This window comes from Pseudomonas sp. B26(2017) (genome assembly GCF_002113045.1).
Taxonomy (GTDB): Bacteria; Pseudomonadota; Gammaproteobacteria; order Pseudomonadales; family Pseudomonadaceae; genus Aquipseudomonas.
Map to the genome: position 1 here is coordinate 110,404 of NZ_NEJJ01000016.1, position 57,671 is coordinate 168,074.

Below are 57,671 nucleotides of genomic sequence, written 5' to 3' on the forward strand. Positions count from 1 at the left end.
GCCAGAAAAAACCTAAGCCTCGCCCGCCGAAGCCACTGCCCTCACCTGCCCATGCTGGCGCGTGGTCACCAGCCCGATAAAGGAAATCGCCAGCGCCAGGCCAATGGTCGACGTCACTTCCAGACGATGCTCGGGGGTCTCCATCATCACCGCGAGCGCGGCGCAGATGAACGCGATCACCAGCCGCTGCCGCAGTTGCTGGCCTGGGCGTCGCCTACCTGCCTGACTGCCTCACCCATGAGCACCTGGCAACGGGAGCACTGTTGCAGATCATGACAAACCATCCCCCACCGCCAGCAGGTGCCTACCTCCTCCGCCCGCCGGGGCCGCATCCCGCCCGGAAAATACGCGTGCTCACCGAGCTGTTGATCGAGTTCTTCGGCGAATCTCCGCACCTGGCGGTGCAGCCGCTGTCACATCTGGAGGATGCGCTGGCACCTACCTGAACCAGGACAGGAGATGTGATTTGCTTCAACGCCCGCAACAGTCAATGCGCCGTACTGCATTCATCGCAGACACAACGGCGCTGATCCTGTTTTTCACAACCACCGGCATCATCAATGAACGATTCATTGCCGGCATGACGTGGGATCAGGTTCTTCATGCGCGCCTTGTGGGCGCCGTATTGATGGTGCCCGTCGCAAGACCTTACGGTCTGTGGCGGGACTGGGTCATGAAGCGAGCCAGCCCGCGTCGAGTTTCCAGACTGCTGTGGGACAGCTTCGCCCTCGTCAGTTTCCAGGTCCCCCTCTATGCAGCGATCATTGCCTCCAGTGGTGCATCGGGCGGTGAGCTGGTGCGCGGCACGCTCGGTGCGGCCTTGATGATGCTGGCGCTGGGGCGACCCTACGGGGCATTTCTCAACAGGATACGCAAGGTGTTCGGCTTGCCTCCGGGTGGCGACAAGCCGATGTCGCTGAACAGTTGAACGACCGCCGGCTTCACCCCTTGCTCAGATCCACCAACGGTGCCTGCCGCACCTCAGTCTCCCGCCCGCCCTGAATCTCGCTCACCTGCTTCAAGGCCTTATCCACCGCCGCCTTATCCGCCAACAAGCTGTAGCTGATGCGGAACTCTTTGTGTTCCTTCGGCCCGATTGTGGGCACCAGGTTCAGTGGCCGCTGATAACGACGGTTGTAGGAAAAACTCGTCCCCGGCTCCAGACCGGTGACATAACCCTGACCTTGGGTATCGGTGTTCTTCCACAGGGAAAACACCGGCAATGTCTGCGTATTGAAGCCAACCGAAACGCCCAGACTGCCAGCCTTGTTATGCAACACGGTCAACGTATCGCCCTTGGCATCGGCATACGGCACCACGTTGTAAACCGTTTCGTCGTAGTCCTTGGTCGGTGCGCGGTAGGTTTGCCATTCAGCCAAATCGCCCTTGGCCTTGTCGTTGAACGGCGACACCTGTTTCACCGGCGCGGCGAAACGAGCGCCCTGCTCCAGGAACGGGGTGCTGAAGTTGCTGTGGTACAGCGCCTGGTACTCCTTCGGATAGTCGCCGTTGTTGGTCAGCGTGTCGTTGAGGGCGAACATTGCGCTGCCGGGTTCGGTGACCAGTTCGGTAGCGACGGAGAAGTCGACTTTCTTGAACGCCTGCTCTTTCAGTTCACCGCGCAGGGTGATGGCGTACGGTGGCGTTTCATCGATGTGCAGAGTGACTTTGTTCGCAGGAATGTTGGCGGCCCGGCCGTGCAGGGTCAGCAGTTCGCCGTTGTCGACGCCGGGGTGACCGACCCATTCGTACCCGCAGCGGGTCACCAACTCATTGAAACCCTCCAGCCAGCCCAGACCGCCGCGGCCATTGAGTTCGATGAAGGACGGATTGACCACTTCCTTGACCGGCGAATCCCAGCCCATGCGCACATTGCCGACCGAAGCCTGCAAGACGTTCATGCCCCGCGTCGGCACCACCGAGAGTTTCATCGTGCCGTTATCGATGTCGACAATGCTGACGCCCTCCTGCCGACCACCATGCAAGGTGCGCAGGCTGACGCTGAAAGGTTTGCCGGTTTTCACGCCGAGTTGCTGGCTGGTGATCTGCCAGTTCTGAGCGGCTTTGTCGGTGTCGAGCAGAACGTAATCCCAGGCCATGGCGTGGGAAGCAGCGGACAGTGCGCTGAGGGCAACAACGAGTTTGAGCGGGGTCATGGGAGCAGCCTTTCTTGGAGTTGTGCCGTTTTTATAAACCTGCTGAAACGTTTCATCAAGCTTAAAAAGTGACGCGCGTCGGTAGGTGCCAAGAACGAATGGTGCGGACAGGAAAATTGAAATCGATGTGATCGGATTATTCAGGAGCTGCATGGAGCGTCTGATTTCGACATGGCGAGGGCGGCGTGTTTAAGCGTTTTCCGAAGGGTGCTTAGAAACGCCCGGCATTACTTCCCCACGGCTACAGCGTCTTGCGTCATTGCCTACGACTACGCCAGAATCCGCCGGCTTGTGCGTCTGGGGTGCGGGTTTTATCGTTTCCGGGTCACTGAAAAACAGTGATCGGGTTTGGTAGCCCGGATTACCTGTCGCATCGCAACACCAGATTGCAGGGACTCTTTCGTCCTCTGTTTTATGGTGGCCATGCGTAGGGCGTCTTCGGACGCGCCGGGTATCCAGGTGACCGGTCTACCAACCTCCGTATGGCCACCACCCTCGTTTGGTAGCGAGGCTGATGGCTCCACTTTCTCACCCTGGAGCTTCATCTATGTTCAAACCCACACCGAACCCACCGGAAACCGATCCGGTATCGCCCTACAAATTTCCCGATTCCCGAACCCTCAACGAAGCGGCCGAACGCGCGCTCGACCATTACCTCACCCCACAACAACGCATCATGGGCAGCCACACCAGGCATGATCCCATGTACCTGGCCAACCCGGCCTACAACACTGAATCTCTCTTGGCCAACGCCAGTGAATCACTGGGCTCGGCCAGCGAAATGCTCAACAACTTCGCTGCCACACTGGAGCCAGCCCATCGCAAGACTGCGATCGGGATTGCGCAGTTGGTGATGTTGAGTGAATTGGCGGTGAATCAGGCGTTGGATCATGTTGAGGTGAAGACCTAAACGCTTGCCCTCTGCGCCCAGATAGCACGCGGCTAAAGAAGGCATGAGCGTTGGCCGTAGCTGCCACGATGAATGGCAGCTATTGGCCAAAAAGCAAATATTTGCGCAAAAAACAATCGCCCTTGGCTGCACCGATGATGTTAAAAAGACACTTTTTTCGGATAGGGCCAAATTATGGTGGGCGAGGTAGGGTTTTGTGATTGGCGTCCTTGGTCTGAACGGACAGAACTCGAAGGAAAGAATCTCCCGGGTGTGTACTTCATCGCACGCAGTAAAAAGAAACCTGACAACTACAGGGTAAACAACGATTTCATCATCTACATTGGCGAGACAACAGGCCAGACATTGGCAGACCGGTTGCGTCAATTCAACACGTCAGCATTCAGCGAACGCCCCGGACACTCTGGAGGTAATACTTTTAGGTTGACACTTCTGGAAACCACGCCACTTGAGCATCTTTGGGTCTCAGCCTGTCCTGTCGACATGGGACAGCCTTACACCACTGCCTACATCAAACACTTAGAGCGAAAGCTGCTCTGGGAGTACGTGTGCACGTGGGGAAAATATCCAGATTGCAATCGGTCCTGACTAAGGAGCTAGCAACACTCGTAAAAATCGAGGATTGATGGATTTGAAAAAATGGGGACGCATCTATTTTCGCCCAAGCTGCTATTGAACAAAACGCTCATTCCAGCGAGGTCACCAAGCGCCCCGATGGCGTCGTCGCGCACCTGGGCAAACTGCGGAAAGCGCTGGCGTATCTGGCCGGCGTCGAGGACTTCGTGTTCGATGCCGTAGGTCTGTGCCAGGGCGATGGTGCGCAGGGTGAAGTCGGTTTCGTCCGCGGGATCGAAGTCGGGGCTGGAGGTCAGCACCAGCAGGCCGGTCTGTTCGAACAGGGCCTCGCCCGACAGCGCTTCCAGTTCGCGCCAGATGCGGTGGGAGTTACGCACGATGGGCACGTGTTGCGCGCCCTCGCCCACGGACAGTCGGGTGATGCGGGTGTCGCCATGGCTGGAGCCGAATGTGTGCGGCGGATGGTGGCGGTCGATGCCGACCACGTTGACCCCGGCTTTCGCCAGTTGATACACCGTGGCCGCGCCCATGGCGCCGAGGCCGATGACCAGTGCTTCGCATCGTTCCATGATTGATTTCCGCTCAGGCAAAAGAGCCACAGTGAAGCGGATCAGACGATGGAAAACAATCCGCTGAAAGCCGCGCTCAGGCAAAAACGCGAAAAACCAAAAGCCGTGCGATCACCGGCCAGACTCGTTTGTCCCGCCTTGCATCGCGACATACCCTCTGACGCCAATAAAAACCATAAGAGAGAGTCCCGCCTTGATCCGTTTCTGCAAAACCTCGCTGTGCCTCGCCGTTCTGTCTTCGTTCGTTGCCACTGCCAGCCATGCCGCCGAGGCGCCCTGGGTCGATAGCGCCGTGAGCGCGGTCAATCAGGAAGTCGTCGATTTGCGCCAAACGATTCATCAGCATCCAGAGCTGGGCAATCTTGAGTTCAAGACTGCCGCGCTGGTGGCTGAGCGGCTGAAAGCGTCGAACATTGAAGTGCGCACCGGGGTCGGCAAGACGGGTGTTGTGGGTGTGCTGAAAGGCGGATTGCCGGGGCCGGTCGTGGCGTTGCGCGCCGACATGGACGCCTTGCCGGTCAAGGAGATGACGAACCTGCCGTTCGCCAGCCAGGCCACCAGCACGCGGCTGGGCAAGAGTGTGCCGGTGATGCACGCCTGCGGGCACGACACCCACACCGCCATGTTGCTGGGCGCCGCGAAAGTGCTGGCCGAGCATCGCGATCAGGTGCGCGGGACGGTGGTGTTTCTGTTTCAGCCGGCCGAGGAAGGCGCGGCCGATGTCGATGAGTTCCAGACCGACACTCTGATCGGTGCGCAAGCGATGATCCGCGATGGCGCGCTCGATTCGCCCAAGGTCGAAGCGGTGTTCGGGGTGCATGTGATGGCGGGTTATCCGACCGGGCATCTGTTCTACAAATCCGGGACCGTGCTCAACAGCAGTGACTCGTTCCGCATCACGGTCAAGGGCCAGCAGACTCACGGCTCGGCGCCCTGGAGCGGTGTCGATCCGATTGTCGCCAGTCAAGGCATCATCAGTGGATTGCAGACGGTCAGTCGGCGTGTCGATCTCACACAGGGCATGGGCGTGATCAGTGTCGGCACGATCAACGGCGGTTCGGCGGCCAACATCATTCCCGAGACCGTGGAAATGACCGAGACCATTCGCACCAACAACGCCGACATCCGCGACACAATCCTGAAAAAGATGCCGCCGCTGGTGAACAGCATCGCCAGCGCCTACGAAACCCAGGCCAATCTGCTGCTGGTGAACAATGCGCCCGTGACCACCAACGATCCGGCCCTGACCGAAGCCATGATCCCGGCCCTCGAACTGGCAGCACCGGGCAAGGTCGAGCGCCTGCCCGCCTCGCTGTCGCCGAGCGAGGACTTCTCCTACTACGCGCGCAAGGTGCCGGGGTTGTTCGTGTTCCTCGGCGCCACGCCGGAAGGCCAGGACATGAGCAAGGCGCCGAACAACCACAGCCCCTACTTCACCGCCGATGACGCAACACTGGCCACCGGGGTGAAGGCGCATGTGCAGTTTGTGCTGAATTATGCGGGGCGGGGTCAGCGGGGCTGATTGGCTTATGTGAAAAGGGGGGCGGATTTATTTTCGTAAATACATCCGCCCCCTTTGCTAGTGGTTGCTCACCACGTTGTTCTGTATCGAAAGGACACTTGGTAGTCGAATACCGCTGGTTCGATTTTGTGGGTAAACAATGGCTGTAATTTTGCTATCCAGTCATTCCGTACATCAAATCCGCCGTCATAAATCTCATTTTCCTCCAGCAGACCCAACGACTCGATGATTGAACCGTCATCACCGAGATCGACCGAGTACTCCTTTCCCTCAGCGAGCTCTGTTTTTTTGTCATACCAATTCAATCTGACTTTCAGTCCCATTCCAGCCTCATAGATACTTTTTAATGCTGCGGTTTTTCTTGGGAGGGGCAATCTGCTCACCTGTTAAATGATCAAAAGCCCCTAGATGGCTGCCATCACTTGCACGATAGGCTTCGAGTTCTCCGTGCTGTGAGTCCCATTCATAGATGTTTCTGCCTTTAGCATCCGTCCAGCGTTCTCGAAGACCGCCACCGCCCTGCTTTGGTGTTTTCTTCTTCGCTTCCTTCAAACCCGGGAATCCGACAATTTCTTCCGTTTCAGGTGCCGAATGGTAATCGTGGTCGGGGCTGGGAAGCTTCCTGCTGGAAACATTCAAGACAATGTACAGCGGCCGAACCCCGGAACTCGCCGGAAACACCAATATGAAATCCCGATACTCCGGCGGATAAACCGGATTCACCAGAATCCCCTCCGCCGCTTTCGTCGGCGGATACACCCAGATATGCGGCGCTTGCGGACCAGCCTCCAGTGCCGGAATACCAAGAATGTCGGAACCATTCACAGCCGGCGTCCAGATCAGCTCAACACCTTCGCCAAGGTCTGCAATAAACCGGTTACCGCGTGCAGCGAACCGCACGACATCAACCATCTCCCAATCGCGATTCTTGCCGGTATAGAAGCCGTAACCCTTGAGACTGCCATCGGCCTGCTGTTCAACGCGCAGGCGCACGCGGGTTCGGGCCTGTTTGAGGGCGAGCAACTGGTCTTCGGTATAGAGCGCGCTGTCGCCCAGGTTTGACGGCATGAACATCGCCACCAGACCGAGCAACGGGCTGATGGCAGCAGAGGCCATCGCGGGCAATGCCTTGAACGCCTCACCGGTAAGGGCAAAAGCGCCCAGCCCCGCTGAAATTGCCGTGCCGCTGATTTTCTTGAGTGCAACGCCACCGCTGTCATCGGCCTCACGCCCACCGAGCAAAATCAGCTCGCCGTAATCCTTCAGGCTGTCAGTCGGCACCATTCCCGAAGGATTCGAGTAATCGATAATCGCGTCCGGCAGCTTGCACGACTTGGCAAACACGCAGCCGGCGCGCGCTGGCTCTGGCTTGTTCGCCGCCATCTCACGGCTACGTTCGAAGGCGTCTTGCCGCGCCAGCATGGCGTCGTACTTGTTTTGTCGGTCGTTCTGATCAGCCAGTTTGGTGGCCGTCATGTAGCGGTAAGTGACGTGATGCCCGTCGCCCGCCGGTGGGTTGGGAACCCGGGGAATGTCCTTTTGACCAGCCACTGATTGTCCTTTCGTTCATGCATCGCCAGCCCCTCGCAAGGGGCTGCACGACGTTAACGAAGCAGGAAAATCGTGGCTGTAGGACGTATCTCTAAAGACGTGGGGATTGTTCGACGTGAACGGATTGCATCTCGGCAACGACCGCCTCGATCACACACAGCGCGGTCGGCGACAAGCTTCTGCCCTGCAAACTCACCACGCCGATTTCGGAGTGAAATCCCGGCCTGTCGACAACATGAAGCTCGATCAAACGCCCCACTCGAATGTCTTCGGCCACCGCGCCATGGATGACGCCGAGGATGGTGTCAGTCGAGCCGGCAACAGTCTTCAGCAACGCCACGTCATCACACTCCAGCACGATGGGCAGCGTCTGGCGGGTGGAGATGGCGAGGGTTCGGGCGGTCTCGAGTTTCACCACTTCCGGCAGGCGCGTCGTGGCGATGCCATAGCCTTCCAGGTCTCCCATCGCCACTTTACGCCCGGCCAGTGGGTGCTCCGGTCGTACGAAGAAACCTGCCGAGACCTGGCCCAGCGAACGGATCAGCAGGTCGGAGTCCGCCGTGAAGTTGCGAATGTCGGCAACGAAGAATTCGATCGCTTCAGCACGCAACCGCGCTTCGAGAATCTGCCAGTTGTTCACTTCCACCCGCAGCGTAACCGCCGGGTGATCCTGACGCAGTCGCGGCACCACTTGATGCATCAACATCGCAGCCGGGAACGGGCCGACGCCGAAGGCGAGGCTGCCCAGTTGGCGATCGCTGTAGAGCGCCATGTCCCGCTCCAGCGAGCGGGCATCGAACAGCAGCCGCCGCGCCCGCTCGATCAGAAACTCCCCTGCCGGCGTCGGGCGAACGTCGCCGCTATCGCGATCGAACAGCCGTTGCCCGGTTTCGCTCTCAAGCGCCTGAATGCTGCGGCTCAGGGCTGGCTGGCTGAGATGAACGCGTTCGGCCGCGCGGCCGAAATGGCGTTCATCGGCCAGTGCGAGAAGGTGTGAGAGTCGTTTGAGGTCCATTCGCGCGATGCTAGCGACGCATTATCCGGATGTAAACAATGCATTGGATACATCGCCGCCCTGCCCCTAGGCTGGAGCGCATTCGACCCTCGGAGAACAACAAGAATGAAACCGACCTTCTACACGATCATCGCCTTGGCGCTGCTGTCCCTCGCCGGCTGCGATAACAAACCCGGCGTCGCAGCCGGCGACGCCACGACCGCCACGGCAGCGGTGATCCAGGCGTCGATCAAGGGCCTGGACCTCAGCGACAACCGGGACATGGAAGATGCCCAGCGCGGCTTTATCGCCCGCCCGACCGGCAAGATCCTCGGCGCTGACGGCAATGCCCTGATCGATTTCGATGCGTACCGTTTCGTCGAAGGCCCGGCACCAGCTACCGTCAATCCGAGCCTGTGGCGGCACGCGATGCTCAATGCGCAGATCGGTCTGTTCAAGGTCCGCGATGGCATTTACCAGTTGCGCGGTTTCGACATCGCCAACATGACGCTGATCGACGGGCAAACCGGCTGGATCGTGGTCGACCCGCTTACCTCCCGGGAATCCGCCGCCGCAGCGCTGGCCTTCGCCCGCGAGCATCTGGGCAACAAGCCCGTCAGCGCGATCATTTTCACCCACGACCATGCCGACCATTTCGGCGGAGTGCTGGGCATTACCTCAAGCAGTGAAGTGGCCCAGCGCAACATTCCCATCGTCGCGCCCGCCGGGTTCATGGAGGAAGCCACCAGCGAAAACATCCTGGCGGGCCCGGCGATGGCGCGGCGTTCGATGTATCAGTTCGGCAAGAACCTGACCCCGGGCGTGACCGGCATCGTCGACACGGGGCTGGGCAAGAACGTCGCCTACGGCAGCATGGGCATCCTGCCGCCGACGCAGATCATCGACCAGCCGGTCCAGCCGCTGCTGCTCGACGGCGTCAGCTTCGTGTTCCACAACATGCCCGGCGCGGAAGCCCCGGCCGAGCTGACGTTTTCGATCCCCGCGCTCAAGGCGTATGGCGGTGCGGAGCTGCTGGCGCAGACCATGCACAACCTGCTGCCGATCCGTGGCGCCAAGGTGCGCGATGCGTTGCGCTGGTCCGAATACACGCAAATCGCCCTCGACGAACTGGGCGATACCGAGGTCTATTTCGGTCAGCACAACTGGCCGATCTGGGGCAACGAACGGATCCGCGAATTCATCACCAAGCACCGCGACGTCTACAAGTACCTGCACGACCAGACCGTGCGCCTGATGAACGCCGGCTACACGCCCAACGAGATCGCCGACAAGATCCAGCTGCCGGATTCGCTGGCCTCGTACTTCGGCACCCGTGGCTATTACGGCGACCTGCGCCACAACGTCAAGGCGATCTACCAGCTGTACCTGGGCGCCTACGATGGCAACCCCGCGCACTTGAATCCGCTGGTGCCCAAGGAATCGGCAAAGCGCTACGTCGAATTGATGGGAGGCAACGCCAAAGTGGTCGAAGCAGCACGCGTGGCCTATGACAAGGGCGAATACCGCTGGGTCGCCGAGCTGCTGGATCAGGCCGTGCTGGCCAAACCCGACGACACCGCCGCCAAGGAACTGCTGGCCCGCGCGTACGAACAGATGGGCTATCAGGCGGAATCGGCGACCTGGCGCAACAGCTACCTGACCGCTGCCATGGAGCTGCGCAACGGCCCGCCAGCCAAGGGCGTCAAACGCTCCGACCTGATCGAACTGATGAAACAGACGCCCACCGAACGCTTCCTCGAAGCCATGGCCGCGAGCCTCGACGGCCCGGCGGCAGATGGCAAGCACTGGACGTTCAATCTGGTGCTGACCGATACGAATGAATCGTTCGTGCTGTGGATCGAGAACGCCGTGCTGCACTACCGAAAAGGCCCGACCGCGGCGGACGCCAACGCAACGCTGACCGTCACCAAGGACCTGTTCGTCCAGTTGCTGGGCGGCACCGCCGGGCTAAAGGAAACGCTCACCTCCGATGATCTGAAGGTGGATGGCAGCAAGGTCGATCTCGTGAGATTTCTGGGGTTGCTGGAAAAGGCACCGGGGAATTTTGCGATTGTCGCCCGGACAGGAAACTGACCCATCAAGGCCATCGATAGAAGAAGTACCAGGTCGATGGCCTCTGGACGGTTAGCCAAGCAAAATCCAATGAAAACCGGAGGCGCGGGCAAAGCTTTCCATTGAGTTGTTCAGCATCCTGCGCAGCCCGATCGCCGCGAAGCCATCCCGCGTATGGACGTAGAACTTTCACCCGAGCGAAACCCTGAATCCATCGTTTTCATCATTGATGATGACGCCCCCCTGCGCGAGGCCCTTGGCAGCCTGTTGCGCTCCATCGGCCTGCAGGTCGAGTTGTTCGGATCGGTCGCCGACTTCATGAAATACGAGCGACCTGACCTGCCCAGTTGCCTGGTGCTCGATGTTCGATTGCAAGGCACCAGCGGGCTGGTCTTTCAGCAGGCGCTCGCCGACGCCAAAATCCACCTGCCGATCATATTCATGACCGGGTACGGCGACATCGCCATGACGGTGCGCGCCATGAAAGCCGGTGCCGTCGACTTCCTGGAAAAACCGTTTCGCGAGCAGGCAATGATCGATGCCGTGGTCGCCGCGCATACGCGGGACAGGTCACACCGCGAGTGCGAACGCCGCCATCATGAATTGCGCACACGCTATGGGGCACTAACGGTCAGAGAGCAGTCGGTAATGGGATTGGCCGTTTCGGGCTTGATGAACAAACAGATCGCCAGTGCCATCGGCTTGAGCGAGATCACCGTGAAAATTCACCGAAGCCAGGCCATGCGCAAGATGCGCGCGCAATCGTTCGCCGATCTGGTTCGAATGGCCGAAAGCCTGGGTATCAACCATTAGATGCAGCGCCCTTATTCAGCGCACATTGATAGTTGTTTATATACGTTGGTATGACTTCTACATACACGGGCAGGATAAAACCAAACTTATGCAACATGGTTGATCCCTACGCCCAACAGTAAAATCCCTCCATCAAATGCAACGGCCGGCAAAGTCATTGACTTCGCGGTTTCCGTGCGCGTCGACATTTACCCACTCATTCACGAACCCAGGGATGGCTGATCAACATGTATGACTTTTTTGAAGACTCGTACCGCGTGCTGAAGTTGTCCCACGTATTACTGATCGGGGGTCTGGGCATGTTGATGGCGGGAGTCTTCCTGGCGTATGTGTTTGACGCTCACCTGGCCTTGCCCACGCTGGTCGGTGCCCACGGGATGACGATCCTCGGGCCGACCGCGATCAAGTTGGGCTACGTCATGCGCCTGATTGCGCATAACCGAATTCGCCTGGCCGCGCAGGAACATGGAGTTCCTCATTAAGAGTATTCGATTGATTTAGAACCTGTCTGGTTGCAACCCGGAAGTTCAATAACGAAATCCCACTACGACTCAGGATGATCACGATGAAAACTATTGGATTGGTATTGCCCGTTGCCATTGTTTCAGCCACCTGGATAGTTGCCACTCATGCATTCGGCGCAAGTTGCCTGCCCGACATGCCGGTGGCCAACAGACAGGAAACCAGCACTCCGGATTCAGAGCCTTCATCGGTGCAACAGTACCGGGCCAGAAAGGCGCCGACCCAGATTGCCGAAGGGGGTTCGGATCGGCTGATGGAACGTCGAGTTGCCGAAGGCGGCTCCGACCGCCTGATCGAACGCCGTGTTGCCGAAGGCGGCTCCGATCGCCTGATCGAACGCCGCGTCGCCGAGGGCGGCTCCGATCGCCTGATCGAACGTCGTGTTGCCGAAGGCGGCTCCGACCGCCTGATCGAACGCCGTGTTGCCGAAGGCGGCTCCGACCGGCTGATCGAACGCCGTGTAGCCAGCAATCAGTACGATGCCGCGATGGACATGCGAATGCATTTTTCGATGGATTGATTGGCCGACTGCGTCGTCACTCCGGCAACCCCGCCAACCGCAAACCTTCGGCGAACCGGGCCACGTCTTCAGGCCGTTGAATGGGCAGCCACGCACTCAGGCTGGACACCCGCAAGGTCGGGTCCAGCTGGCGCACACGTTCCATGGTTTGCCCGGCCTTGTCGGTTCGCCCGTTGAGCGCGTGGCTTGCGGCGATCAAGGCCGCCGCTGCCAGCAGACTGGGCAGGTTTCCCTGCGCTTTCTCGGCCCAGGAAGCCGAGAGCTCGAAGCGACCGGCGAAGAAGTGCGCCAGTGCCATCCCGACCTGCATGCGGAACATCTCCGGATCCAGCGGGCTCAGGCGCACGGCGTGCTCGAGGTTGGCAATGGCGGCCTCGGTTTCGCCCCGCAAGGCACGCAGGATGCCACCCAGATACCAGGCCGGCGCCAGGTTGGGGTTGAGCAGTCGAGCCCGATCGAGCAAGGCGATGCCACAATCGACATCCCCGGTCAGATGGGCGAGAGCATGACCGCAACGGGTCAGCGCCACGGCGTCATCGCGCCCCAGCTCCACACCCATTCGCGCCAGCCGCGCACCTTCGGCGATTTCCCGAGACCGATCGGTCATCCAGCCGTTGAGCTTGCGCCAAAAGTGGCACCACGCGGCCATGCCGTAGGCCGAGGCAAATTCCGGATCCAGCTCAATCGCCCGGTAGAACAGCGCCAATGACTGCTCGATCGCCGCTCGGGTGCCGATGTGCAGCTTGGCAGTCCCTCGCAGGTAGTAATCGTAGGCATCGAGGCTGTCGGTGGGCTTGCGCTTGGCCCGCTCGATTTCCGCGCGTTCGAGCTGTGGCGCAATGGCGCCCACAACGCTTTCGGCCACTTGATCCTGGAGCTCGAAAATATCGTCGAGCAGACCTTCGAAGCGTTCGGCCCACAGGTGCGTTCCGCTGCAGGTGTCAATCAGCTGGCCGGTGATGCGGATCTTGTTGCCGCACTTGCGCACGCTGCCTTCCAGCACATAACGCACACCCAGTTCCTGACCGACGCCTCGTGCATCCACCGCCCTGCCCTTATAGGTGAAGCTGGAGTTGCGAGCGATGACGAACAACCAGCGCAGGCGTGACAAAGCGGTGATGATGTCTTCGACGATGCCGTCGGCGAAGTAGTCCTGTTCGGAATCGCCGCTGAGGTTCTGGAATGGAAGGACAGTGATCGAAGGTTTTTCCGGCAGGACAAGTGTCGCGGCCACCTCGGGTTTCGCAGGTGCTTCTGGTGCGTCGACAGGACTGTCGCACGGGATGATTTCACCGACAAAGCGATAGCCCTTGCGCGGCACCGTGCGCACCAGGCGCTGCTGTTCACCACTGTCGCCGATAGCCTTGCGCACGGCGTTGATGTGGCTGGTGATGGTCGATTCGGAAACGATCCGGCCACTCCACACGGCACTCAACAGTTCGTCCTTGCTCACCACCCGCTCGCGGTTGCCGACCAGTACCAGCAACAAGTCGAAGACCTGCGGCCCGACAGTCACTACCTCCCCGCGCCAGGTCAGTTCCCGGCGCTGCTGGTCGAGCACGTAGTCTTCAAACACGAATTGCACGGTGGCTGTTCTCTGGTCTGGGCCCCCGACTCCGTATCCGAGCGGGCGATTGTCGTGCGCTCAATGATACGGCAGACCTTGAACCGCCGCACCGGTGTGCACATTGGTCTACGCATCAGCCGACGGATTGGCCTGTCTGGACAAAAAACCAAGGCAAATCCAAGGTCACCACAAGGATTTGCCCGGGCGCCACAGGCATGCTCAACGCACATCGACAGCAATGGTTGCCGTCGGCAAGTGGAGAGTTGCCATGAAGATCGTCGTTATCGGAGGCACCGGCCTCATCGGATCGAAACTTGTGAACAATCTGCGCGAACGCGGCCACGATGCCCTCGCCGCCTCCCCCAACACCGGCATCAACAGCATCACCCGCGAAGGCCTGGCCGAAGCGATGGACGGTGCCCAGGTTGTGGTCGATGTGTCCAACGCGCCGTCGTGGGAAGACCAGGCCGTGCTCGATTTCTTCGAAACCTCCACCCGTAATCTGCTCGCTGCCGAAGACGCCGCCGGGGTTCGCCATCACGTGGCGCTGTCGATCGTCGGCAGTGAGCGCCTGCCCGCCAACGGTTACTTCCGCGCCAAGGTCGCGCAGGAGAATCTGATCAAGGCGTCCGGCATTCCGTACAGCCTGTTACGGGCCACGCAGTTCTTCGAATTTGTCGGCGGCATCGCTCAGGCCGCCACCGTCGGCGAGGAAGTGCGCCTGTCGCCAGCGTTGATCCAGCCCATGGCTTCTGACGATGTCGCGGCAGCGCTCACCGACGTGGCACTGGCCGCGCCGATCAACGGCACGCAGGAGATTGCCGGCCCCGAAGCCATGCCGCTCGACGAGTTGGTCCGGCGCTTTTTCCGCGCCACCCACGACACCCGCAAAGTGATCCCGGACGTTCACGCCCGCTACTTCGGCGATGTGCTCGACGACCAGTCGCTCACCCCCGGCAGCAGCAACCCGCGACTGGGCCCGACGCGCTTTGAGGACTGGCTGGCGAAATCGATCCAGCGCTGAAACACCCCACCCATTTGAAGGAGTATCGCCATGTTCAGCCGAATCCTGCTGGCCGCCACGTTTGCGGCCGTTTCGATTTCATCCGCCTCGGCCGCCGAGCCCCAGGCCGGCAAGGTCACCGTGGTGTTCGACCGCACCCTGCCCAACGTTCCGGGCAAATCCATGAGGGGCGTGCTGGTGGAATACGCGCCCGGTGGATCTTCGCCGGCGCACTTTCATCCCAAGTCCGCGTTCATTTACGCCACGGTGCTTGAGGGTGCGGTGCGCAGCAAGGTCGGCGACGGGCCGGAGAAGGTCTACAAGGCCGGGGAAAACTTCGTCGAACAACCGGGTGATTTCCACGCGGTGAGCGCCAATGCCAGCACCACCGAACCGTCCCGCCTGCTGGCGGTGTTCGTGCTCGACAGCAGCGAGACCGACCTGGTCAAACCGGTCAAGCCGTAGCCGATCCATTTGTCGATGCACCTCCGGCAGTCCGGCTGCCGGAGGTGTCGGCCTTGCGCAGGACCCCGATCATGAACGCGCCCCAGCCCACCACCGCCAGCATGGCGCAATCCGAATCGACGCCCGCGCCGCCGCACCAAGGCAAGCGCAAGGCGGCAGGACTGCTCATGTGCGCCGCCGCCCTGACGATTGTGGCGGGCGGTTATGTCGTGCTGTACGGCGGCAAAAGCATCTCGACCGACAACGCCTATGTGCGTGGCGATGTCACATCTTTGGCGGCCAAGGTTGCCGGTTACGTCACCAGCGTCGAGGTGCGGGACAACCAGTCGGTGCAGAGCGGCGACGTGCTGTTTCGCATCGACGATCAGGACTATCGCGCCCGCCTCGCCCAGGCCGAAGCCAACCTCAAATCGGCACAGGCACGCCTCCGCGATGTCGATGCCCAGACGCAACTGCAACATGCGCAGATTCGCCAGGCCGAGGCCGAGCGCCGCTCCGCTGCCGCGCAGATGAACCTCGCCGGCAAGACTCACGAACGCAACCGCAAACTCATCGCCAGCAACGCCGTAAGCATGGCGCTGGTCGATGAGACGGCGGCGGCCCAGACGCGCGCCTCTGCGGCAGTGGACGCTGCTTCGGCGTCGGTCGAGGCACAGCGCCAACGCCTCGCCGTGCTCCTGGCCCAGCGTAGCGCCGCCCTCGCGGCGATGGCTCAAGCCGACGCATCACGCGATCTGGCCCGGATCGACCTGGACAGCACCGTGGTGCGTGCACCCGTGACCGGGGTAATTGGCAACCGCCAAGTGCGGGTCGGCCGTTACGTCACGCCGGGGGTTGCGTTGCTCGACATCGTTCCGGTGCAGGACGTGTGGGTCGTGGCCAACTTCAAGGAAACTCAGCTGGAGCATATCCAGCCAGGTCAGCCGGTGCGGATCACCGTCGACGGCTACCCCGACGATGCACTGGAGGGCGTGGTCGACAGCTTTGCCCCCGGCAGTGGCTCGGCCTTCAGCCTGTTGCCGACCGACAACGCCACAGGCAATTTCGTCCGTGTGGTGCAGCGGGTGCCAGTGAAAATCCGCCTGGCCAGCAACCCCATGCCGGGGCGCATCGTGCCGGGGCTGTCGGCGCGGGTCGATGTGGAGCGTGGAGACGGATCATGAACCGGCCTGCCCGGCCCGGCGTGTTGCTGATGATCGGCATTTTGCTCGCCAGCCTCACCGAAGCGATTGCGGGCACCGCACTGGTGCTGGGCCGCAACGACATCATCGGTGACACCGCTGCCACCCCCGATGAGTTTGCCTGGCTGGACATCGGCTACACCGGGTTCAAATTGATCGGTTTCATTACGGCGTCGTGGCTGCTGGCACGCTTCGCCCCGCGCAACGTGATCGTCGCTGCAACCGTTGTCATGGGGCTGGCCTGCGCCATCGCTGCCTGCAGCACGCGGCTCGACCTGTTGACAGCACTGCGCATCCTTCAGGGTTTTGCCGGCGGCACGTTGCTGGTGGCGGGTCAGGTGCTGATCTTTCGCAGCTACCGGCGCCATCTGCAACCGGCACTGCAAGCGCTGTTCGCCATCGGCGCGGTCGTCGCTTCCGCCACGTTGACGCCCGCCCTGCAAGGTTGGCTGGTCGACAGTCAATCCTGGACCTGGATTTTTTTCAGCGTCGTGCCGCTGGCCTTGGTGTCCAGCGGACTGTTACTTATCACGGTCACCCCGACACCCGCGCGAGTCAGCCCGCGTGTCTTCGATGGCCTGGGGGTATTGCTGAGCACCACCGCCCTGCTCTGCTTTACCTACGTGCTCAGCCAGGGCGAGCGCTGGGACTGGTTCGAGGCGCCGCGCATCGTCTGGCTGACGCTGGTCGGCAGCGCGTCCCTGCTGGGGTTTCTGGGCCAGCAACTGTTAATGAACGGCAAAGGCGTACTCGACTTCAGCGTGTTCAGGTCGAGCGATTTCTCGTTCGCGTTCATCGTCAGCTTCGTCGCAGGTGCAGCACTGTTCGGCAGTGCCTACCTGATTCCGGCATTCGCCGTGTCGGTGCTCGGTTTCACCCTGACCGAGGCCGGCCTGCTGCTGTTGCCCAGCGGCGCATTGTTTGTCGGTGCGCTGCTGATCGCGGCGTGGCTGATGCAGGCGCGCGGGGTGGCGCCGTTTGCCACGGTGCCATTCGGCATTCTGATGATCATGATTGCGATGTGGCTGCTTTCAGGCTCGGCCCGCGACAGCGGCAGCGCCGACATGATGGGCGCCATCCTGTTGCGAGGGCTCGGGCTGGGCTTTCTGTTTCTGTCGATCACCCTGATCGCGTTTACTCACCTCAACAGCCGCAACCTGGCGGCCGGCATCGGTCTGTTCAATACCGGCCGGCAGTTGGGCGGCCTGATTGGCGTGGCCGGGCTGCAAACGTTGATCGAGCACGGGCATGCGGCCAACGCCGTGATATTGGGCAGCAGCGTCACGCCGGGCAGCCCGGCACTCATCGAACGGCTGACAAGCACTGGCGCCTGGCTGGCCGGGAAAGGCATGGAGCCTGCTGCGGCGGCCCGTGCGGCGACGAATCTGCTGGGACGGACAGTGTCGGAGCAGTCGCTGGTGATTGCCTTTGACAGTGCGTTCATGGCGGTGACGTTGCTGTTTGCGGTGGCGGCACCGCTATTGGTGGCAATAAAAATAGGCTTTGCGAAACACGCCGGATCAAAACATTGATCTTTCCCCCCACACCCAGTAAAAAACCGTCTTCCCTTTTCGCACTTGCAAGGAGCAGCGGATGCTTGAGCTCACCACGCAACGCCTGGACCTGCGCACGATGGTCGAAGCCGACTGGCCGCTGTTCCTCAGGCTGCATTCCGAGCCGCAAACCATGCAGTACGTGTTCGGTGAAATCGCCGAGGACCAGGTTCGCAAAGGCTTCGAGCATCGGCTTCCGGCCTGGGGGCCGCAGTCGGATCACTGGTTGTGTCTGGTGGTGACCGAGAGGGCCAGCGGGCAGGAACTGGGCGTGACCGGGTTTCGCATCCTGTCGCCGGGGCATGCCGAGGTGGGTTGTCTGCTGTTGCCCGAACATCAGGGCAAAGGCTTTGGCACCGAGTCGCGGAAGGCGATCATCGACTACGCCGCCGCCATCGGCCTGGACTCGCTGGAGTCGACCGTGACCGACGGTAATATCGCGTCCTGCAAGGTTTTGGAGAAATGCGGTTTTGTATTCGAGCGCCGCGTGCCGCAGGCCTATCAGATTGGCGATCGCTGGTTTGACGACCTGATCTACCGCTATCAAATCAGCTGACCCCGTTTTATCAGCGACCGCCAAGGAGGCCCTCGTCGTGAATCCTTATCAATGCCTGCCACCCCGCGCGTTCTGGCGCACCGCCGTGGCGGACAAGCCCGCGCTGAACATCGATCAACTGTGGACGCCGCAATTCGAGATCGGCAACAAGGACGCCATCGTCACCGCCGGCTCGTGTTTCGCTCAGCACATCGGCCGGGCGCTGGTGGAACGCGGCATGAACTGGCTGGATGCAGAGCCGGCCCCGGCCGGACTGGCCGAAACCGACTGGAAGGCCCACAACTACGGGGTTTTCTCGTTTCGCACCGGCAATCTGTACACCCCGGCGATGCTCTGCCAATGGCTCGAATGGGCGCTGGGCGTGAGCCTGCCGCCCGACGAAACCTGGGCCCATGACGGGCGTTTCTTCGACCCGTTCCGCCCTGCCGTGGAGCCCGACGGTTTTGCCAGCGAGGACGCGCTGTTCGCATCGCGCCAAGCCACCCTCGATGCGATCCGCACAGCCCTGCGCCGGGCCAAAGTGTTCGTGTTTACCCTCGGCCTGACCGAAGCCTGGCAAAACCGTCAGACCGGTCTGGTGTACCCCGTGTGCCCCGGCACCGTGCGGGGGACCTTCGATCCGCAGCTGCACCGCTTCTGCAATTTCGGCTTCATGGACACCTATGGCGAGATGGTCAGGGCACTGGAGTTGATGCGTTCGATCAACCCGCAACTGCGCGTGCTGCTCACCGTGTCACCGGTGCCCCTGACAGCGACCGCCACGGGTGAGCATGTGCTGAGCGCCACCACCTATTCCAAATCGGTCCTGCGCGCCGTCGCCGGGCAACTGTGTGAAGACCTGTGCGACGTCGACTATTTCCCCTCCTACGAAATCATCACCGGCACACCGTTCAAGGGCGCGTTCTACCAGCCCAACCAGCGTGAGGTCACACCCGAAGGCGTGGCATTCGTCATGCAGCAGTTTTTCGCCGGACTCGATGCCGTTCAACCGGTGCAGACGCCGGTTAACGTGCCCTCCACCTGCATGCCCAGCGAGGAGCTTGTCTGTGAAGACGCCGTGCTCGATTACTACGCCTAGGTTTCTGCTGCTGGGCGATTCCCATGCTGGGGTCATCGGCAAGGCGGCACAGGCCCGTGAGTTGCCTTTCAGCGGCGGCCCGCTGGGCACCGGCCGGGATTTCGCGGTGGACTTTTTCAGCTTGACCCGCCATGACGTGGTGTTTCGCGAGGCCGAGATGGAGCGCCTGTATCGCCAGGCCCTTGAACCGTTCGAAGTGCCGCAACTGGCGAAGGTCGGGGTGCCGCTGGTCAGCACCATCGGCCTGAGCCTGCACTACCTCGCCACCGCGCCGAACTGGACGTGCTACCAGGCCCCGGACGGCGAATTCGATGAAGGTTTTCTCGCCGGGCCGCTGTTCGAATCCATCGTCGACACCCTGTCCCGGCCTGCGCTGGCGTTCTATGAGCAGGCCCGGGCGATGAACCTCAAAGTGTTCGCCGTGCTGCCACCGCAGCGGGTGCCGGAGTTGTCCGACTCACGGGTGTTCATGGCCGCGCAGGCGCTACTGATCGAGCGCCTGCAAGGGCTCGGCATCGAGCTGATCGACGTGCGCGCCGCAGCGAATGATGAACAGGGTTTTCAGCTTCCGGCGTACTGCGAAGTGGATGACCCGCTGCACGGGAATCTGGCGTTTGGCGAGCTGATCGTCGAGCAACTGCTCAATCGAGGAATTTAGGCCCGGACCTGTGGGAGCGAGCTTGCTCGCTCCCACAGGGGGTCATCACGCCTTGGGCTGCGTCCCCAGAATCGTCACCCGCTCGCCATACCGCGAATGCGGGAAATAATCCCAGACCGCATGGTGCTGGGTGCAGCGGTTATCCCAGAACACCAGGCTGTTCGGCGTCCAACGCACACGACAACTCAAAACCGGCTCTCGGGCCACCAGATCGAAAAGCATGTTCAACAGCATCTGACTTTCGCCGCCGGATAACTGGACGATGTGCGACGTGAACCCGGAATTGACGAACAGCGTTTTGCGCCCGGTTTCCGGGTGGCGAACCACCACCGGGTGTTCGTTTTTCGGCAGGTTGGCCGGCGCTTCATAACCCTTCCACGGAATTGCGCCGTCGTGGATCGCGGTCAATTCGCCGAGAAACTGCTGCATCGTCGGCGACAGCATTTCCAGCACCAGGTGCATGTTGGCGAACAGCGTATCGCCGCCCGTGCCGATGGCCGGGGTTTCCTTGACGTACAGCATCGAGCCCATGGACGGCGCCAGGTCGGCGGTGCCGTCGGTGTGCCAGGTTTCACCGGCCACGTAGCGCGATTGCGCATTGGCGCGGATCACCACCAGCTCCGGGTCATCGCCGTCGATGTCTTCCACCGGCAGCGCCCGCAGCTCACCGAACAGCCGACCAAACGCCTTGTGCTCGTCCACCGTCAGATGCTGGTCGCGGAACACCACCACGTGGTTCTCCAGAAAGGCCCGGCGGATTTCCGCGAGCTGCTCGTCGCTCAGCGGTTGCGAAAGATCGACGCCGCCAATCTCGGCGCCGATGATCGGCGTGATCCGCTCGACCGTGATGTGCCGATAAGGCGCACGCTGTTCTGCGGCGATGCGCTCGATTGCCTTGAGTGCCAACTGATCCATGTTCCCTCACCTTTTTTATTGGAACGACAGCGATGACTGCTCGCGCAGCGAACGCGGGCGCATGTCGATCCAGTGTTCATTGATGTAATCCAGGCAGTCCTGGCGCTCACCGCGCATCCCCGCCTCGCTCCAGCCGCTGGCCATCGGCTTGCCCGCCGGCCACAGGGAATACTGGCCCTGGGCGTTGATCACCACATCGAATTGCAGTTGTGCGTCATTCATGTCGTTCTCCTGTTGAACGGGATTGCAGCGTGGCCAGGCTTCGCTCGAGCCCGGCGACGAGATGGTTGAGTGCGGCATGCCGCTGTTCGTCGCTCGAAGCGCATGCCCCGACGTAGACCCGCACGGTCGACCCACAGACCTGCGCGCAGGTTGCTGCGTCGTCGGCCGCAAAAGCCCGGGCCGAGACCTCGGCGTTGGCGCTGGCATGGGCCTGGGCAAACGCCGTGGCAGCGGCCTCGGTATTCAGTTGGGCGTAGTACTCGGCGAACGCCTCGGCATCGCCGAAGTGCTCGGCAATCATGGCAGTGTTAGCCGGCGCGAGGCCGTAGCTCAGCGCACTGGCGTGGGCCTTGGCGTAAGCCGCGTCGTAGGCATAGGCCTTGCGATACAGCGCCAGCAACACCGGTTTGAGCGTTGCCCGCCATTCGCCCTGACGCCCGATCACGCCGAGCGCCGCTCGCTGGTGCAGGCTTTGCAACGCGAGCAGCGCCTGCTGATGTTCCGGCAAGGCATCGCCGAGCATCGGCATGACGACGTCAGCCTGCCAGAGATGAAACAGCTGAAACGGCACCTGTCCCCGGACTCGGCTCAAGCGCAGACGCAAGGCCTCGTCCGGTTCGACTTCACACAGCACCTTGGTCAGGGTCAGCCACCATTGCGGCATCAAGGTCGGTTCGTTCATGGCGCTGGCTCATCCGTACCGATAACTTCGGCCAACAACCGCGCCCAGCGGCCCGCCACGATGCCGTAGTGATCGGTGTCCAGGGTTTGCCTGCTGCGCAACTGCGGCAGCAAGGCCTGCCAGCTGCGTTGCAGGTCATCCGGATTCCAGGCATTGCCCAGCCCGTAAGGATTGGCGTGCCCGGCGATGAACAGTCGCACTGCTGTTGTTGCCAGCGCCGGCGGCTGGAAGTCGATCATGCTGGTCATGTTGTTGCGGCAGCACACCGTCAACCGTTGCAGATACGCCTGACGTTCCTCGGCCATCCCCTGCCCTTCGACCGCCGGCCAGCGCTGGGCGAACTCGCGCTGGAACACTTGCTCGATGGTCTGTTCGTCGATGCCTGCCAGCTCCGCCCCGGCATCCGGTGCGGGCGGGTCGATCAGGTACAACAACGGCTGCCTGAAGCCCTCAGCCTGAGCCTGATGACACAGCGCCTGCGCCACCCATGCACCGAACGACCAGCCGGCCAGACGCCAAGTGCTGCCGTGCGGAAGATGGGCCTTGATCGCCTCCAGATACCAGAGTCCACGTTCCTCCACGCTGATGTTCGGCAACTGCGGCAGGCGCAGCGCCGGGTCGGCGATCACGCACACGCCCAGTTCCGCCGGCAGCGCCGAGACCAGTTCCCGATAAGCCTGAACATCACCACCCACCGGGTGGATCAGGTACAGCCAATCGCGGCCGGCACCGGCATGCCACTGATCGATCCGCACCGCGTCGTGCCAGCCGTGCAGTGTCACGGCCGCGGCCTCTTCACCCGTGGCGGTCGACACCAGCCCCAGCACCTCGTTCAGGCTGACCTTGTGGCTGAATTGCGACAACTGGAACACCTCGCCGGTGGCTGCCTGCAGTTCGTCGATCAGATCGAGTAGCGTCAACGAATCCGCGCCCAGGTCGTACAGCGAATCGTCATCTTCCAGCTCGGCCACGCCGAGCCACTTGCACAGACACTCACGCAAGCGCGCCGACAGATCCAAGCCCTTCGGCGCCTCGACCTCCGCGGCCACGGCGCCTTGGCGAACCGGATAAAACCGCCGCGCCGTGTCGATGCCGGTGGTGGAGATCAGCAGTTGCGGCAACTGCGTCGCCATCGCCAGATCGAACACCCGGCAGCCCTCTTGCGCCGAGAGACCGACCGTCAGATGCTCCAGATGTGCGGCGTCTCCGCCGTTGCTGGTGGTGGCCATGCCGATGTCGCGCCAGATGTCCCAGTTGATCCCCAGGCGCAGGCAAGCGTCGGCCGGATTCGGGCGATAGTGGGTGAAGCCGTCGAGCACCCCGCTGGCCGCTGCGTAGTCCAGATGCCCCGCGCCGCCGAACAGTGCCGACATTGACGAACAGTACAGAACAAAACCCGGTTTCAGGTGCTCGATCAAAGCCTCGACCGCCAGCATGCCGCGGGTCTTGGCGGCCATCGCCTCGGCCATTTGCCCGGCATCGCGATGACGGATCAGACTGCCCGCCCCCACACCCGCCGCATGAATCACCCCGCTCAGACGACCGTAACGAACCGCCAGTTGATCGAGGACCTGCGGCCAGTGCGCCAGGTCGGCGATATCCGCTTTGATGCAATCGATCCGCGAGTTGTAAGCCGCCAGTGGCTCAGGCAATTGCCCTTGGCGCGAGATCAGCACCACACGGCGTGCGGGTGCCTGGAGCAGGTGTTCGCACAAGGTCCGACCGATGCCACCGGTCCCGCCCAGCACAAGGAACGTTCCATCTTCCGGTAAAAGCGGCGTGGTTGCCGGGCCGGTCAATGGCTGAGGCATCAGGCGTGGCTGCCAGAGATAACCGTCGCGCACCGCCATTCGCCGAGGCAACGATGAAGGATCGGCCAGCAATGCCGCCAGCACTGCGCCTTGGGTTTCGAGGCGCGACGACGGCCAGTCCAGCCAGTGGCAACGCACCGGGTATTCCTGCGGCACCACTTCGGTGATGCCGGCCAGTGCTGCCAACTCGGGACGTTGCACTTCGCCGTCCACCGGGCAGGCCTGCCATGACATCAACCACAAGCGCAGACGGGTCGTGCGCGCGGTCTGCCCCCAGGCCTGCATCAGCGCACTGACCGTATCCAGGCAGGCCCACTGCGCCAGATCCAGCGATTGCTCGGTGACCGCGCCCGACACCGCCAGCGGCAAGGCATGCAGCCAGTCGAGTTCGCCGAGATCAGGTTCAGCAACTTCGGCGAGCAATTGGTTCAGGGCATCAGTGTCCAGAGGATCCAACTCGAAACGGTCCGGACTCAAGCGTTTGAAGCCGTTGCCCGCGCGGACCTGAATCACGCGTCGGTACACGGCGCTCAGGCTCGCGAGCAAGGTCGATTCGGGCGCTTCGTGGCTGCACAGGATCAGCACCTCACGGGATCCGGCCGTAGTTATCCCGCTCAGTCGCCGGGTGCGCACCCACTGACGTTGGTGGAACCAGTCCGCCAGCGGTTGTCGCTCAAGGGCTGGTGCATCAGGTTGAGCAGCTACAGGCGTCTGGAAGCGATACGGCTGAAGATCGAACGACGACGGCGGCAAGTCCCAGGGTGGCGGTGCCGAGCGCTGCGGCCACTGGATATTCGCACCTTCGTACCAGGCGTCGAGCAGTTCCTGCGGCGCTTGATCACGGGCGATCAACTGCGCACCCGAAGCGGTGATTTCCTTGATCGAAGTTGGCTGCAACGGAATCTCATCACCTGCCCGGCAGACCATCGCGAAGCGCCAACGCAGTTGCCGACGACCTGACTGCAAGTGCCGCAACAACGCGGTGTGCTGGCCCGGGTTCGTTTGCAGATATTCGCGAATCGCCGCGATATCGCGCAGCAGTTCCGTTCGGCCATGGGCCGAGATCATCAGCAGCGGCAGTGTTTCCTCGCCCTCTTCCTGCGCCTTGGGCGCAGCGCCGACGATGACATGCGCATTGGTCCCGCCAATCCCGAAACTGCTGACACCGGCCAGCCGACGCCGCCCTTGCGGCCATGGCCGGGACGTGGTCGGCACATAGAACGGCGAATGCTCCAGATCGATCTGCGGGTTGATCCGGCCAAAACCGAGGTTCGGCGGCAGCACGCCATGGAACACCGACAGACTGGCACGAATCAGCCCGACCACCCCCGCCGCCGCGCCCAGATGACCGATCTGGCTCTTCACCGAGGCCAACGCGCAACTGCCGGCCGGCGCATCGCCGAAAGCCTTGGTCAGCGCCGCAACTTCGATCGGATCCCCCAGCAAGGTGCCGGTGCCGTGGGCTTCGATGTAGCCGATGTCGGCACCGCTCAACCCGGCGCGGTTCAAGGCATCGCGGATAACCGCACTCTGCCCGGCCACCGACGGTGCGGTGTAACTCATCTTGGCCCGGCCATCGTTGTTCAACGCCGAGCCTTCGAGCAGCGCGTAGATCCGGTCGCCATCGGCTCGCGCCCTGGCCAGCGGTTTGAGTACCACCACCCCGTAACCACTGGCGCCAAGGGTGCCGCTGGCGTCGTCGCTGAACGGACGGCACAGACCATCGGCGGAAAAGATGTGCTGCGAGCGATGCCGGTAGCCCTCGGTCAGGGTCGGGTCGATCAGCACCCCGGCCGCGAGCATCACGTCACTGTCGCCCTGACGCAGCATCGAACTGGCCAGGTGCACGGCGATCAGCGAACTGCCGCAAGCGGCCTGCACGCTCAGGGCTGGGCCGTTGAGGTCCAGGTGATACGCAGCTTTGGTCGCCAGAAAGTCCTTGTCGTGATGCAGCGCCAGCTGAAAACCATCCGGCAGATCGTCTTCGGCGGTTTCGCGCAGCATCTGCTGGAAGTAGGTGGTTTCGCCGCAACTGGCGATCAGGCCGATGCGCGGGCCATCGGCCGACGGGACGATGGCCGCGTGTTGCAGGGCCTGCACGCACGCCATCAGCAGATGCCGCTGTTGCGGGTCCATCAGGCGCGCTTCCTGGCGGCTGATGCCGAAGTACTCGGGATCGAAATCGAGCATGCCGGCCAGCTGACTGCGGGCGCCGATCAAGCCTTCTTCGGCAGCAAAGTGCTCGATGCCCAACTCATTGCCTTGCACCATCGCCCAGAACTCGGACAGGTTCTGCGCCCCGGCCACATTCACCGACATGCCGATGATCGCCATCGGCTGATGGCCTGCATCGGAAAGCCTTACACGCTCCGCCACCTCCACCGGTGCGGTCGACAGATGCGCCGCCAGACGCCGCACCGTGACGTGTTCGAACAGATCGGCCATCGTCACCTTGTGCGGCAACTCTGCGGCGTAACGCCCATGCAAACGCATCAGACCGAGACTGGTGGCGCCGGCCTCGAAGAAGGTCTGCTCCGGCTCGATGTCACGGCCGATCACAGCCTGGAACAACTCGATCAGTTGTCGTTCCAGCGCGGTCAATTGAACAACCGGTTGTGGCGTGCTGCGCCGCTCCAGCGCCTCGCCAACATTCGCCAAGGCCTTGCGGTCGATCTTGCCGCTGGGGGTGCGTGGCCAGAGGTCGATCCGTCGGTATTCATCGATCCGCACATGGGCCGGCAGCAGACGCGCGACCTGACGATCCAGCAATTGCGAGGTTGCAGGTTCGCCATCGAGTTGCAGCCAGGCGATCAGCCTCGGCGGATCGGCCTGCACCGCCACCACCGCGTTGACCACTTCCGGCACCTGCATCAGCGCCGCCTCGATCTGCCCCAGTTCCAGACGATGGCCGCTGAGTTTGATCTGCTGATCGTCACGTCCCAGGTAATGCAGGCAGTCTTGGGCATCGGCCCACGCCAGATCGCCGGTGCGGTAGTACAAACAGCCATCCGCCAGTTCGACAAACCGCGCAGCGTTCAGCGCAGGATCTGCCAGATAGCAGCGGGCAACCATCGGCCCGGCCACCAGCAGATAGCCGCGACTGCCCATCGGCACCGGACGGTCATGCTCATCGACCAGCAACAGCCGCGCATTACCGACGGCATGGCCGATCGGCGCGCGCAACGGCCAGTCCCGCGCCACGGGCGGCAGGCGCCAGGCGCTGACCACGTGGGTTTCGGTCGGACCGTAGTGGTTGAACAGCGAGGCCTGCGGCATACCACCAAACCAGTCGCGCAAAGCCTCCGTGCAGAGCAATTGCTCGCCGGCCGTGATCACCTCACGCAACGCCGACGGATAAATGCCACGGGCCACCGCGGTTTGCGCCAGATGCTGCAGGGCCACGTACGGCAGGAACAGACGCTCGATCCGCGCCTCGACCATGTAATCCAGCAACGCCTCGGCATCCTGACGCCAGCGCGGTGTGATCAGGTGATAACAACCGCCACCGCACAGGGTGCTGAAAATCTCCTGAAACGACACATCGAACGACAGCATCGAGAACTGCAGGGTTACCGCTTTCGCCGGCAGCTGCCCTTCGCTGCGCTGCCATTGCAGCAGGTTGCACAGGGTGCGCTCCGACACCTGCACACCTTTGGGCGTGCCGGTCGATCCGGAGGTGAACAGCGTGTACAGCGGCCGTTCACCGGCGTGGCGCGGACGCTCGAACGATCCGGCATTGGCGTTCAGATCGACCCGATGCGTGACAAATCGTCCGGCGTTCAGGTCATCCAGCGCGGCCGCTGTCGTGTCGCTGAACAGCACACAATGCGGCTGCGCCTGCTCCAGCACCTGCCGCTGGATCGCCACCGGATAGGCAGGGTCCAGCGGCACGGCGGTCAGGTTGAGTTTGGCCAGCGCCAGCAAGGCGACGATGTGCTCCACCGAGGCATCGAGGAACAGCACGACGTGCAGCGGCGCATTCCCGGTCGGTAAGGGATGACGCTCGACCAGCGTTGCTGCCAGAGCATCGGACAGCGTATTCAATTCGCTGTAGCTGAGGTGCTGCGGGCCTTGAACCAGCGCGACCGCCTGCGGCGTGCAATGCACTTGATGCTCGAACCCGTCCGCCAGTGTGTTGAACGGCAGTGCAATCTTCAGACCTTCGCTGGCCGGTGGCAGGCTGCGTCGATACGGACCGAGCAAATCATCGAGCCTGGCCGCAGGGCTTTCCAGCAACAGATCCAGCCCTCGACGGAACAGCGCACTCACCGCCCGCATCTGTTCGGCATCGAAGTAGTTGCACTGATATTCCCACCAGCATTGCAGTTGCGACCCGCTGCCGACCATCAACAAGGTCAGCGGGCACTTGGCGTGCAACTGCTCGTTGAATTCCAGCGTGGCGCGCAGGTTCGAGTCAGCCAACGCGGCGTAATCGGTGTTTTCCAGCACGAACATGAAATCGAACAAAGAAGGGTTCGACGACAGCCGCAGGTCTTCCACCAGATCCGCCAGCGCCACGTCCTGCAACGCCAGCACTTCGCGCACGGTGGCGGTCTGTTTGCGCAACTGGTCGTTCAGCGTGAATCCGTGTTCAACGGTGGTGGGAATCAACACGGTGTTGGCAAACATGCCGACGGTATCTTCGAACTCCACCAACGGTCGGTTGGACACCGGGCTGGCGATCCGTGGCCGCTCGCACCCGGTCAGGGCGTACAGGCTCCAGGCGAAGACACTGAACAGCACTTCGAAACGGGTCAGTCGTTGTTGGGTGCAAAAGCGTTCGAGGGCTGCGCTTCGGATGGCGCCCAAGGGTTCCCGGTGCAAACGGGCGTCCGGGCTGATTTTGCGCATTGGCATCAGGGCCGGCGACGGTTCTTCCTGACGGCGATGCAACTCGGCGAGTGCGCGGCGCTGGTCACGATAATGCGGATGGACGCTCCACTGGCGTTGCCACTGACCAAACTCCAGCGTCGTCAATCGGGCAGCTGGCGTCGGGCTGTCGTGGCCTTGCAGGATATCGGCATAGAGCTGCACCAGGTCGTCGAACAACAGGTTCACCGACCAGCCATCGACGATGATGTGGTGCAGGTTCAGCAACAGCCGACAGCTGCCATCGGCGAACGGCAACAACCAGGACTGAAACAGGTTCGGGGTGGTCAGCTCGAATGGCGCGGCGAACACCCATTCAGCGAAGGCCTGCCAGTTGTCCTCGGTGAAATGCCCGACCGCGAAGGTGCGACAGGTCGGCCCCTGCTCGGCGATAACCTGATCAAGTCCATCGGCACCGGGCGCAAAAGCCGTGCGCAATCCCGGATGGCGCAGCACCAGACGCCCAACGGCCTCCGCCAGCGCCGCGACATCAACGCCCGCCGCCAGATGCAGAATCAGCGGCACGCTGTAGGCGGTCGAGGTCGGCGAGCGTTGTTGCAACAGCCACAAGCGGCGCTGTTCGGCGGTGGCCGGCAGGCGTTTGGCGCTACTGATCGGAGGCGCCGGCGGGTAGATCGAATCGCAGGTGGTTTGACCGGTCAGTCGTTCGGCCAATGACGAGAAAGGCTCGTTGAGCAACGTGTCGATAGCGATCTCGCGCTGCCAACGAACACGGATTGCCGAACGCAGGCGCATCGCCTTGAGCGAATCGCCGCCGCTGGCCAGCCAGTCGTCCTGCGCACTCAGAGCGGGTTGGCCGAGCAGCGAACGGGCCTGACTCAGTAACCAGTCCAGCGCCGGTGAAGCGCTTTCGTTATCCGTTGCCGTCAAGACTGGATGCCAAGGACTCAACCCTTGGGCCAGCAAGCCGTCGCGGTCGATCTTGCCATTGGCCGTCAGTGGCAGGCGCTCCAGCAGGAACAACTGATGCGGCCGCATATATGGCGCCAGTTGTGCCCGCAGGTGAGTTTCGAACGCGTGATAGTCCAGATCCCCGCGCGGCACGACAAACGCCAGCAGCTGATGATCTTCAGCCGCCAGCCGCCGTGTGCAGACGTACGCCTGCGCCACGCCCGGGTACTCCAGCATGCGTTGCTCCACCTCCCCCGGCTCGATCCGGAAACCACGAATCTTCACCTGTCGGTCGACCCGCCCCAGGTACTCGATCAAGCCTTCGGCATTGCACCGCACCAGATCGCCGGTGCGGTAATGCACCTGCGCACCCCCGTCGAGGTCGGGCAAACGGACGAACTGGCGAGCCGTTTCTTCGGGCCGGTTGCGATAACCTCGGGCGACGCCGCTGCCACTCAAATACAGCTCGCCCACCTCGCCCGCCGGCACCGGCCGTTGTTGCTCATCCAGCACCCACACACCGGTGTCCGGCAGCGCTCGGCCAATGGGCGCCAGGTCACCGGTAAAGTCGCGGCTGATCGGCCAGCACAGCGCAAACGTGGTGCATTCGGTGGGGCCGTAGACGTTATGAATCCGGCACTGGCTCTCTGGATTGGCCCGATACCACGCCCGGACTGCAGCGGCGCTGATCTGCTCGCCACCGATCAACACCTGACGTGCGCTGGCAAAGCACGACGGCCACTCGGCAATCAACGTGTTGAACAGCGACACTGTCATGAACAGGTTGTCGACTTGCGTGCGCTCCAGCACCTCGGCCAGTCGACGCCCGTCCAGCACGTCCTCGTCGGCGATCATCACGCAGCAACCACCGTTGAGCAGCGGCGCCCACAGTTCGAAACTGCACGCATCGAATGCCGGGTTGGACAGGCAGGCAAACCGGTCCGTCGGGTAAATCTCGATATAACCGTCGGTGTGCGCCAGCCGCAGCAGACCGCGCTCGCCCACCTCGACCGCTTTCGGCGTGCCGGTGGTGCCCGAGGTGTAGAACAGGAACACCACCTCGGCAAAGTCTTCAGACAGTGTTTGCGGCGGAGCGTCAGGTTGATCGAGCAAAGTCTCGATGCCGGTTTGCCACAAAGAAGGCGACCAAAGCGGTTCTTCTTCCAGGGTAATCAGGCCGACACACGCCGCATCCGCCAGCATCAACTCCCGACGTTTGCGCGGGCTCGCCCGATCCAGCGGCACCACCACCGCGCCGACTTTCAACGCGCCGAGAATTGCCGCCAGCCACTGCCAGCAGCGCGGCATGCACAACGCCAGCGACTGGCCGGGTTCGACACCCCGTGCCAGCAATCCTCGGGCAATGCGTTCGCTGGCGCTGGCCAGTTCGGCATAGGTCAGCGTGAGCGACTGGTCGATCACTGCCGGGGCTTGCGGATTATTTCGCACGTGCTCGGCAAAACGCGCGAGCAACGGCATGTCTTTGGGCGCACTCATCATTTCGTCTCCTGCGCGTCGAAGCGTTGCAGCTCCCGACGGATGATTTGCGAGACCCGATGGATTTCCGCGCTTTCGAGCATGTCCCAGTGCCCGCCGCTGACCAGCTTCGCCAGATAGCCGCTGCCCGAGCGGCGGCGCCAGAACCCGCGCAGTTCGTGCAACTGATGGCGGCTGAAATCTTCCCGCGCCTGAATCAGCACCACGCGACCGGCGCGCGGCGCGCACTCATAGGCGGCCATGGCCAAACGGTTGTGGTTGTAGATGTTGAAGTAGCGTTCGACCTGGGCGTCTTCGATGCCGGGGTACATGCCGTTGAAGCGCACCAGTTTGTCGCGGAACTCGGCCATGTCCACGGTGCCGATCTGTTCACGGAAACCAGGGTCGTCGCTGCCCTGGGTGTCGAGCAGCACCACGGTCACCTGCCGATGCCCCGCCGCCGTCAACCGCCGCGCCATTTCATAGGCCACCAGCCCGCCGAACGAAAGCCCGGTGAGGATCAGCGGTTGCTGCGTCAGCGGTTCGATCTGGCGCAAGTAGGCCTCGGCCATCGCCTCGACCGTCGGTTCGGTACTCTCCCCCGGATTGAGCCCCGGCGATTGCATCCCGTACACGCCGGTTTCATCCGGCAGCACCTTGGCCAGCGACAGGTAACAGAACGCCGTACCGCCCGCCGGGTGAACGCACACCACGTTGTGCTGGCCGCTGCCGCGCCGGAATTCGATCAGGTTGCTCTGGGTCAGCGCCGGATTGGCGCCAACCCGCAACCAGCCACCCAGCGCCTCGATGGTCGGGTAGCTGAGCACCACGCGCACCGGCACTTCGACCGCGAACTGCCGGCTGATTTCATGGGCCATTTTGATCGCGGCGATCGAGGTGCCGCCGACATTGAAGAAGTTGTCGCGAATGCCGATCTGCGGCGCCAGCAACAGGCTTTTCCAGATCTGGTACAGCGCCAGCTCGATGTGGTCGCGCGGGCTGCTCAGGTTGACCTGACGGTTGACCATTTCTTCATCCGCCAACGCTGTCAGCGCAGGGCGATCAACCTTGCCGTTGGCGGTCAGCGGTAGCGCGTCCAGCCACAGATAGCTGCCGGGGATCACCGCTCTGGGCAGGGTTGTCGCCAGATGGGCGTGCACCGCCGCTTCGTCAACGGGCTCGGCCACCACGCAACAAGCCACCAGCCGCTGGTCCTGCGCCGCTTCACCGACCATCAACACCACCGCGCTGCGAATGCCGGGAAACGCTTCGAGCCGGGCTTCGATCTCGCCCAGTTCCAGGCGCACGCCGCGCAACTTGACCTGAAAATCGTTGCGACCGAGAAACTCCAGCTGGCCGTCCGGGCGATAACGCGCCAGATCGCCGCTGCGATAGAGCCGATCACCTGATACAAACGGGTTGTCGATAAAGCGCTCGGCACTCAGTTGCGCCAGCCCCAGATAACCCCGGGCCACGCCCACGCCGCCAATATGCAGATGCCCGGTCACGCCCACCGGCACCGGCTCGTCGCGATCATCGAGCACGTAAAAGCGATTGTTGGAAATTGGCCGACCGATCGGCAGTTGCCGGGCCGGCACGTCGGCGCCGGGCTCAAGGGTCCAGATGCTGTTGATCACCGTGGTTTCGGTCGGGCCGTAGACATTGTGCAACCGCGCATGGGGCAGACGCTCCTGGAAGCGCCGGGCCAGAGCCGGCGGCAGTTCACCGCCGCCACTGAACACATCGGTCAGCGACGCACACTGACTGACCTCGTCGACCTCCAGAAACAGTTGCAACATCGCCGGCACGAACACCAGCGCCGTGACCTGCTGCTCGCGCACCTCGCGCGCCAGATACGCCGGCTCGTAATGCCCGCCGGGCCGCGCGATCACCAGTCGTCCGCCGGTTGCCAGCGGCCAGAAGGTCTCCCACGCCGAGGCGTCGAAACCGAACGGGATCTTGTGCAGCATCGCCCCCGCTTCGCCGCAGACCTGCAAGCACCACAGCAGCAGGTTGCTCAAGCCACGATGCGCGACCATCGCGCCCTTGGGCAACCCAGTGGTGCCGGAGGTGTAGATCACGTAGGCGAGATGGTCAGGGGTGACGCCAACATTGCGTGGGTCGAGATTGTCCGCCGGCAACGACGCCCAGCTCGCGGCATCTTGTTCGAGGTCGAGGATCGGCGCTTCCCAGGTCGAGCCTTGCACGGCCTGACGCAAAATCCCCTGCGCCGAACCGAACGTCAGCAGCACCGCCGGGGTGCTGTCGCCGAGCATATGGCTCAGGCGTCCCAGCGGATAATCCGGATCCAGCGGCACGTAGGCGCCACCGGCCTTGAGCACCGCCAGCAGCGCCACCGGCAACTCAAGCGAACGCTCGATGCACACCGCCACGCGCACATCCGGGCCGACGCCCAACGTGCGCAAATGCCGCGCCAGTCGGTTGGCCCTGGCATTGAGTTCGGCGTAGCTCAGGGCTTCTCCCTCGAATACCACCGCGCAAGCCTGAGGGTTGCTCGCGGCCTGCGCTTCGACCAGTTGATGCACGCAGGGCGCCGCTTGCGTCAGTGGCGCGGCGCGGTTGAAGTCGACCAGCACTTGCTGGCGCTCCGCCTCGTTCATCAACGGCAAGGTATTGATCGGTTGCTTGGCGTCGGCGGCGATCTGTTCGAGCAGATGACGGTAGTGCCCGCTCAGGCGCTCGATGGTCGCAACGTCGTAGAGGTCGGTGTTGTATTCCACCAGCAAGTCCAGCCGCCCTGCCCGCTCGACCCATTCGAATGCCAGATCGAACTTGGCCGTGGCGCTAGTGGTGCCGAACGGCGCCAGTTCCAGCTCGGGCATCGACACCGCGTTGCCCGGCGTGTTCTGCAGCACCAGCATCACCTGGAACAACGGTGAATGACCGGGGTCGCGCTGCGGGTTGACCGCTTCGACCACGCGGTCGAACGGCACGTCCTGATGGGCATGGACGTCGAGCATCTGGCCACGCACTTCGCGCAGCAGTTCGGCGAAGGTCTGCTGCGGATTCAGGCGCTGACGCAGCACCAGCGTGTTGACGAAGTGACCGATCAGCGGCTCGACTTCCGGGCGATTGCGGTTGGCGAACGGCGTGCCGATGCACAGATCCTGCTGACCGCTGTGGCGCCACAACAACACCGCCAAAGCGCCGAGCAGCACGTTGAACAGCGTGCCCTGGGTCTGCCGGGCCAGCGCCGTGAGTTCGCGCAAGGTGCCGCCATCGACCGAGGAGCTGAAAGTGGCGCCGACATAACGCTGCACCAACGGCCGCGGCCGGTCGGCGGGCAAGGTCGACAACAGCGGCGCGTCGTCCAGGTTGCGCCGCCAGTAATCGAGCTGAGCGTCCAGCACCGCACCGCCCACACGTTGTTGCTGCCAGCAGGCATAGTCGGCGTACTGCACCGGCAGCGGCGCAAGTGACGGGGTTTCGCCCCGCACATAATCGCCGTACAACGTGGCCACCTCCTGCAGGATCACGCCCATCGACCAGCCGTCGGCGATGATGTGATGCACGCTGTACAGCCACAGATGCTCGTCGTCGGCCACGCGCAGTAGCGACGCCCGCAGCAAGGGTCCGGTGGCCAGATCGAACGGCGCCCGGGCGTCCTGTTCGACGGCGAATCGCACTTGCTGCTCGCGCTCTTTGCCAGGCAACTGGCGCAAATCCGTCACCGACAACGACAGCGGCATCGACGGATGCACCACCTGACGCGGTTCACCGTCGACCTTGCAAAACGTCGTGCGCAGGACTTCGTGGCGGGCAACCAGTTCATTCAACGCTCGTTCCAGCCGGGCGACGTCCAACTGCCCTTTGAGCGTCACCGCCGTGGGCACGTTGTAGAACGGGTTGCCAGGTTCCAGTTGATCGAGAAACCACAGTTGCCGCTGCGAAAACGACAGCGGCCAGGACGCGTGTTCGCCGGTGCGACGGGGAATCGCCGCGTCAGCGTGCCCGCCGAGCAAGGCGATCAGTTCCTGTTTGTGGCGCTTGAGCGCCTGGGTCAGCTCTTCGGTGAGAAACCCGCGCGGCGCCTTGCAGCGCAGCCTGTCACCGTCCACTTCGAGCGCCACGCCATGGCGAGCGAACAACGCCAGCAATTGATCGGCATTCATACTTCGAACTCCTCCATGTCTTCGTCGTCCAGGCTGGCGCTCACAGGCTCGATGGCAAACGCCTCGACCGGCGCGCGGTGCTGTTCATCGGCCGTGCGCAGCCCGCCGATCATCGAGTAGATCAATTCATGACTCGGCCCGAGGTCGAACAGCGCCGTCAGTTGCTGCTCCTCGACCGAGCCGATGCCGCACAGACCCAGACCGTGTTCGACGGCGGTCATGCTCAGCAACTGGGCCATGGCGCCGCTTTCGATGTGGCAGAAGTCGCGGCTGCGCTCGCCATACAGCGGCCGGATCGCGGCCATGTCGGCGATGAAGAACAGCGAGAACGCGGCGTTCTCGTACACCGGACGGTTGACGAAATAGTCGTAGGTGTCCGGGTCGAGCAATCCACTCTCGAGCGCCAGCAAACGATGCTGGCGCGGATCGTAGTAATACGCACCACCGGGCACACCGAGCACGCGATCCGCCTTGACGTAGAGGTAGGCCTGAATCGGGTACAGGCCGCCCGCCGACGGGAACTGGTATTTCACCTCACCGTCGAGTTGTCCTTGGGCCAGCGCTGCCAGCACGTGCGCGAAGGCCTGGGTGGCGATCGGTTGCCGATCGTATTGACGCACCGAGCGGTAATCGCTCAGACGCCGGGCGAAAGCCGGGTCTTGCGGCAGATCCAGCGCCAGCGCCGGCAGGGTTCGAACAAACTCACGGCGACCGCGCTGCTCAGCCTTGAACTGCGCACGCTGCTGGGGATCTTCGATGATGTCCTGCACGGGCTCCGGCGTCTGCTGCACGTTGCCGAGCAGTTCCTGACGCGCGCGGTTCTGGCGATACATGCCGAGCAAATGCAGCAACGTCGGCTGGGCCAGCAGTTGCGCCACATGCGGGCGGAACTGCAAGGCACCGGACAAGGCGTTGCTGATCCGGACGATATCGATCGACGTTGCGCCGAGGTTCAGCAGGTTGGCGTTGGCGGCGATGGATTCGCGCTTGAGTACGCCCTGCACGATTTCCACCAGCCGCTGTTCCTGCGGGCCCTCGACTTCCAGCGCCGGCCCCTGCTGCTCGATCTGCTCAGGTTCGGGCAGGCGTTTCTTGTCGACCTTGCCGTTGGACGACAACGGCCAGGCCTCGACGAAGGTGAACGACGCCGGAATCATGTAGGCCGGCAGTTTGTCGCTCAGGTACGTGCTGAAATCGCTGGCCTGCAACGCCGGATCGGCCTTGAGTACATAACCCGCCAGGCGCTTCTCGCCCAGCGTGCTGCCGAGAATCCGCACCACCGCGCTCTGCACGCCGGGATGGCGATTGAGCGCGGCTTCGATCTCGCCCAGTTCGATGCGATAGCCCTGCACCTTGACCTGGTTGTCTTCGCGGCCGAGGAATTCGATGTTGCCGTCCGGCAGCAAGCGCCCCAGGTCGCCGGTGCGGTACAGCCGCTCGCCAGTCAGTGGATGGGCGAAGAAACTGCCCGCGCTGAGTTTTTCATCGCGCCAGTAACCTTTCGCCAGACCGATACCACCGATGTACAGCTGCCCGGCGACCCAGGTCGGGCGCACTTGCAGCGCGTCATCCAGCACGTAGAAGCGCTGATGATCGAGGGCCTTGCCGTAGGGGATGCTGCGCCAGGCCGGGTCGACATGCTGCACCGGATAGCAGATCGACCAGATCGACGCTTCGGTGGCGCCGCCCAGGCTGATCAACTGCAAGTCCGGCTGCAAGGCCCAGGCCCGCTCGGGCAGGGTCAATGGAATCCAGTCGCCGGACAGCATCGCCACGCGCAGGCTGACGGGCAACGCACCACCCTCGCCCTCTGCGTACTCGACCAGCATGCCAAGCAACGCCGGCACCGAGTTCCACAGGCTGACTTGATGACGCTTGATCAATTGCAGCCAGTGCACCGGATCGAGAGTCAGTTGCGGGTCGAGGATGACCACCGCAGCACCCACGGCCAGCGTGCCGAAGAAGTCATAGACCGAAAGATCGAAACTCAGCGACGAGATCGCCAATACGCGGTCGTTCGGGCCGACGGCAAAGCGCCGGTTGATGTCGAGCAGCGTGTTGACCGCACCGCGATGATCGATCACCACACCTTTCGGCTGACCGGTGGAGCCGGAGGTGTAGATCACGTAGGCGAGGTCGCTCTCGCTCACCTGCACCGGTTGCAGCGCCAGCACATCGTTTGAGACTGCATCCGTCACGGCAATGGCCGTGATCTGCGCCGGCCATTCAATTTGGTCGAGCAGCGCCGGTTGGGTCAGGGCCAGACTCGCCTCGGCCCGCTCCAGAATATGCCGCAATCGTTCCGCTGGCTGGGTCGGTTCGATCGGCAGGTAGGCACCGCCGGCGTACAGAATCGCCAAAGTCGCAACCACTTGCTCCCAGCCGCGCTCCATCACCACCGCGACCAACCGGTTCGGCACCACGCCCTGCGCTTGCAGCCGGGCGCCGAGTTGCCGGGCCTCGTTGCGCAACTGTGCGTAGGTCAGCTGCCGTGCGCCGATCACCGCCAGTGCATCCGGCGTGGCGAGGGCCTGACGTTCGAACAATTCGTGCATCAGTGGCAGCATTTGCTGATTGTCGACCGGCGCCGGCAACTGCGCCTGCGGCAACAGTCGAGGCGTGTTTGCGCCCCAGGCTGTCGGCTCGCAAAGGCTGTCGAGCAGCGCGTTATAGGCGACGAACATCTGCTCGATCATGCCTTGCGGGAACAGCTCGTCGATGCTGTCCCAGTTGAATAACAGGCGTCCTTCCAGCTCCAGCAAGGTGTGGTCGAGCCAAACCTGTGGGGTCTGGGTGATGCTGTGCATGTGTTTGGCATTCAATGCGTCAGCCAGGTTGAATTCGGCCAATTCCGGCGCCGCCTCGGACAGCGTGCTGTTGAACACGATCGGCATCGCCGTCTGCTGCACACCCCGTGCCTGGGACAATTCGCGCAGCACCCGCACGCCGCTGACCACCGAATGGTCGATTTCGCGCCACAGCTGCGCCTGCACGGCGCGGGCCTTGTCGGTGAAACTGAGCGCCCCGTCGATACCGACTTCCAGCAGCACCAGCGAAGTGAAGTCGCCGATGATTTCATCGACATCCGGGTGCAACGGCATGCGGTTGAACAATGGCAGGCTCAGGGTGAAGCGCGGTGTGCGGCTCCACAGCGCCAGCACTTCGCTGAACGCAGTCAGGAGCATCACCGACGGCGTCACCGCAAACTGTTTGGCCACGGCTTTGAGTTGCGCCCACTGCGCCGCCGACATGTCGCGGTCACGGCGAGTAAAGTGCGGGTTGGCGATGCTTTCGGGCTGGCGCACCAGCGGCAGGTCCGGCGCCGGGGCCAGAGTGGTTACCCGTTCACGCCAGTAGCCCAGTGCCTGCTCGTAGCGGCGACCGTTGCGCAGCTGTTGTTCGGCCAGCACGTAGTCGCGGAAAGTCAGGCCCGGTTCGGCCAGTTCCAGCGCCGGATCGACGTAGAACGCCATCAGTTCGCGGGCGAGAATCTGCGTGCTCGCGGCGTCGACGATCAGCGCGTCGAGGCTGATGTGCAAATGGGTGATGCCGTCATCCAGCAACGACAGGCTGAACTCGAACAGCGGCCAGCAACTGGCATCCAGCACCTGATGGGACTGGCGTTCGCGGGTCGCTTCCAGCGTGCGCTGCGCCACATCGGCGGGTAAACCGCGCAGATCGCTGCGAGGCATGCGATAGGTCGGCACCTGCGTCAGCACTTGTTGCGTACCGTCGCTGAGGAAGATCACGCGCAGCATGTCGTGGCGCTGGATCATGCGGTTCAGCGCCAGCTCGAAACGTTCGGCGTCGAACCCGGGAATGCGTAGCTCTTCGTAGCCGTGAGCGCTGACACCGCCAAGGCTGACCGTGGTCTCGCGACCGAACCAGTACGCTTGCTGGATATCGGTCAGGGGGAACGGTTCATGTCGATTAGCACGATCCGGCCCGATCTGGATGAACGCCGGTTCGACGCTCTGATCATCACGCGAGACCTGCGCCGCCAGATCCATCAATACGGGCGTCTGGAACAGACTGCTCAGGGACAGTTGCGCGCCCATCCGCTGGTTGATCGCGTAGATCATCCGCGTCGCCAGCAGCGAGTGGCCGCCGAGGTCGAAGAAGTTGTCGTGGATGCCCACCCGCTCGCACTTGAGCACCTCGGCCCAGATCTCGGCCATCTGCCGTTCAGTGTCGTTGCGCGGCGCTTCGTAAGTCGCCCCGGCACTGCGTTCCGGCGCCGGCAGCGCTTGGCGGTCGAGCTTGCCGTTACGGGTCAGCGGCAGTTGCGAGAGCCGCACCCAGGCGCTCGGGATCATGTGTTCGGGCAACTGGCGTTGCAGTTCGCCACGCAAGAATTCACTCGTTGCGGTGCCGACCACGTAGGCCACCAGACGCTTGTCCCCGGCGACGTCTTCACGCAGCAGCACGGCGGCTTCCTGCACGCCGGGCTGCTGGTGCAACAGGCTGTCGATCTCGCCGAGTTCGATGCGAAAGCCGCGCAGTTTCACCTGTTGGTCGATGCGTCCCAGGTATTGCACGTTGCCGTCGGCCAGGAATTTCGCGAGGTCGCCGCTGCGGTACATCCGCGCGCCCGGCTCGGCACTGAACGGATCCGGCAGAAAGCGTTCGGCGGTCAGGTCCGGGCGGTTCAGATAGCCACGGGCCAGACAGGCGCCGGCGATGTACAACTCGCCCGCGACGCCGACCGGAACCGGATTCAAGTGCTCGTCCAGCACGTACAGCCGCGCGTTGGCGATGGGCCGTCCGATGGGCGGCGCGTCCGGCCAGGAATCGGCCTCGTTGCACTCAAGGCTGAACTGGCTGACCACATGGGTTTCGGTCGGCCCGTACTGGTTGTGCAACCGAGCACCGCCCAGTCCACGGACAAACCCGCGCAGCTCGTCATTGATTTGCAGGGCTTCACCGGCGGTGATGATCTCGCAACCGCCGGCCGGCGTCGGCGCATCGGGCTCTGTCAGACCGGCGAGTTGCTGCAACACGGCGAACGGCAGGAACGCGCGCTGCACGCCTTCGGCCACCAGCGTCGGACGCAGCGCGGCGAGGTCCTTGCGGCTGGCTTCAGTCATCAGCAACAGGCTGCCTCCCTGGCAGAGCGTGCTGCAGATTTCCTGGAACGAGACGTCGAAGTTCAGCGAGGCGAACTGCAGCACACGCTGCGGTGCCGTGGCCTGATCGAGTTGCCAGGCAATCAGGTTGTCCAGCGCGCGACGGCTGTGGGCCACGCCTTTCGGGCGTCCGGTGGAGCCGGAGGTGTAGAGCACGTAGCCGAGGTGTTCCGGGCTTACCGTGACTTGCGGATCATCCGTTGGGAGTTGCGCCCATTGCGAGGCGTCAGTGTCCAGGCAGCAGATTTTCGCCTCGTTCGCCGGCAGCCCGGCCATCAGGCTCGATTGCGTCAGCAACAGGGTCGGCGCGGCATCGCTGAACATGAACGCCAGACGCTCGCTCGGGTAAGCCGGGTCGAACGGCACGTACGCCGCGCCGGCCTTGAGGATCGCCAACAGGCCGATGACCATGTGCGGCGAGCGCTCCAGACACAAACCGACGCGATGCTCGGGGCCGACGCCTTGTTCGATCAGGTAATGCGCGAGGCGATTGGCCGCGCGATTCAGTTCGCCATAGCTCAGTTGTTCGCGGTCGGCGAGCAGCGCCACGGCGTCGGGCGTTTGCCGGGCCAGGGCTTCAAAGCGCTCAACGCAACCGGGCAACGACGCGGTATTGCGCGCGGTGCGGTTCCAGTCATGAACGATTTGCTGGTGTTGCTCGGCGCTCAGCAGCTTGATCCCCGCCAGCGACTGTTGGCTGTCCTCGACCATTTGCGTCAGCACCCGACGCAGGTACTCGCCGAACTGCTCGACGGTGCGGCGCTCGAACAGGCCCGAGGCATATTCCAGACCACCGACGATCTGCCCGTCGCGCTCACTGAGCGCCAGTTGCAGATCGAACTTGGCCACCTGATGGCTGCTCTCGATCGGTGTAACGTCCAGCCCGCTCAGCAACAGGTCGGAATCCTGATCCTGCTCCCAGGCGAACAGCACCTGAAACAGCGGACTGTGGGCCAGACTGCGCGGCGGGTTGAGCAATTCCACCACTTGCTCGAACGGCAGGTCCTGATGCTCCTGAGCGTCCAGCGCCACTCGCCGCGCCTGTTGCAGCCATTGCGCCACCGACGGCGTACCTGACTGCGTCATGCGCAGCGCGAGGGTGTTGACGAAGAAACCGATCAGCCCTTCCAGCTCCTGCTGCGGACGGTTGGCCGATGGCACGCCGATCACCACATCGTTTTGTCCCGACAGGCGCGACAACAGCAGCGAAAAACCAGCCAGCAAATTCATGAACAGCGTGGTGCCTTGCTGCATGCCCAGGGCTTTCAATCGCCCGGTCAACGCTTCGTCGAAGGCCAGTGGAACGAAGCCGCCGAGATAATCCTGCACGGGCGGACGCTTGTGATCGGTCGGCAGCTCCAGCAGCACCGGCGCGCCGGTGAGGGTTTCGCGCCAGTAACGACTCTGCTGCTCCAGTACCTCGCCGGACAGCCACTGCTTTTGCCACACCGCGTAATCCACGTACTGCACCGGCAATGGCGGCAGCGGATCGTCGCGATCCAGCAGCGCCGCTGCGTACAGCTGGCCCAGCTCTCGGGTGAGCACGCCCATCGACCAGCCATCCGAGATGATGTGATGTTGGGTCAGCAGTAACACATGGTCATCCGCCGCCAATCGCAGCAGGCTGACCCGCATCAACGGGCCATGGCTCAGGTCGAACGGTCGACTGCCCTCCTCGTCGATCAAGCGGGTCAGGCGCTCTTGCGCATCGAGGCCCTGCACGTCAGTCACCGTCAGCCGGATGCTGTGCGCTGGCGGCGACACCCGTTGACGCCCTTCCCCCTCAACGGCGATGAACGTCGTGCGCAGCGCAGCATGGCGCGCCACCAGCTGATTGAAGCTGCGTTCGAGTGCCGCCACGTCCAGCGCACCACGCAGACGCAGGTTCAGCGGCATGTGATACGCCGCGTTGCCTCCCTCCATTTGTGCCAGAAACCACAGGCGTTGCTGGGCAGACGACAACGTTTGCGCGCCCACGCGTTCAAGGCTTGTGATCGCTGGACGAGCCGCAGCCTGACTGGCTTGCAGCCGTTCGGCGAACTGCGCCAGAACCGGTGCAGCAAACAACGTCGAAGGCGCGACTTCCAGCCCCAGCGAATGACGAACCTGCGCCAGCACGCGCATCACCAGCAGCGAGTGACCGCCGAGGGCGAAGAACTGATCCTGTCGCCCGACCCGCTCGACGCCGAGCACGTAGGCCCAGATCGCGGCGAGCGCAGTTTCCAGCGATCCTTGAGGCGCCTGGTATTCCTGCTGATCAAACGCCTCGACGTCCGGCGCTGGCAGACCGGGCCGATCAACCTTGCCGTTGGCGGTCAGCGGCAGCTTGTCGAGCCGCACGAACGCGGTCGGCACCATGTAGTCCGGCAGGCTTTTGTGCAGCTGTTCACGCAGTGAACGCGGGCTCAGCGCTGTGTCTGGCTTTTCGCAGTAATAGGCAACCAGACGTGGTTCACCGGGACTGTCCTGGCGCAGCAGCACTACGCTGTCGCGCACGCCCGGAATATCCGCCAGTCGCGTTTCGATTTCCCCCAGCTCCAGACGCAGGCCACGCAACTTGGCCTGGGAATCGTTGCGGCCAAGGAATTCCAGATGCCCGTCAGTCCGATACCGCGCCATATCCCCGGTGCGGTAAAGGCGTTCGCCCGCCACGAATGGACTGTCGATGAAACGTTCGGCAGTCAGTTGCGGCCGGTTCAGATAACCGCGCGCCACACCGACGCCACCGATGTACAACTCGCCCGCGACGCCCTCGGCAACCGGTGTGCCGTCAGCGTCGAGCAGATAAATCCGGGTGTTGGGCAGTGCCCGGCCGATGGGCAGCACCGCGTCGATCTGGCTGTTTTCGGTGAATTCAAAGCAGGTGCTGTCGATGCTCGCTTCGGTCACGCCATAGGCCTGGACGATCTGCACCCGATCACCGCAAAGCCTGCGCAATTGCCGCGCGCTGTGGGCGGTCCAGATGTCGGAGCCGCAGATCACGGTGCGCAGGAACGACAAGTCATGGCCGGTCTCTTCGACCCACGCCAGCAGCGGATTGAGCAGTGCCGGCACGAAGTCGGCAAAGCCGATCTGCGCCTCGCGCATCAGGCGATACAGGGCCGGAGGGTCCATCAGAGTGTCCCGTGGGCAGAGCACCAGCGTGCCGCCAAAACCCAGCGAACGGATCAGGTCCGCGCTGAACACGTCGAAGGAAAAACCGGCCATTTGCAGGTGGTTGATCGGCCCGCCCAAGCCATAGAGCTGCGCCCAATCGGCGCTCACGGCGACCAGCCCGCGATGCTCGACCATCACGCCTTTCGGGGTGCCGGTGGAGCCGGAGGTGTAGATCACGTAAGCCAGGTGTCGGGGTGTCAGGCCGATAGCGTGAGGATCGAGGTTGTCTGCCGGGAGCGAAGACCAATCAGAGTCGTCGGCCAGATCCAATATCGCGGGGGCAGTCGCCGACTGTTCGAGCGCCGCCCGCAATGCCTCGCGCGCCAAGCCATGGGTCAGCACCACCGGCGGTGCGCTGTCGACCAGCATGTGCGCCAGCCGCGCCTGCGGATACGCCGGGTCCAGCGGCACATAGGCGCCGCCGGCCTTGAGCACGGCGAGTACGCCGACCAACATCTCCAGCGAACGCTCCAGACACAGCCCGACTCGCACGTCCGGTCCGACCCCAAGGTTGCGCAAGTGATGGGCCAGCCGATTGGCGCGGGTGTTCAGTTCACGGTAACTGAGCGCTTGCTCCTGCCAGCGTGCAGCGATGGCCTCGGGGTTGCGCAGCACCTGCGTCTCAAACAGACCGTGCACGCACAGGTCTGCATCGAACGGTTTCAACGAGGAAAAGTCGGGCTGCGCGGGATTCGTCCCACGCAAGGAAGTGTTGTCGAGCATCGGAGATACCGTCCGTGACTACATTATTTTTGTGATCAGGCAGAGACAGCACGCGCCCTGCCGGTCAGGCCCCGGCATCAGGTGCCGGCACGGTCATTCGAATTCAGGAGGATGGCGCGGCGCGCGCGTGCAGACTCGCGTTGAACGCGGGCACACGCAGAAAATCGGGGGGAGACAGGCTGGAGAAGAACGCCGCCGCGCGGTCGGCGCAGGCAACTGGAAAGTGGGCCGAATCATTGGCGACAGATGTCGCCCCGTTCATTGCATCGACAATTGCAAACCGCGTGACCAATTGAAACCTCGACTTCCATTTGAGGGTCAACGACGAGGAACAACCTGCGCGGGGATGACAGCGCCAGGGTGGTCCCGATCGGCTGCGACTGCCGGGTCTGTAGACGCACGGCAATCTTCTGGCGCCGGGTTTATGACCCGAAGCGCCGGCGGATAATAACCACGTTTTTTGCTGGTGAGGCAAACAAAATGTAGGAATTCGACGAAATAAATATCAGCTGTTTCCTACACCCCTGTGACGATGGCAAAGAGACAGGAATGTCAAAAATGCTCGAACACCGCCCCACCGTTTCGTCCAGGCGACGGACATCGAAACCCGCGCAGAGTCTTGACCGGCCAGTGAAAAAACCACCGCGCGACGTGTTGCAATCACCCAGCGCTAACAAACGCTAACAACGCATAACTGGCAGTCATTCTGCCGTGAAGGCAGGCTTGAATCTCACCGCTGAACGCCAGGCCACCTGCGAACCTTTTCGGTCGCCTCGCTCAGTCGAACGATGGTTTTGCGAGGGATTCGACCATGGCTGAAGGTTATCGCAACAATTGCCTGTGCGAGGCTGACCGGCTCGGCAATGACGAACTGTATGCCTTGGTCGCGGGCGCCGTCAGCCATGGCCGGGGGGAGGCGCAACAACTGTTCGCGACGGTGACGCCGTTACTCATCGCCTTTTACGAGGGACAGGCGCAGGCCGGGCGGATCCGTCGTGAAGACACCGGCAACCTCGTCCAGCAAGCTTTCAGGATGCTCTATCAGGAACAGGCCGCCCATGACCCGAGCTTTCCGTTTCGCGCCTGGCTGATCGAGATCGCGCGCTCGACTCTGCTCAACAATCCGGGCCATCGCGGCACTGACGCCGTGGCCACGGCCGACGCTTTAGCGGGTGCGCCCATACGCGAATGCCATGAAGCCACACGGGCAACGTGAACCGCCCTTCTCGCTGTGCAATGCTCTTCAGGGAATGCCCATGATTGATATCGAAAAAACCCTCTACTCCGCGCATACCCACACCACAGGAGGTCGCGAGGGCACAGGGCGCAGTCAGGATGGCCGACTGGATCTCAAGCTTTCTCCACCGGGCGCACCCGGCAGCGGAACCAACCCCGAGCAATTGTTTGCCGTGTGCTGGTCGGCCTGTTTTCTGGGCTCACTGCGCCATGCCTGCAACGCGCGCAAGATCGGTTTTCCGGCAACGGCCGGAGTCGATGCTCAAATCGATCTGGTCCATGGGGAGCAGGGTTTTTTCCTGCAGGCGAGACTGGCGGTGTCACTGCCGGAGATCGAGCCTGAGGTGGCGCAACAACTGATCGACGCGGCGCACCAGAATTGCCCTTACTCCAAGGCCACGCGCAACAACATCAAGGTCAGCATCACCCTCGCCTGATCCGCCTTTTGCCCACAGCAAAACGCTCAGTCTTCCAACCACACCTTCGTACTATCCGGCGACACCATGGTGCAATAGATCGCGCCCGGGGCTTTTGATGTGATGGCGGGAAACCGACAAAAGCCAGGAGTTGCGCATGAACAAGCTGACGACTGCCGCGGGCGCGCCCGTGGTTGATAACAACAACGTACAGACCGCCGGCCCGAGAGGCCCGATGCTGTTGCAGGACGTTTGGTTGCTGGAAAAACTGGCGCACTTCGATCGCGAAGTCATTCCTGAGCGGCGCATGCACGCCAAGGGTTCGGGTGCGTTTGGCACTTTCACCGTCACCCACGACATCACCCGTTTCACCAAGGCCAAAGTGTTTTCCTGCGTGGGCAAGACCACCGATGTGTTCGTGCGCTTCTCGACCGTGGCCGGCGAACGTGGCGCGGCGGATGCCGAGCGCGACATCCGTGGATTCGCCATCAAGTTCTATACCGAGCAAGGCAACTGGGACCTGGTGGGCAACAACACGCCGGTGTTCTTTCTGCGCGATCCGTTGAAATTCCCCGACCTCAACCATGCGGTCAAACGCGACCCGCGCACCAACCTGCGCAGCGCCCGCAACAACTGGGATTTCTGGACACTGCTGCCCGAGGCGCTGCATCAGGTCACGATCGTCATGAGCGACCGCGGACTGCCGCGCACCTATCGCCATATGCACGGTTTCGGCAGCCATACCTTCAGTTTCATCAGCCCGGCGAACGAGCGTTTCTGGGTGAAATTCACCTGGAAGACCCAGCAAGGCATTGAAAACCTCACCGACCAACAAGCCGCAACCCTGATCGGCGATGACCGCGAAAGCGCCCAGCGCGACCTGTACAACGCGATCGAGGAAGGTCACTTCCCGCAATGGAAGCTCTACGTGCAAGTGATGCCGGAGCTGGATGCCGAGACTTATCCGATCAACCCGTTCGACCTGACCAAAGTCTGGCCCCACGCGGATTACCCGCTGATCGAAGTCGGTGTGCTCGAACTCAACCGCAACCCCGACAACTACTTTGCCGACGTCGAACAGGCAGCCTTCAACCCGGCCAACGTGGTGCCCGGCATCAGCTTCTCGCCGGACAAAATGCTTCAGGCGCGACTGTTCTCCTACGGCGATGCACAGCGCTATCGCGTCGGCGTCAATCATCATCAGATCCCGGTGAATGCGCCGCGCTGCCCGGTCAACAGCTATCACCGGGACGGCCAGATGCGCACCGATGCGAACGCGGGCAGCACAATCGGCTACGAGCCCAACAGCTACGGCCAGTGGGCCGAGCAACCGGATTTCAGTGAGCCACCGCTGGCCCTCAAAGGCAGTGCCGGACACTGGAATCATCGCGAGGACGACGATTACTTCTCGCAACCGGGTGCGCTGTTCCGGGCCATGTCGCCCGCCCGGCAACAGGTCTTGTTTGAGAACACGGCGCGCTCGATCCATGGCGCCAGCGCCCAGACCCGACAACGCCACATCGATAACTGCACCCGTGCCGATCCGGCGTACGGTGCAGGTGTTGCGCAGGCCATCGAAGCGCTGGGCTGATCCGCAATGATGCAAGCAGGGCCGGCAGGATTGATCCTGCTGGCCCTGCTGCCGTTGTCAGTCCTCTACGATGCTTTTCGCTTCAAGAAACGCTTCCAGCCCCGACACCCCGACCGGCTCCATGATCACCCTTGCATGTCCCGCAGACCGGACCAGCTCGTAGTTCTCCAGCACCTGCGCTGCGTTGGCGAAGGACTGCGACGCGTACTGGCTGACCCATTGCGCACGGGCCAACGGTGCGCCGTATTTCTCGATGGCGGTGTCGCGTATTTCGTCGGTGCTCTCCAGTACCGCCGCCTGAAGGCGCTTGAGCATGTCGATACGCTCGGCTTTGGAGGTACGCCCCATCGTGTTTTGCGCACGCTGGGCGGCGGCGATGGCTTGCCTGGCGTCGTCTCGGTTGGCCAGGGTGACGGTGCCGATGACAGATTCCGTTGCCGGATTGATGCATTCGATCGTTTCGCGGCCCTGAACGTGCACTAACACGCCATCGATGTAGCTGTGCTTGATAGTCCACATGTCGATATTCCCAAAGGGTTGAAACAGCAACGCCCGGAAAATCCGGGCGCTGGTCAGGGCGACGGCTCAGTCGGGTAATGATTCACGGCTGAAGGCTTGCACCTCCTGCACCAGGCCGCGAGCGGCCATTTCCACCAGTTGCCGGCCCTTTTCCGGCGAAGCCTGCGCCGGGTCCGAGCCCATTCGGCCGTCCGGGTGACGGGCGCGAAAATCCGCCGCCTCACGGATCGGTCCCCAATTGGCGATCTGCGGCGAATAGTCCGCCGACTTGATGGAATCGGGGTATGCCCACTGGGTCACGGCGATTTCCGAAGGCGTGGCATGAATGCCGTGGCCGGTCGGGAACTGCTCACGGGCCAGCTCGTTAACCCCTTCCAGGTCCCACCAGTTGCACAGCTTCAGGGCGAGCCCGGCTTTGCGGCGGGCGAAACTCGCTTCAGCGTACAGCTCCGAAAACGCGGCTTCGATTGACGCGATGTTGCCGCCGTGGCCATTGAGGAAAAAGATCTTTTCAAAGCCGTGGGCGGCCAGCGAACGAGTCCAGTCGGCGATAGCAGCGATGAAGGTCGAAGGCCTGAGCGAAATGGTGCCGGGGAAACCGAGGTGATGCTGCGCCATGCCGATGTTGAAAGTCGGGGCGATCAGGAGGTCGGTGTTCTTCTGCGCTTCATGGGCGATGATTTCCGGGCACATCCAGTCGGTGCCCAGCAGGCCGGTCGGCCCGTGCTGTTCGTTGGAACCGATCGGGATGACGATGGTGCGGCTGCGTTCGAGAAATTGCGCTATTTCGGACCAGGTCGATAGGTATAAAAGCATCAGGATTCTCACTCTTCGAAGGTTCCTCGCGGAACGAGGCTGGGTGTTCAATGCACCTGCAACAGCAGCGTCATTGATACCACCCGCCTCCCTTCAACGACAGAATACGAAGGTATCGGAATCGTAAAAACACCCTAATCGCGGACGAGAAATTCGCGGGGCGATTCGCCCATCACCCGTCTGAACATTGCGCTGAATGCACTCTGGCTGGCGTAGCCCAGATCCCGGGCAATCAGCCCGACGGACTGCCCCTTGTCGAGCCGGTCGATGGCGGTCGCCAGCCGCACTTGCTGCAGCCAGTGGCGAAAATTCAGGCCGGTCTCATTGACGAACAAGCGAATCAGCGTGCGCGAACTGGCGCCGACCCGGTCTGCCCAATAGCCGATCGAATGGTCTTGTCCGGGGTCCTGCAGAATCGCCTCGCAGACCGTGACCAGTCGCCGGTCGAGCGGCCACGGCACTTCGATCGGCAACGTCCGCGCCGCCTGCAACTCATTGATTATCAGCGCCACGATGTGCGCGTTGCGCCCCTCCTGCGGATACTCGATAGGCTGCTCGGCCAGGGCCAGAATCAACTCGCGCAGCAGTCCGGGGATCTCCAGCACTTTGCAGTGAGGGCCCAGCCCGGCGCAGACCTGCGGGTCGATGTAGATCGAGCGCATTTTGACGGCGCTCAGCATCAACTGATCGTGGATCATTCCGGGCGGAATCCACAGCGCCCGCTTCGGCGGCAGGATCCACAACCCTCGTTCGGTGGCTACCCGCATCACGCCGTTCGAGGCATACAGCAACTGCCCGTGTCGATGTACATGCGGTTCGTTGTACTCGCCGGTGGCCTGATCGCGCACCAGCACGGTCATTACGCGCGGCACATCCTGATAGTCGGGATAACGTTCGCTGCGCGGCGCGGATCCTCGCTTTGCGACGACCTTGCGCACCTCTTGTTTCATCGAGTGTTGCCTCCTGAAAACAGACGTTGATCGTGGTAAAGCGGCGATTGTCACTTTGGCGACAAATCCTGGCATTTGCCATGGCCGGCCCATTGTTAGCCTTGCGCTCATTGTTCATCAATGAGGCCTTTCCCATGGCAATCACCCGCAATCTCTCCGGCCACCAGCAGAGCGTCACGGCGGTGATCGGCCTGCTGATCCTGTCCATCGCCCTGCGTCCGCCGATCATCTCGGTGGGCCCGATTCTGCTGTTGATCCAGCAGCACTTCCAGTTGAGCTACACCCAGGCCGCGCTGCTGACCTCGATTCCCGACGTGTGCATGGGCGTGTTTGCATTGCTGGTTCCGAGCCTGGCCCGACGTTTCGGGATTGATCGCAGTGTCGTCGTCGCGCTGACACTGTTGGGCACGTCCACCTTGCTGCGGGCGATCTCGCCAAACGCATTGTTCCTGCTCGGCAGTACGTTCTTCGCCAGCATCGGCATTGCCGTCGCCGGCGCGATGACCGGTGCGTGGATCAAGACCCACTTTGCGCAACGGCCGGCGCTGTTCATGGGCATTTATGCCGGCGGCCTGAGTCTGGGCGCGACCCTCGCGGCGGTGCTCAGTGCGCCGATTGCCGAGCTGGCGCAGGACTGGCAGGTCAGCGCCGGAGTCTGGAGCGTGCTGTGCCTCACCGCCATCGTCAGTTGGGTGTGGATGGCACGGCGTTTTGCGACACCGGCGCCAGCGGTGAAATCGCCGTCGAACCCGAGCAAACGCCTGCCATGGGGCAAGCTGCAGGCGTGGCTGATCGCGTTGAACTTCGGTGCCGGTCAATTCGTGGTCTACGCCCTCTTCGCCTGGATGGCGCCTGCCTCGGTGGAAGCGGCCACGTCGAGTATTTCCCCGGGCATCCTGCTGGGCATTTTTACGGCGGTGTTCGCCGTCGCCAGCGTGGGTGCGGGACTGATTCCGGGCAAGGCCCACGACCGGCGCGGTTTGCTCGGGTTGTCGGCGTTGCTGGCCCTGCTCGGGGTGGGCGGCATGGCGTTCCTGCCGGCGTACTGGCCGATGCTGTACGTGGTGCTCGCGGCCATCGGGTTGGGCATGGGTTTCACCGTGGCCATGACCTTGCCGCTGGATCACGCCAGCACCAGCGAACAGGCCGGATTGTGGACGGTGTTCATGTTGTTCATCGGTTACCTGATTGCCGCGCTCGGGCCGCTGTTGTTCGGTGCCCTGCGCGAATACGCCGGGCACTATGGCCCGGCGTACACCTTGCTGTTCGCGGTACTGCTGTTGATGCTCGGCATCACCCCGCTGCTCAGACTGGCACCGGCAAGATCGCCGCAGGTGTCCGCTGCCTGAGCGCGAAGTGACAGACCTGCGACGCGCCTCGGCACGTCGCAGGGTTTCAGTTGGCCGCCGCGACTTTTTCAATCAATCGGGCCACTGGCGCCGGGTTCGACACCATCACCACGTGAGAGCCGCCCTTCACCACCTCGACCGCCCTGGCATCTGCACGCTTGGCCATGAACGCCATCGCCTGGGGCGGGATGTTCTTGTCCTTGTCGCCGTAGATGTACCACGACGGAATATGCTTCCAGGCCGGCGTTCCGGCCTGTTCGTTCAGCGCCGCTTCGGTCACCGGGCGTTGGGTCGCGGCCATCAGGGCCGCTTGTGCAGCCGGCACGTCGGCGGCGAACTGGTCGTGGAATTTGCTCTGCTGGATGTACAAGTCCTTGCCGCCATCGGCCAGCGCAACGGGTGGCGCCAGCGTTGGCCCGAGGGTGCTGCCGGGAAACTTGCCGGCGAGTCCTGCGACGGTCTCACCCGTTTCGGGGGCGAAGGCGCTGACGTACACCAGTGCTTTGACATTGGCATGATCGTTGGCTGCCTCACTGATGACGTTGCCGCCATAGGAGTGACCGACCAGCACCACCGGCGACTGGATGCTGCTCAGCAATGCCGATACCGCTGCGCCATCGCTCTTGACGCCGCGCAACGGATTGGCGGCGGCGATCACCGTGTAGCCATCCTTCTCGAGAATTTTCGCCACGCCATTCCAGCTCGACGCGTCGGCAAACGCACCGTGCACCAGCACGACCGTGGGTTTGGCGGTTTGGGCGAAGGCATTGGCGCCCAGGCACAGGCCGGCAGCGATGCTGAGTGCAGTCAGTGTTTTTTTCATGTGGATGTTCCTCGTATGACAGATTCAGGGGGCGTATCGGGTGAAGACAAAATCGTGGTTCTGCACCCGCGCCTGATGGCAGGCAAAGCAGGTCTGGTGCTGGGCTTCATCGGCGGGTTTGCCGTTGATGAACCGGCCGAATCCCCAGCCACCGGTCGAGGCGTATTGGCGCGAGTCCTTGACCATCACCTGAACGGTGGTGGCCGCCCCCGGAATCGAGGCTGGCTCGAATTCCGGCGACTGCACGTGCTTCCACGCCAGCTTCACCAGCACCGTGCCCTCGGGAAACGGCAGCGTCTTGCCCTGGTAAGCCTTGATCGCCCGGTCATTGCCCAGTACCGCGCGCAGTTCATTCAGCGGCGCGGCTTCCTGTGCCGGAGCAATCAGTGCCCACTGGCGGTAGTTTTTCGGCAGCTTCACGCCGTAGATCGGCGACGCTTCGCCGTCATCGGCCTGGCCCAAAGCGACACCGGCAGCCGCCAGTGCCGCGAGCGAAATGGCCGCTGGCAGCACGGCCCAATGGTTGAGTTTCATCGTCGGATCCCCTTCAGCCAGCGATCAGAGATGATCGGCATCGATCACCGCCTGAGCGAACGCCTGCGGCGCTTCTTGTGGCAGGTTGTGGCCGATGCCGCCGCTGATCAGCCGGTATTCGTACTTGCCAGTGAAGCGTTTGGCGTAGGCCTCGGCCGGTGGGTGCGGCGCGCCATTGGCGTCGCCTTCGAGGGTGATGGTCGGCACGCCGATCGAGGGGAATGCCGCCAGTTTTTTCTCCAGCGGATCGTATCGCGCCTCCCCTTTGATCAGCCCCAGGCGCCAGCGATAGTTGAAGATCGACACGGCGACGTGATCTGGATTCTGCAACGCGGCGGCACTGCGGTCGTAGGTGGCGTCGTCGAAGTTCCATTTCGGCGAGGCCAGCTGCCAGATCAGTCTGGCGAAGTCATGGGTGTTTTTTTCGTAGCCCAGGCGGCCGCGCTCGGTCGCAAAGTAGAACTGATACCACCACTGCAACTCCGCCGCCGGCGGCAGCGGCGTCTTGCCGGCGTCCTGGCTGCCGATCAGGTAACCGCTCACCGCCACCAGCGCTTTCACCCGTTCGGGCCAGAGCGCGGCGACGATGTCGGCGGTGCGCGCGCCCCAGTCATAACCGCCGAGCACGGCCTGCTTGATCTTCAGTGCGTCCATGAAGTCGATCAGATCCTTCGCCAGCGCCGCCGGCTGGCCGTTGCGCACGGTTTTGGCAGACAGGAAACGTGTGTCTCCATAGCCGCGCGCGTAAGGAATCAGCACCCGATAGCCCTTCTGCGCCAGTGCCGGTGCCACGTCGGTGTAGCTGTGAATATCGTATGGCCAGCCGTGCAGCAGGATGACCACCGGACCGTCGGCGGGCCCGACTTCGGCGTAGGACACGTCCAGCAATCCGGCCTTGACGTGTTTCAGCGCGCCGAAGGATACGTTGGTGCCGGCGGTAATGGCGTCGATCTTGCCGGCGGGCACTTCGGTGGCGCTGGCGTATGCCGAGGCAATGCCCAGCGCAAGCGCCAGCATCGAAACGGTGAGCAAGCGCCGGGATGGGGTTAGAGCATTAGAGTCAGTCATGCCGAGTCTCCCTCGTGAACCGCCGGGCGGCGGTTCCGTTCTTTGGTTTGAAGGGCTTGCGGATTGAAGGGTTAGCGCGCTGCCTGCGCAGCGGTTTTCTGCGCAGCCGCACGCAGTGGCCGGAAGGCTTCGCGCAGTTCTTCGCTGAACAGTTGCGGTTGTTCCCATGCCGCGAAGTGCCCGCCCTTGCTGACTTCGCTGAAGTAGGCCAGCGAGGGATAGGCGCGCTGCGACCAGACTTTCGGCGCACGGTAGATTTCGTGGGGGAATACGGTGATCGCCACCGGCACCTTGATGTCGGCAGTCTTCTGCGCGGCGGCGCTGAAGTTATTGTTGTTGTTCTCCCAGTAGAAACGGGAGGACGACGCCCCGCTGTCGGTCAGCCAGTACAGGCTGATGTCATCGAGCATTTCATCGCGGCTCAGGACCTTCTCGGGCTGACCGTCGCTGTCGGTCCACGCGGCAAATTTTTCGTACATCCAGGCTGCCGTGCCGGCGGGCGAGTCGGCCAGCAGATAGCCGATGGTCTGCGGCCGGGTCACCATCATTGCGCCGTAAGCGGCGTTGCGGCCGAAGAACTGCCTGAGCGAATTGAAGGCCGTGACCTCCGGTGCGGTCAGTCCCGCTGGAGCCGGATCACCGCTGTTGATCGGTTTGACCAGTTCCGGCGGTACGGTGGCCGGCATGTTCAGGTGGATGCCCAGCAAGCCGGGCGGCGCCAGGCGGCCCAGCGCATCAGAAATCACCGAACCATGATCGCCACCCTGGGACACGTAATGGCTGTAGCCCAGACGCTGCATCAACACATCCCAGGCCTTCGCCACCCGGTCAGGCCCCCAGCCGAGTTCGGTCGGCTTGCCGGAAAAACCATGGCCGGGAATCGACGGGATCACCACATCGAACGAGTCCTCGACCTTGCCACCGTAGGCCACGGGATCGGTCAGCGGACCGATGGTCTTGAGGAACTCGAACTGCGAACCCGGCCAGCCGTGGGTGAGGATCAGCGGCATCGCATTGGGATTGCGCGAGCGCACATGGATGAACTGGATATCGACGCCGTCGATGGTGGTCACGAATTCCGGCAAGGCGTTGAGCTTCGCTTCGGCCTTGCGCCAGTCATAGCCATTGCCCCAGTACTTGACCAGTGCCTGGACCTGCGCCAGCTGCACACCCTGGGACACGTCGTTGACCGTTTCCTTGTCCGGCCAGCGGGTGTCGGCAATGCGTTTGCGCAAGTCGCTCAACTTCGCTTCGTCGACATGCACGGTGTACGGGCGAATGGCTTGCGATGAATCCGCGGCCGGCGTCGTGGCCCAGGCGCCGCTGCTGCCAGCGAGTACGGCAAGGCCGAGCGCGCCGCCCCTGATGGATGACGCCAGGCAATGGCGCCAGGTGAGACCGGACAGAACCGCAACCATGATGGATCTCCTTGTAGTCATTATTCGAAAGGCATCGCCAATCGGATCAGACCACCGCGCTGGCATCGGGACGATTACACGATGGTGTCGGTCGATACCTTGGTATGACGCGCTGGCCTGGCGCGCAAAATCGCGCTCGAATTCAGCAGCGGTTAACGGGCAGAATGCGGCGGGGAAACGGCCCATTTGAATGACAGAGCGGAACAAGGATTGCGGATGCGTGGGGAAACAGCGCTCGAACGCCTGAGCACTACGCCATCGACCACTTCGCAATGGTGGGTGATCGGGCTGTGCATGCTGTTCAACGTGATCGACGGACTCGACGTGATGGCCATGGCCTTCACCGCCAGCCGGGTTGCGGCGGAGTGGGCGTTGAACGGCGCGCAACTGGGCCTGTTGTTGAGCGCAAGCCTGGTCGGGATGGCGCTCGGTTCGTTGCTGGCTGCGCCCAGGGCCGACCGCTTCGGGCGCAGACCTTTATTGCTTGCCGGCCTGCTGCTCAGTGGCCTGGGTATGTTGCTGTCGTTCTGGAGTCCGGATCATCACGTGCTGATGTTCCTGCGTCTGCTGACCGGCATCGGCACTGGGGCGGTGCTGGTCGGCGCGAACGTGCTGACGTTCGAACACGCCAGCCCGCAGCGGCGCAATCTGGCCGTCGCGTTGCAATCTCTCGCCTTCGCCATGGGCGCCAGTCTGGGCGGTGTGCTGGCGCATGGACTCAATGACTTGATGGGCTGGCGGTATGTCTTTCTCGCCGGGGGCTGCATCACGCTGGTAGCGGCGTTGGCCGGTGTCTTTTGGCTGCGAGAGTCGCCGTCATTTCTGGCACTTGAACACCGCGCGCCTATTCCTCCGCTGTCGCCTGACGACGTCAGCCGGCCGTTTTCAGCCGGTCAGTGGCAACAGACTCTGTCGCTGGCACTGGCACTCTTTCTGTTGATGTTCTGCTTTTACTTCGTGATGAGCTGGACGCCGGCCCTGTTGGTCGACAATGGCTTTACCGACCAGCAAGGCGCCCGGATCGGGATGCTGTTGGCGCTGGGTGGCATGCTCGGCGCCCTGTTTCTGGGTCTGGCAGCCAATCGTTTCGGCTGCCGACGTTTGTTGTCGGGTTTTCTGCTGCTTGACGCAGCACTGCTGCCGCTGATGGTGCCGGCCTCGCACGTCCCCGGTCTGGCGGCACTCGTGGCGGTCACGCTGGGGCTGATGCTCAATGGTGCAGTCGCGGCTCTGTTTGTCCTGGCCCCTCAAGCGTTCTGCACGTCGGTTCGCACGACTGGCGTCGGTGTGGTGCTGGCGATGGGGCGTCTGGGGGCGATCATTTCGCCGGTGGTCGCCGGGTTTCTGCTGGACGCCGGATGGACCGCACAACACCTGTTCATGTTTTTCGCCGGTAGCCAGGTGTTGGCGGTCCTGCTGATCCGGCGTGGCACTAGGGAACGATGATCAGCTTGCCCGTCGTGTTGCGCGACTCGATATCGCGATGGGCCTGTTGCGCATCATCCAGTGAATAACGCTTGCCGATCACGGCTTTCAGTTTGCCGGCACTGACCCACGCGAACAGTTGCCGGGATTTTTCCAGCAGCACCTCGCGGTTGCGCACGTAGTGCATGACCGAGGGATACGTCAGCTTGATGCTGCGCGGCATGCTGAAGATATCGATCGGCGGTGTCGGGTTCATGAACGGTCCGTACAAGGCCAGTGTGCCGAAGTAGTCCAACATCTCCAGCGAGTCGGCGAAACCTTCCGCGCCCGTGCCGTCGTACACCACATTCACCCGCTGGCCGTCGGTCAGGCGCAGGACCTGTCCGGCAATGTTTTGCGCCCGCCCGATCACCACATAGTCCGCCCCCGCCGCGAGTACCGCCTCGACCTTGTCGGCATGAGAAACCCGGCCTATGACCTTGCCGCCCAGCAGTTTGATCAGTTGGGTCAGCATCAGCCCCACGCCCCCGGCCGCCGCATGCACGAAGGCTACGTCGCCCGGCTGGATCGCATGCACCTTGTCCACCAGATTGCTGGCGGTCAGGCCTTGCATCATCAGGCTGGCGGCGGTGGTGAAGTCGATGTCGTCCGGCAACGGCACCAACTGGCTGACCGGGGCGATCACCTGTTCAGCGTAGCTGCCCGGCACGTAATGCCAGGCCACGCGGTCACCGACACTGAACTCCGTCACCTGCGGGCCGGTGGCCAGAACGATGCCGGCGCCTTCTGCGCCCAGTGTCAGCGGCAGTTCCCAGGCAGCGCCGAGCCCGCGTCGGGCACCGGTGTCCATGAAATTGATACCCGCCGCCATGACCTTGACCAGGACCTGTCCGGGCCCCGGTTCTGCCAGTTGAATGTCTTTCACCATCAAGACTTCAGGCCCGCCGAAGGCCTCGATTACCACTGCTTTCATAATGTTCTGCCCTGTCAAAGGGACGGCCTGTCCTGCTGCCTTTGCGGTGGCAGGAGTGCGGACGTCACATCGTTTTCATTCAATCGTCGGAGGACGTTGAAACCAGGGCCAAGACTGCGCGGCGGATGTATCCTCGCGGTTTCTCGAACAGGCTGATTTGCATGTTTGTATGGCTCGAGGGGCCGTAGATACAGTGGCTTACAAAAGTGCCACTGTGATGTCCGTCGCAGCGTGCGATGGCGGCCGATATTCGCGACGGGC

At 62.7% G+C, this 57,671-nt stretch carries 38 protein-coding genes and 3 pseudogenes; 20 read left to right on the forward strand and 21 right to left on the reverse strand.

Annotated features, from left to right (window positions below; translation table 11 throughout):
• Window positions 1–12: 12 nt before the first annotated feature.
• Window positions 13–183: pseudogene (locus CAF79_RS28980) on the reverse strand (GABA permease); the annotation flags it as partial.
• A gap of 2 nt (window positions 184–185) precedes the next feature.
• Here CAF79_RS28980 and CAF79_RS22495 point away from each other — a divergent pair.
• A pseudogene (locus CAF79_RS22495) lies at window positions 186–446 on the forward strand (LysR substrate-binding domain-containing protein); the annotation flags it as partial.
• 20 nt (window positions 447–466) lie between these two features.
• Window positions 467–928 (forward strand): L-alanine exporter AlaE, encoded by a 462-nt coding sequence (gene alaE, locus CAF79_RS22500; protein WP_085700367.1) that lies wholly within the window; start codon window positions 467–469, stop codon window positions 926–928.
• A gap of 13 nt (window positions 929–941) precedes the next feature.
• Here alaE and CAF79_RS22505 read toward each other — a convergent pair whose 3' ends face one another.
• Entirely contained in the window at window positions 942–2,156 is a 1,215-nt protein-coding gene (locus tag CAF79_RS22505; RefSeq protein WP_085700368.1) for an aldose 1-epimerase family protein, read from the reverse strand.
• Window positions 2,157–2,703: 547 nt separating this feature from the next.
• Between CAF79_RS22505 and CAF79_RS22510 the strand changes: the two genes are divergently transcribed.
• A complete protein-coding gene (locus tag CAF79_RS22510) occupies window positions 2,704–3,066 on the forward strand; it encodes a DUF6124 family protein (protein WP_085700369.1) in 363 nt (120 codons plus the stop codon).
• A gap of 710 nt (window positions 3,067–3,776) precedes the next feature.
• Here CAF79_RS22510 and CAF79_RS22520 read toward each other — a convergent pair.
• Window positions 3,777–4,211, reverse strand: a pseudogene (locus CAF79_RS22520) (FAD-dependent oxidoreductase); the annotation flags it as partial.
• 193 nt (window positions 4,212–4,404) lie between these two features.
• On the opposite strand from CAF79_RS22520, the gene CAF79_RS22525 reads away from it, so the two are divergent.
• Window positions 4,405–5,733, forward strand: coding sequence for an amidohydrolase (locus tag CAF79_RS22525; protein ID WP_085700370.1), 1,329 nt, complete (start codon window positions 4,405–4,407; stop codon window positions 5,731–5,733).
• Window positions 5,734–5,801: 68 nt separating this feature from the next.
• Here the strand turns inward: CAF79_RS22525 and CAF79_RS22530 are convergent, their stop codons facing one another.
• From CAF79_RS22530 to CAF79_RS22540, 3 genes are all read right to left on the reverse strand, one after another.
• On the reverse strand, window positions 5,802–6,056 hold the full coding sequence (locus CAF79_RS22530) for a colicin E3-like toxin immunity protein (protein WP_007958170.1): 255 nt from the start codon (window positions 6,054–6,056) through the stop codon (window positions 5,802–5,804).
• 7 nt (window positions 6,057–6,063) lie between these two features.
• The gene (locus tag CAF79_RS22535) at window positions 6,064–7,284 is read right to left on the reverse strand and encodes a colicin E3/pyocin S6 family cytotoxin (protein ID WP_085700371.1); all 1,221 of its coding nucleotides are present in this window, start codon (window positions 7,282–7,284) and stop codon (window positions 6,064–6,066) included.
• A 91-nt stretch (window positions 7,285–7,375) separates the two neighbouring features.
• Window positions 7,376–8,299, reverse strand: coding sequence for a LysR family transcriptional regulator (locus tag CAF79_RS22540; protein ID WP_085700372.1), 924 nt, complete (start codon window positions 8,297–8,299; stop codon window positions 7,376–7,378).
• A 105-nt stretch (window positions 8,300–8,404) separates the two neighbouring features.
• Between CAF79_RS22540 and CAF79_RS22545 the strand changes: the two genes are divergently transcribed.
• From CAF79_RS22545 to CAF79_RS22560, 4 genes are all read left to right on the forward strand, one after another.
• A complete protein-coding gene (locus CAF79_RS22545) occupies window positions 8,405–10,372 on the forward strand; it encodes an alkyl/aryl-sulfatase (protein ID WP_085700373.1) in 1,968 nt (655 codons plus the stop codon).
• A 153-nt stretch (window positions 10,373–10,525) separates the two neighbouring features.
• Window positions 10,526–11,164 (forward strand): response regulator transcription factor, encoded by a 639-nt coding sequence (locus CAF79_RS22550; RefSeq protein ID WP_085700374.1) that lies wholly within the window; start codon window positions 10,526–10,528, stop codon window positions 11,162–11,164.
• Between the two features lie 227 nt (window positions 11,165–11,391).
• The gene (locus CAF79_RS22555; protein ID WP_085700375.1) at window positions 11,392–11,646 is read left to right on the forward strand and encodes a transmembrane sensor/regulator PpyR; all 255 of its coding nucleotides are present in this window, start codon (window positions 11,392–11,394) and stop codon (window positions 11,644–11,646) included.
• A gap of 74 nt (window positions 11,647–11,720) precedes the next feature.
• On the forward strand, window positions 11,721–12,206 hold the full coding sequence (locus tag CAF79_RS22560; RefSeq protein ID WP_256579471.1) for a phage infection protein: 486 nt from the start codon (window positions 11,721–11,723) through the stop codon (window positions 12,204–12,206).
• 16 nt (window positions 12,207–12,222) lie between these two features.
• On the opposite strand, the gene CAF79_RS22565 is transcribed toward CAF79_RS22560, so the two are convergent.
• A complete protein-coding gene (locus CAF79_RS22565; protein ID WP_085700377.1) occupies window positions 12,223–13,791 on the reverse strand; it encodes a winged helix-turn-helix domain-containing protein in 1,569 nt (522 codons plus the stop codon).
• A 250-nt stretch (window positions 13,792–14,041) separates the two neighbouring features.
• Here CAF79_RS22565 and CAF79_RS22570 point away from each other — a divergent pair, with 250 nt between their 5' ends.
• The 7 genes from CAF79_RS22570 (at window position 14,042) to CAF79_RS22600 (ending at window position 20,267) form a co-directional block, all read left to right on the forward strand.
• Window positions 14,042–14,797 (forward strand): SDR family oxidoreductase, encoded by a 756-nt coding sequence (locus CAF79_RS22570; RefSeq protein ID WP_085700378.1) that lies wholly within the window; start codon window positions 14,042–14,044, stop codon window positions 14,795–14,797.
• A gap of 30 nt (window positions 14,798–14,827) precedes the next feature.
• Window positions 14,828–15,241, forward strand: coding sequence for a cupin domain-containing protein (locus CAF79_RS22575; protein ID WP_085700379.1), 414 nt, complete (start codon window positions 14,828–14,830; stop codon window positions 15,239–15,241).
• 71 nt (window positions 15,242–15,312) lie between these two features.
• Window positions 15,313–16,404, forward strand: a complete 1,092-nt coding sequence (locus tag CAF79_RS22580) for an HlyD family secretion protein (RefSeq protein ID WP_085700380.1) — start codon at window positions 15,313–15,315, stop codon at window positions 16,402–16,404.
• Window positions 16,401–17,954 (forward strand): MFS transporter, encoded by a 1,554-nt coding sequence (locus CAF79_RS22585; RefSeq protein WP_085700381.1) that lies wholly within the window; start codon window positions 16,401–16,403, stop codon window positions 17,952–17,954. Before CAF79_RS22580 ends, CAF79_RS22585 begins: the two co-directional genes overlap by 4 nt.
• Before the next feature lie 61 nt (window positions 17,955–18,015).
• On the forward strand, window positions 18,016–18,531 hold the full coding sequence (locus CAF79_RS22590) for a GNAT family N-acetyltransferase (protein ID WP_085700382.1): 516 nt from the start codon (window positions 18,016–18,018) through the stop codon (window positions 18,529–18,531).
• A gap of 37 nt (window positions 18,532–18,568) precedes the next feature.
• The gene (locus tag CAF79_RS22595) at window positions 18,569–19,609 is read left to right on the forward strand and encodes a GSCFA domain-containing protein (protein ID WP_085700383.1); all 1,041 of its coding nucleotides are present in this window, start codon (window positions 18,569–18,571) and stop codon (window positions 19,607–19,609) included.
• The gene (locus tag CAF79_RS22600) at window positions 19,578–20,267 is read left to right on the forward strand and encodes a hypothetical protein (protein ID WP_170929770.1); all 690 of its coding nucleotides are present in this window, start codon (window positions 19,578–19,580) and stop codon (window positions 20,265–20,267) included. The genes CAF79_RS22595 and CAF79_RS22600 overlap by 32 nt, the downstream gene beginning before the upstream one ends.
• A 45-nt stretch (window positions 20,268–20,312) precedes the next feature.
• Here the strand turns inward: CAF79_RS22600 and CAF79_RS22605 are convergent, their stop codons facing one another.
• The 6 genes from CAF79_RS22605 to CAF79_RS22630 are packed head-to-tail and all read right to left on the reverse strand — an operon-like array spanning window position 20,313 to window position 44,292.
• Window positions 20,313–21,182 carry a TauD/TfdA family dioxygenase gene (locus tag CAF79_RS22605; protein WP_085700384.1) on the reverse strand — a complete coding sequence of 290 codons (870 nt, stop codon included), beginning with the start codon at window positions 21,180–21,182 and terminating at the stop codon, window positions 20,313–20,315.
• Between the two features lie 15 nt (window positions 21,183–21,197).
• Window positions 21,198–21,404, reverse strand: coding sequence for an MbtH family NRPS accessory protein (locus tag CAF79_RS22610; RefSeq protein ID WP_085700385.1), 207 nt, complete (start codon window positions 21,402–21,404; stop codon window positions 21,198–21,200).
• Window positions 21,397–22,086, reverse strand: a complete 690-nt coding sequence (locus CAF79_RS22615; protein ID WP_085700386.1) for a hypothetical protein — start codon at window positions 22,084–22,086, stop codon at window positions 21,397–21,399. The genes CAF79_RS22610 and CAF79_RS22615 overlap by 8 nt, the downstream gene beginning before the upstream one ends.
• Window positions 22,083–31,175: an amino acid adenylation domain-containing protein gene (locus CAF79_RS22620; protein WP_371917936.1), complete on the reverse strand. Its 9,093-nt coding sequence runs from the start codon at window positions 31,173–31,175 to the stop codon at window positions 22,083–22,085. Before CAF79_RS22620 ends, CAF79_RS22615 begins: the two co-directional genes overlap by 4 nt.
• The gene (locus CAF79_RS22625) at window positions 31,175–35,287 is read right to left on the reverse strand and encodes a non-ribosomal peptide synthetase (RefSeq protein WP_085700388.1); all 4,113 of its coding nucleotides are present in this window, start codon (window positions 35,285–35,287) and stop codon (window positions 31,175–31,177) included. The genes CAF79_RS22620 and CAF79_RS22625 overlap by 1 nt, the downstream gene beginning before the upstream one ends.
• A complete protein-coding gene (locus CAF79_RS22630) occupies window positions 35,284–44,292 on the reverse strand; it encodes a non-ribosomal peptide synthetase (RefSeq protein WP_085700389.1) in 9,009 nt (3,002 codons plus the stop codon). The genes CAF79_RS22625 and CAF79_RS22630 overlap by 4 nt, the downstream gene beginning before the upstream one ends.
• A gap of 811 nt (window positions 44,293–45,103) precedes the next feature.
• Between CAF79_RS22630 and CAF79_RS22635 the strand changes: the two genes are divergently transcribed.
• From CAF79_RS22635 to CAF79_RS22645, 3 genes are all read left to right on the forward strand, one after another.
• Window positions 45,104–45,508: a hypothetical protein gene (locus CAF79_RS22635; protein WP_085700390.1), complete on the forward strand. Its 405-nt coding sequence runs from the start codon at window positions 45,104–45,106 to the stop codon at window positions 45,506–45,508.
• Window positions 45,509–45,548: 40 nt separating this feature from the next.
• Window positions 45,549–45,965 (forward strand): organic hydroperoxide resistance protein, encoded by a 417-nt coding sequence (locus tag CAF79_RS22640; RefSeq protein ID WP_085700391.1) that lies wholly within the window; start codon window positions 45,549–45,551, stop codon window positions 45,963–45,965.
• A gap of 136 nt (window positions 45,966–46,101) precedes the next feature.
• Entirely contained in the window at window positions 46,102–47,535 is a 1,434-nt protein-coding gene (locus CAF79_RS22645; protein ID WP_085700392.1) for a catalase, read from the forward strand.
• Window positions 47,536–47,592: 57 nt separating this feature from the next.
• Here CAF79_RS22645 and CAF79_RS22650 read toward each other — a convergent pair whose 3' ends face one another.
• The 3 genes from CAF79_RS22650 to CAF79_RS22660 all read right to left on the reverse strand — a co-directional run bounded on the left by CAF79_RS22650 (window position 47,593) and on the right by CAF79_RS22660 (window position 49,820).
• Window positions 47,593–48,054, reverse strand: coding sequence for an aldehyde dehydrogenase family protein (locus CAF79_RS22650; protein WP_256579472.1), 462 nt, complete (start codon window positions 48,052–48,054; stop codon window positions 47,593–47,595).
• A gap of 66 nt (window positions 48,055–48,120) precedes the next feature.
• A complete protein-coding gene (locus CAF79_RS22655) occupies window positions 48,121–48,870 on the reverse strand; it encodes a creatininase family protein (RefSeq protein ID WP_085700393.1) in 750 nt (249 codons plus the stop codon).
• Between the two features lie 134 nt (window positions 48,871–49,004).
• Window positions 49,005–49,820 carry a helix-turn-helix transcriptional regulator gene (locus CAF79_RS22660; protein ID WP_085700394.1) on the reverse strand — a complete coding sequence of 272 codons (816 nt, stop codon included), beginning with the start codon at window positions 49,818–49,820 and terminating at the stop codon, window positions 49,005–49,007.
• A 134-nt stretch (window positions 49,821–49,954) separates the two neighbouring features.
• Between CAF79_RS22660 and CAF79_RS22665 the strand changes: the two genes are divergently transcribed.
• Window positions 49,955–51,169, forward strand: a complete 1,215-nt coding sequence (locus CAF79_RS22665) for a CynX/NimT family MFS transporter (protein ID WP_085700395.1) — start codon at window positions 49,955–49,957, stop codon at window positions 51,167–51,169.
• 46 nt (window positions 51,170–51,215) lie between these two features.
• On the opposite strand, the gene CAF79_RS22670 is transcribed toward CAF79_RS22665, so the two are convergent.
• The 4 genes from CAF79_RS22670 to CAF79_RS22685 all read right to left on the reverse strand — a co-directional run bounded on the left by CAF79_RS22670 (window position 51,216) and on the right by CAF79_RS22685 (window position 55,012).
• Window positions 51,216–51,992, reverse strand: a complete 777-nt coding sequence (locus CAF79_RS22670; protein ID WP_085700396.1) for an alpha/beta fold hydrolase — start codon at window positions 51,990–51,992, stop codon at window positions 51,216–51,218.
• Between the two features lie 24 nt (window positions 51,993–52,016).
• A complete protein-coding gene (locus CAF79_RS22675) occupies window positions 52,017–52,526 on the reverse strand; it encodes a cytochrome P460 family protein (protein WP_085700397.1) in 510 nt (169 codons plus the stop codon).
• 24 nt (window positions 52,527–52,550) lie between these two features.
• Window positions 52,551–53,594: an alpha/beta fold hydrolase gene (locus CAF79_RS22680; protein ID WP_085700398.1), complete on the reverse strand. Its 1,044-nt coding sequence runs from the start codon at window positions 53,592–53,594 to the stop codon at window positions 52,551–52,553.
• A gap of 71 nt (window positions 53,595–53,665) precedes the next feature.
• Window positions 53,666–55,012 (reverse strand): epoxide hydrolase family protein, encoded by a 1,347-nt coding sequence (locus tag CAF79_RS22685; RefSeq protein ID WP_085700399.1) that lies wholly within the window; start codon window positions 55,010–55,012, stop codon window positions 53,666–53,668.
• A gap of 216 nt (window positions 55,013–55,228) precedes the next feature.
• Between CAF79_RS22685 and CAF79_RS22690 the strand changes: the two genes are divergently transcribed.
• On the forward strand, window positions 55,229–56,458 hold the full coding sequence (locus CAF79_RS22690) for an MFS transporter (protein WP_085700400.1): 1,230 nt from the start codon (window positions 55,229–55,231) through the stop codon (window positions 56,456–56,458).
• Here the strand turns inward: CAF79_RS22690 and CAF79_RS22695 are convergent.
• Window positions 56,445–57,410: a quinone oxidoreductase gene (locus tag CAF79_RS22695; RefSeq protein WP_170929771.1), complete on the reverse strand. Its 966-nt coding sequence runs from the start codon at window positions 57,408–57,410 to the stop codon at window positions 56,445–56,447. The genes CAF79_RS22690 and CAF79_RS22695 overlap by 14 nt on opposite strands.
• Window positions 57,411–57,671: the final 261 nt, after the last annotated feature.

What these genes read in the sequence shown, in the direction of transcription:
- CAF79_RS22570 (WP_085700378.1), top strand. Translation starts at nt 14,042, where the DNA reads ATGAAGATCGTCGTTATCGGAGGCACCGGCCTCATCGGATCGAAACTT.
- CAF79_RS22540 (WP_085700372.1), bottom strand. Translation starts at nt 8,299, where the DNA reads ATGGACCTCAAACGACTCTCACACCTTCTCGCACTGGCCGATGAACGC.
- CAF79_RS22625 (WP_085700388.1), bottom strand. Translation starts at nt 35,287, where the DNA reads ATGAATGCCGATCAATTGCTGGCGTTGTTCGCTCGCCATGGCGTGGCG.
- CAF79_RS22615 (WP_085700386.1), bottom strand. Translation starts at nt 22,086, where the DNA reads ATGAACGAACCGACCTTGATGCCGCAATGGTGGCTGACCCTGACCAAG.
- CAF79_RS22580 (WP_085700380.1), top strand. Translation starts at nt 15,313, where the DNA reads ATGAACGCGCCCCAGCCCACCACCGCCAGCATGGCGCAATCCGAATCG.
- CAF79_RS22675 (WP_085700397.1), bottom strand. Translation starts at nt 52,526, where the DNA reads ATGAAACTCAACCATTGGGCCGTGCTGCCAGCGGCCATTTCGCTCGCG.
- CAF79_RS22555 (WP_085700375.1), top strand. Translation starts at nt 11,392, where the DNA reads ATGTATGACTTTTTTGAAGACTCGTACCGCGTGCTGAAGTTGTCCCAC.
- CAF79_RS22605 (WP_085700384.1), bottom strand. Translation starts at nt 21,182, where the DNA reads ATGGATCAGTTGGCACTCAAGGCAATCGAGCGCATCGCCGCAGAACAG.
- CAF79_RS22530 (WP_007958170.1), bottom strand. Translation starts at nt 6,056, where the DNA reads ATGGGACTGAAAGTCAGATTGAATTGGTATGACAAAAAAACAGAGCTC.
- CAF79_RS22680 (WP_085700398.1), bottom strand. Translation starts at nt 53,594, where the DNA reads ATGACTGACTCTAATGCTCTAACCCCATCCCGGCGCTTGCTCACCGTT.
- CAF79_RS22560 (WP_256579471.1), top strand. Translation starts at nt 11,721, where the DNA reads ATGATCACGATGAAAACTATTGGATTGGTATTGCCCGTTGCCATTGTT.
- CAF79_RS22610 (WP_085700385.1), bottom strand. Translation starts at nt 21,404, where the DNA reads ATGAATGACGCACAACTGCAATTCGATGTGGTGATCAACGCCCAGGGC.
- CAF79_RS22645 (WP_085700392.1), top strand. Translation starts at nt 46,102, where the DNA reads ATGAACAAGCTGACGACTGCCGCGGGCGCGCCCGTGGTTGATAACAAC.
- CAF79_RS22620 (WP_371917936.1), bottom strand. Translation starts at nt 31,175, where the DNA reads ATGAGTGCGCCCAAAGACATGCCGTTGCTCGCGCGTTTTGCCGAGCAC.
- CAF79_RS22685 (WP_085700399.1), bottom strand. Translation starts at nt 55,012, where the DNA reads ATGGTTGCGGTTCTGTCCGGTCTCACCTGGCGCCATTGCCTGGCGTCA.
- CAF79_RS22630 (WP_085700389.1), bottom strand. Translation starts at nt 44,292, where the DNA reads ATGCTCGACAACACTTCCTTGCGTGGGACGAATCCCGCGCAGCCCGAC.
- CAF79_RS22585 (WP_085700381.1), top strand. Translation starts at nt 16,401, where the DNA reads ATGAACCGGCCTGCCCGGCCCGGCGTGTTGCTGATGATCGGCATTTTG.
- CAF79_RS22650 (WP_256579472.1), bottom strand. Translation starts at nt 48,054, where the DNA reads ATGTGGACTATCAAGCACAGCTACATCGATGGCGTGTTAGTGCACGTT.
- CAF79_RS22695 (WP_170929771.1), bottom strand. Translation starts at nt 57,410, where the DNA reads ATGAAAGCAGTGGTAATCGAGGCCTTCGGCGGGCCTGAAGTCTTGATG.
- CAF79_RS22660 (WP_085700394.1), bottom strand. Translation starts at nt 49,820, where the DNA reads ATGAAACAAGAGGTGCGCAAGGTCGTCGCAAAGCGAGGATCCGCGCCG.
- CAF79_RS22550 (WP_085700374.1), top strand. Translation starts at nt 10,526, where the DNA reads ATGGACGTAGAACTTTCACCCGAGCGAAACCCTGAATCCATCGTTTTC.
- CAF79_RS22640 (WP_085700391.1), top strand. Translation starts at nt 45,549, where the DNA reads ATGATTGATATCGAAAAAACCCTCTACTCCGCGCATACCCACACCACA.
- CAF79_RS22505 (WP_085700368.1), bottom strand. Translation starts at nt 2,156, where the DNA reads ATGACCCCGCTCAAACTCGTTGTTGCCCTCAGCGCACTGTCCGCTGCT.
- CAF79_RS22670 (WP_085700396.1), bottom strand. Translation starts at nt 51,992, where the DNA reads ATGAAAAAAACACTGACTGCACTCAGCATCGCTGCCGGCCTGTGCCTG.
- CAF79_RS22635 (WP_085700390.1), top strand. Translation starts at nt 45,104, where the DNA reads ATGGCTGAAGGTTATCGCAACAATTGCCTGTGCGAGGCTGACCGGCTC.
- CAF79_RS22665 (WP_085700395.1), top strand. Translation starts at nt 49,955, where the DNA reads ATGGCAATCACCCGCAATCTCTCCGGCCACCAGCAGAGCGTCACGGCG.
- CAF79_RS22590 (WP_085700382.1), top strand. Translation starts at nt 18,016, where the DNA reads ATGCTTGAGCTCACCACGCAACGCCTGGACCTGCGCACGATGGTCGAA.
- CAF79_RS22690 (WP_085700400.1), top strand. Translation starts at nt 55,229, where the DNA reads ATGCGTGGGGAAACAGCGCTCGAACGCCTGAGCACTACGCCATCGACC.
- CAF79_RS22510 (WP_085700369.1), top strand. Translation starts at nt 2,704, where the DNA reads ATGTTCAAACCCACACCGAACCCACCGGAAACCGATCCGGTATCGCCC.
- CAF79_RS22655 (WP_085700393.1), bottom strand. Translation starts at nt 48,870, where the DNA reads ATGCTTTTATACCTATCGACCTGGTCCGAAATAGCGCAATTTCTCGAA.
- CAF79_RS22545 (WP_085700373.1), top strand. Translation starts at nt 8,405, where the DNA reads ATGAAACCGACCTTCTACACGATCATCGCCTTGGCGCTGCTGTCCCTC.
- CAF79_RS22575 (WP_085700379.1), top strand. Translation starts at nt 14,828, where the DNA reads ATGTTCAGCCGAATCCTGCTGGCCGCCACGTTTGCGGCCGTTTCGATT.